We start from the raw sequence: 57671 nt of genomic DNA on the forward strand, positions 1-57671 counted from the left end.
TTGATGAAAAAGCAATGAAATATGCAACAAGTGAATTCTTGAAAATATTAGAACTCGAAAAAGTAATTATTAAAGCACCTTAGTCATAAAATGACTTAGGTGCTTTTATGCATGAGCTTTTGCTCAGGCGAACCTCTATTATTACCTTAGTCATAAAATGACTTAGGTGCTTTTATGCATGAGCTTTTGCTCAGGCGAACCTCTATATTACCTTAGTCATAAAATGACTTAGGTGCTTTTATGCATGAGCTTTTGCTCAGGCGAACCTCTATATTACCTTAGTCATAAAATGACTTTAAAGACTTACTTATTCAGTAAAACTGGATTAGTAAGTCTTATACATTTGCATAGGCAAATGTATACCTTTATATAAAGAAGCACAAGGTCCAAATAGCCGCCTTGTGCTTTTCTATACAAAAAAAGCCTCCCGAAGGAGGCTTTAAAAATTCTATCAAAGATAGAAATCTATATTATTCGTTGATTACTGTAACAACGCCTGATCCAACAGTACGTCCACCTTCACGGATAGAGAAACGAGTACCGTCTTCAATAGCGATTGGAGAAATTAATTCAACGTCCATTTCAACGTTATCACCAGGCATAACCATTTCAGTACCTTCTGGTAAAGTAACAACACCTGTTACGTCAGTAGTACGGAAATAGAATTGTGGGCGGTAGTTAGTGAAGAATGGTGTATGACGACCACCTTCATCTTTTGATAAAACGTAAACGTCCGCTTTAAATTTAGTATGTGGTGTAATAGTACCAGGAGCAGCTAAAACTTGACCACGTTGGATGTCATCACGTGAAACACCACGTAATAATGCACCAATGTTGTCACCAGCTTCAGCGTAGTCTAATAATTTACGGAACATTTCTACACCAGTAACTGTTGTTTTGCTTGACTCTTCTTGCATACCAATGATTTCGATTTCTTCACCGACTTTGATTTGACCACGTTCAACACGGCCTGTAGCAACAGTACCACGACCAGTGATTGAGAATACGTCCTCTACTGGCATCATGAATGGTTTGTCAGAATCACGTTCTGGAGTTGGGATGAAATCATCAACTGCTTGCATTAAGTCTAAGATTTTTTGCTCATAGTCAGCGTCGCCTTCAAGAGCTTTTAATGCTGAACCAGAGATTACAGGTACATCGTCACCTGGGAAGTCATATTCGCTTAATAAGTCACGAACTTCCATTTCTACTAATTCTAATAATTCTTCATCGTCAACCATGTCAACTTTGTTTAAGAATACAACTAATGCTGGAACACCAACGTTACGTGATAAAAGAATGTGCTCACGAGTTTGTGGCATTGGACCATCAGCAGCAGATACTACTAAGATAGCTCCGTCCATTTGTGCAGCACCAGTGATCATGTTTTTAACATAGTCAGCGTGACCTGGGCAGTCAACGTGCGCATAGTGACGTTTTTCAGTAGTGTACTCAATGTGAGAAGTATTAATAGTAATACCACGTTCTTTTTCTTCTGGAGCATTGTCAATCATGTCATATGATTGTGCTACAGAGTCACCATTTTTTGCTAATACAGTTGCGATAGCAGCTGTTAAAGTAGTTTTACCATGGTCAACGTGACCAATAGTACCAATATTGGCATGTTCTTTTGAGCGGTCAAATTTTTCTTTAGCCATTATAAAATCTCTCCTATTCGTTAGAAAATTATTTTTAATTTATCTCTCATGACAGTTTCTCACCATCATGAGAAGATGGATTATAATTTGGAAATAAAGGACCATACAGTACCTTTATAATGCATTTTTCCCAAAAAATCAATTGATAAAACAACAAGCTACATAATTAAGCTTTATGTGTATTGTACAGACAGTTGTCGCACAAAACAAGTTTAATTATTCGGCTTTATTGCCACTGTTTTTCTTAACAATTTCTTCAGAAATTGATTTTGGAACTTCAGCATAGTGATCAAAGTACATTGTATAAGTACCACGACCTTGAGTGTTAGAACGTAATGCAGTTGCATAACCGAACATTTCTGAAAGTGGTACAAAAGCATTTACAACTTGTGCATTACCACGAGGTTCCATACCATCAACACGTCCACGACGAGATGTTACGTCACCCATGATGTCACCCATGTACTCTTCAGGCATTTCAATTGTAACTTTCATCATTGGTTCTAAGATAACTGGATCACATTTTTTAGCAGCTTCTTTAAGCGCTAAAGATGCAGCAATTTTGAAGGCCATTTCAGATGAATCGACATCATGGTATGAACCATCAAATAATTTAGCTTTAACATCAATTAAAGGATAACCAGCTAATACACCGTTTTCCATTGAATCTTTAAGACCAGCTTCAACTGATGGAATGTATTCACGAGGAACTACACCACCAACGATAGCGTTTTCGAATTCGAAACCGCCACCTGTTTCATTAGGTGAGAATTCAATTTTAACGTCACCATATTGACCACGACCACCTGATTGACGAGCGAATTTACCTTGAACTTCAGCTGATGCTTTAAATGTTTCACGATATGAAACCATTGGTGCACCAACGTTACATTCAACGTTAAATTCTTTCTTCATACGGTCTACTAAGATATCTAAGTGAAGTTCACCCATACCACCGATAATAACTTGTCCAGTCTCATCGTCTGTATGTGCATGGAATGTTGGATCTTCTTCTTGTAACTTAACTAAAGCTGTAGTCATTTTGTCTTGGTCTGCTTTAGATTTAGGTTCAACTGATAAGTGAATAACAGGTTCTGGGAAATCCATAGATTCCAAGATGATGTCATTCTTCTCACCACATAAAGTATCACCAGTACCAGTATCTTTAAGACCTACCGCAGCTGCGATATCTCCTGAATATACTGTGTTTAACTCTTGACGAGAGTTAGCGTGCATTTGTAGTAAACGACCTACACGTTCACGTTTGTTCTTCGTAGAGTTTTTAACGTATGAACCTGATGTTAAAGTACCAGAGTAAACACGGAAGAATGTTAATTTACCAACATAAGGGTCAGTCATTACTTTGAACGCTAAAGCAGCGAACTCAGCATTGTCATCAGCTTTTGCGATAACTTCTTCTTCAGGGTTGTCAGCACGGTGACCAACGATTGGTTTTACGTCTAACGGTGATGGTAAGTAATCAATTACTGCGTTAAGCATTAATTGAACACCTTTGTTTTTGAAAGCTGTACCAACAAGAACTGGATAGAATTCAATGTTGTTTGTAGCTTCACGGATAGCATCTTTTAATTCAGAGACAGAAATCTCTTCATCAGCAAGATATTTTTCCATTAATTCATCATTAGTTTCAGCTACTGCTTCAATTAATGTTGAACGAGCTTCTTCAGCTCTTTCTTTATGATCTTCAGGAATTTCGATTTCTTCAATTTCAGTTCCTAAGTCATTGTTGTATTTGAAACATTTCATTTCAACTAAGTCGATGATTGCCTCAAATTCGTCTTCCGCACCAATTGGTAATTGAATTGGTTGTGCGTTTGCTTGTAAACGGTCATGGATAGTGCTTACTGCGTATTCGAAGTTAGCTCCTAATTTGTCCATTTTGTTTACGAAAACAATACGAGGTACGCTGTAAGTTGTTGCCTGGCGCCAAACTGTTTCAGTTTGAGGTTCAACTCCTGATTGAGCGTCTAGTACTGTTACTGCACCATCAAGTACACGTAATGAACGTTCAACTTCTACAGTGAAGTCTACGTGTCCAGGTGTATCGATGATGTTTACACGGTGGTCATCCCACTGTGCTGTTGTTGCGGCAGATGTGATAGTGATACCACGATCTTGCTCCTGTTCCATCCAGTCCATTTGTGAAGCACCTTCGTGTGTTTCACCAATTTTATGGATACGTCCAGTATAGTAAAGAATACGTTCAGTCGTAGTTGTTTTACCAGCATCGATGTGAGCCATGATACCGATATTACGTGTTCTATCTAAACTAAAATCTCTAGCCATGTATTTTTCTCCTTCCAGTATAACTGCGAATAAATACTATAAATATGGCGATGCCCTAAACACGAACCTGTGATAGTAATCTACCAATATGGAACATGTTCAGGGAAACAGCTACTATCCTACCAGCGATAGTGAGCGAATGCTTTGTTAGCTTCAGCCATTTTGTGTGTGTCTTCACGTTTCTTAACTGCGCCACCAGTGTTGTTAGCAGCATCTAAGATTTCGTTAGCTAAACGTTCTTCCATAGTTTTTTCACCACGAAGACGTGAATAGTTAACTAACCAACGAAGACCTAATGTAGTACGACGTTCTGGACGAACTTCTACTGGTACTTGATAGTTAGAGCCACCAACACGGCGAGCTTTAACCTCTAATACTGGCATAATGTTATCGATAGCTTCTTCAAATACTTCAACTGCTTCACGACCACTACGTTCTTTAACTAAGTCGAATGCAGAATAAAGAATTCTTTGTGCTGTTCCACGTTTACCGTCTAACATAATTTTGTTGATCAATTTTGTAACTAATTTAGAGTTGTGAATTGGATCTGGTAATACGTCTCTTTTTGGTACTGATCCTTTACGAGGCATAATATAAATCCTCCCTTCCGATTATAATATAATTCTTTAGTTTATAGCGAAAATTTACGCAATCTTAAACTTATTTTTTAGGTTTTTTAGTTCCGTATAATGAACGTCCTTGTCTACGTCCATCAACACCTGAAGTATCAAGTGCACCACGTACAATATGGTAACGCACACCAGGTAAGTCTTTCACACGTCCACCACGTACAAGTACAACACTGTGTTCTTGTAAGTTATGTCCGATACCAGGAATGTACGCATTGATTTCAATATTGTTAGACAAACGAACACGAGCATATTTACGTAACGCGGAGTTAGGTTTTTTAGGTGTCATTGTTCCTACACGAGTACAAACACCACGTTTTTGTGGAGAATTTAAGTCAGTAAATTTTTTCTTTTTACTGTTAAAGTTTCTATTTAATGCTGGTGAATCAGATTTTTTAGATTTACTTTGTCTAGGTTTACGTACCAATTGGTTAATAGTTGGCATTGAATGTTCCTCCTCTCTTCATTTATAATCCCACACATCCAGGTGGTTCATTTTAAGGGTAAATAAAATTTAGTAAGAATGATTCTTACTAATCTCATTTTAATAATGCAACAATTGTTGCACTAACGTTTATACCTACATATTCTCCTAAAGCCTTTTTGCTTTTGAAAAATGAAACAGGCATGTGTTTGTGATTGATTTGGCTTAACACGCGAGTCATAAGATGAATCTCCACGTCTTCAGCTATAATCAATGATGTAACTTGATCTCTATTCAAAGCTTTGAGCGTTTGTTTAAGACCAATGACATGATGTTGTTTGTTAAAGCGTGCAACTTTTTCATTAGACATCAAAATATCCTCCAAAGTTCTGCTTGCATCAACCTTAATAATAATAACACTTTCAGTACTACTGAGTCAACTTTTATTCGTACTTTTCAATAAAAATTTCAAAAACATCAGAAGTCGGATAGAAACCACAATTTTAAATATGATTTCCTTGTTCCACTCCTTCTATAATCAATAACATTAGAGAGCCCGAGATATCTATTAACATCACGGACTCTCTGTTTATTGAGTAATAAATATTATATTTCAGTAGTTTGAACTTCTTCAATAACTTCAGTATCTGGTGTTGCTTTGTCGTATTCAACGTCTCTATAACGTCTCATACCCGTACCAGCTGGAATCAATTTACCGATAATAACGTTCTCTTTAAGTCCAAGTAAGTTATCACGTTTACCTTTGATTGCTGCATCTGTAAGTACACGAGTTGTTTCTTGGAATGAAGCTGCTGATAAGAAGCTTTCAGTTTCAAGAGAAGCTTTCGTGATACCTAGTAATACTGGTTTAGCTGTTGCAGGACGTTTACGTTCTTTGAACGCTTCACGGTTAGCATCAGTAAAGCTATGAATATCTACTAATGAACCAGGTAATAACTTAGTATCTCCTGCTTCAATGATACGTACTTTACGTAACATTTGTCTTACCATAACTTCAACGTGTTTATCGTCGATTTCAACACCTTGCATACGGTAAACTTTTTGAACTTCTTTTAATAGATAGCTTTCTGTTGCATTTAAACCTGAAACAGATAAATAGTTCTTAGGTTCGATTGAACCTTCAGTAAGTACTTCTCCACGTTCAACACCTTGTCCAACTTCTACTTTCAATCTTGAAGTACCAGAAGCTAGATAAGATTTCGTTTCGTTAGCACCTTTAATTACGATTTCTTGTTGACGATCTTTAGCAAGTTTAATGTCATCAACAACACCTTCGATTTCAGTAATCACAGCTTGACCTTTAGGATTACGCGCTTCGAAGATCTCTTGGATACGAGGAAGACCTTGTGTGATATCGCTACCTGCTACACCACCTGTATGGAATGTACGCATTGTAAGCTGTGTACCTGGTTCACCAATTGATTGGGCAGCAATTGTACCAACTGCTTCACCAACTTCAACTTTTTCACCAGTCGCAAGGTTTTTACCGTAACATTTTTCACATACACCATGACGTGTATTACATGTAAATGCTGAACGGATATACATTTCCTCTATACCTGCATCTGTGATTTTCTTAGCGATGTCTGGTGTAACTAATTGATCTGGGTTAACAATGACCTCATCTGTTTCTGGATGACGGATTGTTTCTTTAGAATAACGACCTTCAATACGTTCGATGAATGGTTCAATCATTTCTGTACCTTCTTTGATATCAGAAACAAGTAAGCCACGGTCAGTACCACAATCTTCTTCACGGACGATAACATCTTGAGCCACGTCAACAAGACGACGCGTAAGGTAACCTGAATCGGCAGTCTTAAGCGCTGTATCGGCAAGACCTTTACGTGCACCGTGAGTAGAGATGAAGTATTCTAATACCGTTAAACCTTCACGGAATGATGAAGTAATTGGTAATTCAATAATCTCACCAGATGGCGCGGCCATAAGTCCACGCATACCAGCCAACTGTGTAAAGTTAGATGCGTTACCACGGGCACCAGAGTCACTCATCATGAAGATTGGGTTCGTTTCTTCAAGTGATCCCATTAGTTCGTTTTGAATTTGATCTTTTGCATCAGTCCAAATTTCAATTACAGCATTGTAACGTTCAAAATCAGTGATTAAACCACGATTGAATTGTTTCGTTACTTTATCAACTAATTTCTCATGTTCATCAAGGATATCTTGTTTATCTGGTAATACCACGATATCAGATACACCAACAGTAATACCTGCTTTAGATGAAAACTTGAATCCTAAGTCTTTCATTCTATCTAACATCATTGACGTATCAGTGATGCTGAAACGGTTAAATACTTCAGCAATAACATTTCCTAAGAAATTCTTATTGAATGGTTTGATTAATTCTTGCTCCTCAAAGTAAGCTTTTAATCCACCTTCACCAATTTCAGTTGGTGCAATGAAGTATCTTTCCGGCGTTTTATTTTCTAAGTTCGTTTGTGTTGGTTCATTAATATATGCAAATGAATCTGGAATGATTTCATTGAATATTACTTTACCAACAGAAGTTAGCAAGATTTTTTTGTTTTGCTCTTCAGTAAACGTTGGATTGTTAAATGATGATGCGTGTACACCAATACGTGTATGCAAGTGAACATAGCCATTTGCATAAGCTTTGAGTACTTCATTTGTATCATTGTAAATCGTACCAGTATTCACGGCATCTTTACGCTCAAGAGTTAGGTAATAGTTACCTAATACCATATCTTGTGATGGCGTAACAACTGGTTTACCATCTTTAGGGTTCAAGATGTTTTGCGCAGCTAACATTAACATACGCGCTTCAGCTTGTGCTTCTTTAGATAATGGTACGTGAACAGCCATTTGGTCACCATCAAAGTCAGCGTTGTAAGCTGTTGTAGCAAGTGGATGTAAACGAATCGCACGACCTTCAACTAATGTAGGTTCGAATGCTTGGATACCCAATCTGTGAAGTGTAGGTGCACGGTTTAAAAGAACTGGATGTTCTTTAATTACGTCTTCTAATACGTCCCATACTTCGTCATCCATACGCTCAATTTTACTTTTCGCATTTTTGATGTTTGTTGCAATTTCACGTTGTACTAATTCTTTCATTATGAATGGTTTGAACAACTCGAGTGCCATTTCTTTAGGCAGACCACATTGATACATCTTCAAGCTTGGTCCAACTGCAATAACTGAACGACCTGAGTAGTCAACACGTTTACCTAATAAGTTTTGACGGAAACGACCTTGTTTACCTTTTAACATATGTGAAAGTGATTTTAATGGGCGGTTACCTGGTCCAGTAACTGGACGGCCACGACGACCATTATCAATAAGTGCATCAACAGCTTCTTGTAACATACGTTTTTCGTTTTGAACGATGATGCCAGGAGCACCTAAGTCTAACAAACGTTTTAAACGGTTATTACGGTTGATAACACGACGATATAAATCATTTAAATCACTTGTTGCGAAACGGCCACCATCTAATTGAACCATTGGTCTGATTTCAGGTGGAATAATAGGAAGTACGTCTAAAATCATCCATGCTGGATTATTACCAGAATGTCTAAATGATTCAACAACTTCTAAACGTTTAATCGCACGTGTAAGTCTTTGACCAGTAGCTGATTCTAACTCATCACGTAAATGTTTAAGTTCAGCATCTAAGTCTATTTCTTCAAGTAATTCTTTAATACCTTCAGCACCCATTTTAGCAGTGAATTTGCCTGGGAATTTATCGTAGTACTCTCTAAATTCTGCTTCAGATAACAATGTCTTTTTCTCTAAACCAGTTGGACCTGGATTTACAACAACGTATGAAGCAAAGTAAATAACTTCTTCTAACGCTCTTGGTGACATGTCTAATAATAGACCCATACGACTTGGAATACCTTTGAAGTACCAAATGTGAGATACAGGTGCAGCTAATTCAATGTGCCCCATTCTTTCACGGCGCACTTTAGATTTAGTTACTTCTACGCCACATCTGTCACAAACCATACCTTTATAACGTACACGTTTGTATTTACCACAACTACATTCCCAGTCTTTTGTAGGTCCAAATATTCTTTCACAGAATAGACCATCTTTTTCTGGTTTTAAAGTACGATAGTTAATTGTTTCTGGCTTTTTAACCTCACCAAAAGACCATGAACGGATTTTTTCGGGTGAAGCAAGTCCTATTTTCATATAATGGAAATTATTTACATCAATCAAGGAGCCTACCTCCTTCAATTTAGATTAGCTGTGCAAATTGATTGATTGCTCTATATCAATAATAGAATAACCAATGTAGAGACTTAGTCCCTTATTGAACTTTATCTCTACAAGGCTTATTCGTTTATAAACTTAAATGCATTTAGTCTGTAACTTCTTTTTGTGATTGCGGTGCATCTTTTTGTTGAAGATCCACTTTACGCTCAACGACATCATCATCTTCATTGTCTTGCATGTCAATTTCATTGTCATGCTCGTCCATGATTTTAACGTCTAGACCTAAACTTTGTAATTCTTTCATCAATACTCGGAATGATTCTGGAACTCCAGGTTTAGTGATGTTTTCACCTTTAACAATAGATTCGTATGTCTTAACACGACCTACTGTATCATCTGATTTGTAAGTTAAAATTTCTTGAAGTGTATATGCAGCACCGTAAGCTTCAAGTGCCCATACTTCCATCTCACCGAAACGTTGTCCACCGAATTGTGCTTTACCACCAAGCGGTTGTTGCGTTACTAATGAGTATGGTCCAGTTGAACGCGCATGTAATTTATCGTCAACCATGTGTGCTAGTTTCAACATGTACATAACGCCGACTGAAATTCTGTTATCGAATGGTTCACCAGTACGTCCATCGTATAATACGGTTTTTCCGTCACGAGCCATACCAGCTTCTTCGATTGTTGACCATACGTCTTCATCACTCGCACCATCAAATACTGGTGATGCAACATGGATACCTAAGTTTTTAGCAGCCATACCTAAGTGTAGCTCTAATACTTGTCCGATATTCATACGTGATGGTACACCTAGAGGGTTCAACATGATATCAATTGGTGTACCGTCTGGTAGATACGGCATGTCTTCTTCAGGAACAAGTTTTGAAATTACACCCTTGTTACCATGACGACCACACATCTTATCTCCTACGTGAATTTTACGTTTTTGAACGATATAAACACGAACTAATTGGTTAACACCTGGAGATAACGTGTCATCTCCTTCTTCACGGTTAAAGACTTTAACATCTAGAACAATACCACCTGCACCATGAGGTACGCGTAATGATGTATCACGGACTTCACGTGCTTTTTCACCAAAGATTGCGTGTAATAAACGTTCTTCGGCAGTTAACTCTGTTACACCTTTAGGCGTTACTTTACCTACTAAGATGTCTCCATCATTAACTTCAGCGCCGACGTATACAATACCACGGTCATCTAAGTTTTTAAGCGCACTATCTGAAACATTTGGAATATCACGTGTGATTTCTTCAGGTCCTAGTTTAGTATCACGTGCTTCTGATTCATACTCTTCAATATGGATAGAAGTATATACGTCATCTTTAACTAGGCGTTCACTCATGATCACGGCATCCTCATAGTTGTAACCGTCCCAAGTCATGAAACCAACAACTACGTTTCTACCTAATGCCATTTCACCAAGTTCCATAGATGGACCGTCAGCTAAAATTTCGCCTCTTGTCACTACGTCACCAGAAGCAACGATAGGTCTTTGGTTATAACATGTACCAGTGTTTGAACGTTTGAACTTAGCTAATGGATAGCGATCTAATTCGCCTTCATATTCTTGACCATCTTCTTCGATAAGTTGACGAACAAGGATTTCATTAGATTCAACGTGCTCAACGCGACCTTTACGTTTTGCAACAATTGCTGCACCAGAGTCACGTGCTGCCACGTGCTCCATACCTGTACCAACAAATGGTGATTCAGGGTTCATCAATGGCACTGCTTGACGTTGCATGTTTGCACCCATCAATGCACGGTTAGAGTCATCGTTTTCTAAGAAAGGAATACATGCTGTCGCAGCAGAAACAACTTGTTTTGGCGAAACATCCATGTAATCCATTTTTTCTTTAGCCATAACTGTGTTATTACCACGGAAACGACAAACAACTTCATCATCTAAGAAACGGCCATTTTCATCTAATTTAGAGTTGGCTTGTGCTACCACATAGCTATCCTCTTCATCAGCTGTTAAGTAATCGATTTGCTCAGTAATGCTGTTTGTTTCAAGGTCTACTTTACGATACGGTGTTTCAATGAAACCAAATTCATTCACACGTGCATAACTAGACAATGAGTTGATAAGTCCAATGTTTGGTCCCTCAGGTGTTTCGATTGGACACATACGACCATAGTGAGAATAGTGAACGTCACGTACTTCCATTTGAGCACGTTCACGTGTTAAACCACCAGGTCCTAGAGCAGATAAACGACGTTTGTGCGTTAACTCTGCTAATGGGTTAGCTTGGTCCATGAATTGTGATAATTGTGAACTACCAAAGAACTCTTTAATAGATGCAATAACAGGACGTATATTGATTAATTGTTGTGGCGTTACAGAATCTGTGTCTTGAATAGACATTCTTTCACGTACCACACGCTCCATTCTTGATAAACCAATACGGAATTGGTTTTGTAACAATTCACCTACTGAACGTAGACGACGGTTACCAAGGTGGTCAATATCATCTGTGAAACCAATACCACTTAATAAGTTAAAGAAGTATGACATTGATGAAATAATGTCTGCTGGAGTAATACATTTCACTTCTGAATCAGGGAATGCATTACCAATCACTGTTGTTGTACGTCCTTCTTCATCATTAGGTACATAAACTTTAATTGATTGAATCTCAACAGGTTCATCAATTACTGTACCTTCTAATTCAAAGACTTCACTGTTAGCGTTTGATTCTAGTACATCCATGATTTCATCTAAATTACGACGATCAAGTACTGTACCTTCTTCAGCTACAATTTCACCTGTTTCTGAATTAACAATTGGTTCTGCTAATTTCTGATTAAACAAGCGATGTTTTAAATGAAGTTTTTTGTTTGCTTTATAACGACCTACACTTGCTAAGTCATAACGTTTCGGATCGAAGAAACGTGAGTATAAAAGACTCTTAGCATTTTCAACTGTAGGTGGTTCGCCAGGGCGTAAACGCTCATAGATTTCTAATAGCGCTTGATCTGTGTTTTCTGTACCATCTTTCTCTAACGTATTACGTAAATACTCATTTTCACCTAAAAGATCAACGATTTCTTGATCAGTAGAAAAACCTAAAGCACGCAATAATACTGTTAATGGTAACTTTCTAGTTCTATCAATACGTACATATACAACATCTTTAGCATCAGTTTCATATTCTAACCATGCACCACGGTTAGGAATAATTGTTGCGTCGAAGTTTGTACGGCCGTTTTTATCTAGTTTTTCATTGAAGTATACGGATGGTGAACGAACTAATTGTGATACTATAACACGTTCAGCACCGTTAATTACGAATGTACCTGTATCTGTCATTAATGGGAAATCACCCATAAACACTTCTTGTTCTTTTACTTCGCCAGTTTCTTTGATAATTAAACGCACTTTAACACGTAGAGGTGCAGAATACGTTGTATCACGGTTTTTTGATTCTTCTAAATCATATTTCGGTTCTCCGAGTCTATAATCTACAAACTCTAAAGATAGATTGCCTGTGAAATCTTCAATCGGTGAAATGTCTCTAAACATTTCTAATAAACCTTCTTCTAAGAACCAATCGTAAGACTTAGTTTGAATCTCAATTAAATTCGGTAATTCTAATACCTCTGAAATCCTCGCATAGTTTCTACGTTTACGATGTCTTCCATATTGGACAAATTGACCTGCCAAACAGATTCACCCCTCAAAAATTGCGTGTTTACTTTTAGTAAATCAACAAATATAATTAGACAAAAAGAAAACGGTAGCATACTTATGACACCATTTTCTATTTCACCTTATATACATTGTTAATTTATACGTAAAAGTACACACTTATTGAACATAATTTTTTACATTCTATTACTATATCAGAATACAGCTAGTTAATCAACCTTTTACACTTCTTAAAATGTAATAGCCTTTGCTTTTTTCTAATACTTCAACGTTATCGAATGTGTCTTGCATTTTTTTCTTTGCAGATGGCATACCTTGCTTTTTTTGAATTACTACAAAAAGTTCACCATCAAGTTTTAATTTAACATAAGCTTCTTCCAAAATGCGATGTACAACTTCTTTCCCCGCTCTAATCGGCGGATTAGTAAGTACAAAGTCATACGTGCCGTCTTCTACTTGTGATAAACCATCACTTTCTTTAACCTCAACATTGTCTATACGGTTTCTTTTTTTATTTTTTTTTGATAAATTTAGCGCGCGTTGATTCACATCAACCATTGTCACTTCGTGGTGTGGGGAAACTTTCGCAATCATTAAACCGATAGGGCCATAGCCACAACCAACATCTATGATATTTTTTGTAGGACCAGGGGGATATGTTTTCAAAAAAGTTTTCACTAGTAAATCAGATCCAAAATCTATTTTCCCTTTTGAAAATACACCAGCATCTGTTACAAGTTCTAAATCATGGTTATCGTAGGAGTACGTAAAAAGCGATTCTTCACTTTCTACTTCAGGATTTTCATCATAATAATGACTCATGACTACACCTCTTTTAATCTAATTCGTCTTAGATTAATAATATACCCAAATATTTTAAATTTCGACTTCAAAGCCTTAATTTAAATATTGAAAATAGGCAATAGATAAAATAAGATAAAACCCCGTTATAGTAATAACGGGGTTTTCATTTCTCAAAGATTTCAGATAGTCTATGATACGCTTAATATTAACGTACCGAAGTAGTTAATGTATTAAGCTACAAGAACTATCTTCCATATATAATTATCAACTGTTATCCAGCAGAAATTATTTTAATTCTACTGTAGCGCCAGCTTCTTCTAATGTTTCTTTAAGTTGTTCAGCTTCTTCTTTAGGTAAAGCTTCTTTAACTACTTTAGGAGCTCCGTCAACTAATTCTTTAGCATCTTTTAATCCTAAGCCAGTAGCTTCTTTAACAGCTTTAACGACTTTGATTTTTGATGATCCAGCTGAAGTTAATTCAACATCGAAATCAGTTTTTTCAGCTTCAGCGTCTCCGCCACCAGCTGCGCCTGCTGCTGCTACTGGAGCTGCTGCAGTTACACCAAATTCTTCTTCAATTGCTTTTACTAAGTCGTTTAATTCTAAAACTGACATTTCTTTAATCGCTTCAATGATTTGTTCTTGATTAGCCATTTTTAATATTCCTCCATTAATTTTAATTAGTTTATGCGCAATTATTCAGCGCTTTCTTCTTTAGATTCTTTCTCTTCTCCAACAGCTTTGACCGCATAAGCGAAGTTGCGTACTGGAGCTTGTAATACTGATAATAGCATAGAAACAAGACCGTCGTGTGATGGTAATGTACCAACAGTGTTAACTTCTTCTGCAGAAATAACGTTGCCTTCCATAACACCTGTTTTAATTTCTAATGCTTGATGTTCTTTTGCAAATCCTGCGATAACTTTTGCTGGAGCAACAACATCTTCTGTTGAAGTAGCAACTGCAGTAGGACCTACTAAGAATTCATCTAAACCGTCGATACCAGCTTTTTCTGCTGCACGGCGAACCATAGTGTTTTTGTAAACTTTGTACTCAACACCAGCTTCACGTAATTGTGAACGTAATTCAGTTACTTCAGCAACGCTTAGACCACGATAGTCAACGATAACTGTAGATACTGAGTTTTTAAGTTGTTCAGCAATAATATCAACTTCTTGTTTTTTTGCATCGATGATAGCAGACATTTAGACACCTCCATAGATTTTAGTTTGGTGCTTTTAATTTTGAAGTAATCATTAACGAACCATATTCGCTTGACATTACTCAATAAAAAAAGCACTTTCTACCCGTGGCAAAAAGTGCTTGAAAGATCTAAATTCTTCACGTTCAAGTCAATTTTAGCCTCGGTAGGATTTAATTTTAAGTTATTAATAACTCCTACTGTCTTAGGTAAAATAATACATTAACCAATATAACTAAATTAATGTACTATGTCAATATTTTTTAAAGGCTGAAAGCATAAACTTTCAGCCTAAATAACTTTTATTTTAATAGATTAAAGTTTGATGCTTGAAGTATCAACTTTAACTCCAGGACCCATTGTTGTAGTTACAGCAATAGATTTGAAGTACGTACCTTTAGCTGAAGCAGGTTTTGCTTTAGTTAATACGTCTTGTAAAGCTCTGAAGTTTTCAACAAGTTTGTCTGTATCAAATGATGTTTTACCAATTGATGCGTGAACAATACCTGATTTCTCAGCACGGTACTCTACTTTACCAGCTTTGATTTCTTCAACTGCTTTTTTAACGTCCATAGTTACTGTTCCAGTTTTAGGGTTTGGCATTAAACCTTTAGGTCCTAATACACGACCAAGTTTACCAACTTCACCCATCATGTCTGGTGTAGCTACTACTACGTCAAAATCAAACCAACCTTGTTGGATTTTTTCTACATATTCGCCTTCGCCAACGAAATCTGCACCTGCTGCTTCTGCTTCAGCTGCTTTTTCTCCTTTAGCGAACACTAATACACGTTGTGATTTACCAGTACCGTTTGGTAGCACTACTGCTCCACGGATTTGTTGGTCATTTTTACGTGTATCAATACCTAAACGGAATGCTACTTCAACTGATGCGTCAAAGTTAGCAATGTTTGTTTCTTTAGCTAGTTCAACAGCTTCTTGTACATCGTAATGTTTTAAGCGATCGATTTTGCTAGCTGCTTCTTGATATCTTTTGCTTTTTTTAGCCATTTCATGTTCCTCCTTTAGTGGTTTTAGCGGAATTTCCTCCCACATTTACTTGCTTTCACAAGTTAAGAGCAGATAACAGAGAGGTATAAATTATGTTTTATCTTAGAATTAAATTCCTTAATAAATGACATTTTCCCTCATATTACGACAATATTGAACGCTGTCATCATGTTTGTCATTTCTGTCATCTGCTTCTATCGTCAATCTATATATTCATTAATGTTTTTATTATTGAACTGTGATTCCCATACTACGAGCAGTACCTTCAATGATACGAACTGCCGCTTCTTCGTCTGAAGCGTTTAAATCTTGCATTTTTTGGTTCGCAATTTCACGTACTTGATCTTTAGTTACTGTAGCAACTTTGTTTTTATTAGGTTCGCCTGAACCTTTTTCAACGCCTGCTGCTTTTTTAAGTAATACTGGAGCCGGTGGTGTTTTTGTAATAAATGTAAATGAACGATCTTCATAAACACTGATTTCTACCGGGATGATTAAACCTGCGTCTTCTTGTGTACGTGCGTTGAATTCCTTACAGAATCCCATAATATTCACACCCGCTTGACCTAATGCTGGACCAACTGGTGGTGCTGGATTTGCTTTCCCTGCAGGAATTTGTAATTTAACTACTTTTTCTACTTTTTTAGCCACGATGTGCACCTCCTTGATATCGTGATGTGGTCACAGGACTGAGTTTTGTCCTCCCACTCTTCTACATTTCGTGACGAAATGAACGCTCTATGAGCGCGACCACAGTATTATAACATTAATTCATTACGTAAAGCAATGGTAAAATGTAAGTTTTTTTATAGAACCCCTTATCATTTTAATGATTAGGGGTTCTTAATGCATGAGCCTCGCTCAGGCGTTCCTCTAATTTTATCATTTTAATGATTAGGGGTTCTTAATGCATGCAAAGTAATACTTCTTGCTTTAGCAAATCTAGCATTACTTATATAAATGCTATAACACATATATACCTTTATAATTTCTCTACTTGATCAAATTCCACTTCTACTGGTGTTTCTCTACCAAACATGTCTACAAGAACAGTGAGTTTGAATTTATCGGTTTCAATTTCTTGAATTTCTCCAACTTGGTTAGCAAACGGACCTGATTTAATTCTCACTTGCTCACCTAATTCAACTTGGACATCAATTGTTTTCTCTTTCATGCCCATTTGTTTAAGAATGAAACGTGCTTCTTCTGGAAGTAATGGATTAGGTTTTGATCCAGCACCAGCTGAACCAACAAATCCTGTTACACCAGGTGTATTTCTTACTATATACCATGATTCATCAGTCATAATTAATTCGACTAACACATAACCAGGGAAAGTTTTTTTACTTAATGTTTTGGCTTTACCATCTTTAACTTGTGTCTCTTCTTCTTCTGGTATAACAACTCTGAATATTTTTTCAGTCATATTCATAGATTCAACACGTTTTTCTAAATTCTTTTTAACTTTATTCTCATAACCAGAATAAGTATGCACAGCATACCAACGCTTAGCGCCAACTTCTTCAGACATGTCGTCACTCCTATCTATTTAATTAATTCTATAATTCTACCAATTCCTAAGTCTAAGGCATAGAAGAACACTAAGAAAAATACTACTGTAGCTACAACAATGACTGTGTATTTAAACAATTCTTCTTTCGTTGGCCAACTTGTCTTTTCCATTTCTGACTTTACGCCTTGGAAGAAATTTTCTTTTTTAGCCATTTATAAGACCTCCGTATATTTCGTTATTCCTTATTTGCTTATTCCATACAACAAATCAAGCAAATACAATACTCTCAACTTAAATGGAAGGGCATATTTACTCAATCGTGAACTTTCATATGTCGTTATATTATTTTGATTCCTTGTGCATTGTATGTGCATTACATCTCGAACAAAACTTTTTCAATTCTAATCTAGATGCAAGATTGCTTTGTTTGGGAACGTTATAATTTCTACTACCACATACTTCGCAAGTTAATGGCACTTTTTTCATTAGACTTCCCCTTACTCATTATAATACCAATCTACTATACATAACATCTAAGTCAATTGTCAATCGTCAATCGCGTACCAATTCACGCCATACAACCCTTTGAATAGCGCTAATTAATAATCATCTAGAAGGTATCTTAATTTTATTTTACAACGATGTATCGCATTGTAAACTACTTTCTTCGGTACATTTAATAATTCTGCAATTTCTTTTGGCTTATAATCTTTCAATAAGTAAATGACAACCACTTGTTCCAACTTAGTTAAGTTTAACACACATCGTTGGATATATTCTCCTACTTCTATAGCTAGGAGATGCTTGTCTATAGGACACTCCATTTTACTATTATTGTAGGACACTATAAACTCGTTAATCAATAATGTTTGCCTTTCATAACCATAGAACTTCTTACGAATATAGTCATTTTTTACATTTTTAATAACACGATTCACATAATGTTCAATTGGTATAGCACTTTTAAAGTCAAAATGTCTAAACGCTTGAAAAAGTTTTATCAGCACCTCTTGGCACAAATCTTCTTGATCATTTGGATGAATAGAAAAATGTTTTAACCTTTTACGTATTAAAGGTATAAGTGCTGTAAATATTTTAGGTAAATCATGCTTTTCAAAAATATTTAGTTCTGCGTTTTTTGAGGCTGTGAATTCATGATTGTTTGGTTCTAACATAGTAGCTTCCTTTCTTCAAAAGTAAAGATAGGATACAGCGACTATGCTCCAAAAATCAAGTGGACAATAATTTTATTGATGATTGTCTCCACGTCTAAGTTTTTCAAATTCTTCTAAAATCTCATTTGAAAGTTCTATCCTAGTTCGTGGTTTTTGTTCATTAAAGCCATCTAATTTTTTAGATACAGACACTTCATTTTCTCTTAAGTCTCTCCACATCTCTCTTGAAGACACACGATATGCTCCAGCGCCAAATATCGCATGTTGCTCACTCATATCACTCGTAACAACTGTAATGTGTCTAGTATGTTTGTCATACAAATCATACACATAGCGTTCAATATAGCTATCTGCCGTTTCTTTTTCTTTTGTGAATATCGTTTTAACGCCGTGATACATATATTCAGAATGGGCACCCGATTGCTCATAAGCATCAAAAACACAGACGACTTCATCTGCAATCACTGCGTTATAGTTTGCTATCGCTATAAGTAATTGTTCACGTGCCTCCTCAAGATTATCTTGCGCAATGCGGCTCAATTCCTGAGAATAACCAATCATATTATATCCATCAATGATTAAGTACCTATCCTTCATACCTTATCTCCAATGTTGTTACGTTTACGAAATACCTCGTACATCATTAAACTTGCCGCTACTGAGGCATTTAAGCTATTTACATGTCCAACCATCGGAATGTTAATGTAAAAATCACATTTATCTTTAACTAAACGACTCATACCTTGGCCTTCACTACCAATAACGATTGCTAACGGCATTGCTACATCCATTTCTCTATAGTCTGTAGAATTATCCGCTTCTGTACCTACGACCCAATAGCCATTGTCTTTTAATGTTTCAATTGTATTAGCTAAATTTGTCACTCGCATAACTGGTATATGCTGAATGGCACCAGTAGATGCTTTAGCGACAGTTTGCGTTAACGCTACTGAACGTCTCTTAGGTATGATGACACCATCAACACCTGATGCATCTGCCGTTCTCAAGATAGAACCTAAATTATGTGGGTCCTCTAAACCGTCTAATATTAATACCGTAGATAGCTTATCTTGAGTTTTTTGCTTTTCTAAAAACGCATCAAAATCTGCATATTCATATGGTGCGATATAAGCCGCTATCCCTTGGTGAGGAGAATCAGATAATCCATCTATTTTCGATTTCGGTACTGATTGAACTATGATTTTTCTACTATTTGCTTTTTTTAAAATTTCATTGATTTGGCCTTTTTTGATAGTATCTTGAATTAAAATTTTATTAATTGTATGGCCTGAAACGATTGCTTCTTTTACAGCATGTCGCCCAACGATTACGATCTCTTCCATATTATCACTACCTTTCGTTTACATTTTGTACGACTCTTTCCAATAAAGCCGTCAAACGCTCTTGTTCTTTTTCTAAATATAAATAGCCAATGACTGCTTCTAAGCCCGAACTTTTTCTATATGTTTGTATATCTGTATTTTTAGCTTTGGTATAACTTTTAGCGTTTCTGCCTCGACGAACAATATCTAATTCATCTTCAGTAAACCAATTATTTTCCATTAAAAATTCAAGCGTTTGAGCCTGACTTTTAGCAGAGACATAACGTTTTGCTTCTTGATGCAATCGATTAGGTTTTGCTTTTAATTTTAGTACGATATATTCCCTTACGTGTTGATCTAAAACTGCATCACCCATGTAGGCAAGTGTTAGTGGATTTAATAGTTTATTATCAATATTAGCCACGTTTAAATCTCACACCCTGAGCCGTGTCTTCTAGTATAATGTTTTGTGCTTTTAATTGATCTCGAATTTCATCAGCACGTGCAAAGTCTTTTTCTTTACGAGCATTGTTTCGTTCTTCAATTAAAGCTTCAACTTGCTCATCTAACAATTCGTCACTTGCCTTATCTTTTAGTGGAATGCCAAGCACGTCGCTAAATATTTGGTACACTTCTTTAAAATGCGCTAAGACTTTTATCGAAGTAGTGTTTTCTAACACATATTTGTTAGCTAATTTCGCTAAATCATACCATGCTGTAATCGCATTTGCAGTATTAAAGTCATCGTTCATCACAGTTTCAAATTGCTTTAAAATATTGTCAATTTCAGTAATGTAAGCAGATTGATCTTCCACATCTGTTGCAATTGCTTCACGTTCTTCAATAGCTTGATAACTATTACGCACACGTTCCAAGCCACTTTTCGCAGCTTCTACAAGTTCCATATTATAATTAATAGGACTTCTATAATGCACACTAATCATGAAAAAGCGTAGAACGTCTGGGTCAATTTGTTTAATAATGTCATGCACTAATACAAAATTACCTAACGACTTACTCATCTTTTCATTATCTATATTAATGAATCCGTTATGCATCCAATAATTAGCGAAAGGTGCATGGTTATGTGCTTCTGACTGCGCAATTTCATTTTCGTGGTGAGGGAATTGTAAATCCGTTCCGCCTGCGTGGATATCAATTGTCGCACCTAGTTCATGATATGCCATAACTGAACATTCGATGTGCCAGCCTGGTCTACCTTCTCCAAACGGGCTGTCCCAGCTGATTTCACCTGGTTTAGCCTTTTTCCATAATGTGAAATCTAACGCATCTTCTTTCTGTTCACCTTGTTCAATACGTGCACCCACTTTTAGGTCATTAAGTGACTGATGACTTAATTTGCCGTAATCTTCAAATTTCCGCGTTCTAAAGTAAACATCGCCAGCGCTTTCATATGCATTGCCTTCATCTACAAGTTCTTTTATAAACTTGATTATTTCGTCCATGTGATTCATTACACGTGGATTTGATGTCGCTTTTTTTACATTTAAAGCACCTACATCTTCATAAAACGCTTTGATGTAACGATCCGCGATCGTTTCAACTGATTCATCTAGCTCCTTAGAACGCTTGATTAACTTGTCATCCACATCAGTGAAGTTAGATACATAAATGACTTCATAGCCTTGATATTCAAAATATCTTCTTACTACGTCATAGTTTATTGCTGGTCTTGCATTACCAATATGGATGTAATTATACACTGTCGGTCCACAAACATACATTTTCACTTTACCTGGTTCAATAGGCTCGAACGTCTCTTTTTGACGTGTTAATGTATTATATAATGTAATCATCTTGAATCTCTCCATTTCTTGTTTTCTCAAGTTGTTTTTCTAATTCTTTTAATTGCTCGTAAATTGGGTCCGGTAAATTACGGTGGTCAAACGTTTTCCCGATACGTCTGCCATCTTGTTTCACGATATGTCCTGGTATACCTACTACAGTTGAATAACTTGGCACTGAATTTAATACTACTGAATTAGCCCCAATATTCACGTTAGCATTAATTGTTATATTACCAAGCACTTTTGCGCCTGCAGCAATTAATACATTATCACCGATATCTGGGTGGCGTTTCCCTTTCTCTTTACCAGTTCCACCTAAAGTAACTCCTTGATAAATCGTTACATTATCACCAATACGACATGTCTCTCCAATGACTACACCCATACCGTGATCAATAAACAAACGTCTACCGATTTGGGCACCTGGATGTATCTCAATACCTGTAAAAAAACGTGTAACTTGAGAAATAAGCCTAGCCAAAACATACTTTTTCTTTTTATACAGTTCATGTGCAATCAAATGGCTCCAAACCGCATGTACACCTGCATAAGATGTAATAACTTCTAACGTAGTACGCGCAGCTGGGTCTTGTTCAAACACCATATTCACATCATCTTTAATTCTTCTTAAAAATTTAAACAAGGTTGCTACCTCCTTATAAAAAAAGCACCCCTAACTAAAATTGTTAGAGGCGCTTTTGCTTTAGCACGGTTCCACTCTTATTTTAAACACAGCCACTTGTTTAAATGCATTCGCAATGATCCAAACTAAAACGACTTTTGTTTACTCTTTAAAGTTTATTTAATTCATTTGCACAAAGGTGCATTCCGTAATTTCAGTGATGTGCTTGCAGCTACCGCACACTCTCTATACACTTCCATCACATACTAATCCTTTGCCATTTTCAATGTTAATCATAGGTTGTTTGATGTAATTTTTCAAGTATTATCAATTTAACACAATCTTTACATGCTACAACTTTACTTTAAACATATTTTTTTAAACGAGATAATACTTTTTCTCTACCTAAAACTTCAATTGTATTTGGTAGTTCAGGTCCGTGCATTTGGCCAGTTACAGCTACACGGATAGGCATGAATAATTGTTTACCTTTAATACCTGTCTCTTTTTGAACTTCTTTGATCGTTTTTTTAATTTCTACCGCTTCAAATGGCTCAAGTACTTCTAATTTACCGTATAAATGATTCATAAGTTCAGGTACTTGTTCACCATTTATCACCTCTTGCTCGTCATCACCTAAAATTTGTTCATCGCGGAAGAATAACTCAGATAAAGGTACGATTTCTCCAGCATAACTCATTTCTTTTTGGTAAAGTGCTACAAGTTTACGTCCCCAATCTAAATCTTCTTCAGTTGGATTTTCAGGAATCAACTCTGCTTTAATTAGATGTGGCAATGCTAATTCAAATACCGTTTCACTATCTTTTTGTTTCATATATTGGTTATTAACCCAAGCTAGTTTTTGTTTATCGAAAAATGCTGGTGACTTAGATAAACGTTTTTCATCAAAAATCTTAATAAATTCTTCTGGAGAATAAATTTCATCTTCACCTTCTGGTGACCAACCTAACAATGTAATAAAGTTAAATAGCGCTTCTGGTAAATAACCTAAATCACGGTATTGTTCGATGAATTGTAAGATTTGTCCATCACGTTTACTTAATTTTTTACGTTCTTCATTGACTATAAGCGACATATGGGCAAATCTAGGCGCTTCCCAACCAAATGTTTCAAAAATCATTAACTGCTTTGGTGTATTAGAAATATGGTCGTCTCCACGAATCACGTCAGAAATTTCCATATAATGATCGTCTATTGCTACGGCAAAGTTATAAGTAGGTACGCCGTCTTTCTTAACGATGACCCAGTCACCCATATTATTTGAATCAAACGAAATTTCACCTTTTACCATGTCATTAAATGAGAATGTCGTATCTTTTGGTACACGGAAACGTATAGATGGTTGACGACCTTCAGCTTCGAACTGTTGACGTTCTTCTTCTGTTAAGTGTGCATGTTTACCACCGTAACGAGGCATTTCACCGCGTGCAATTTGTTGTTCACGCTCTTCTTCTAATTCGTCTTCAGTCATATAACATTTATAAGCTTTATCTTCATCTAATAATTGCTTAATTAATGGGTTATAAATTTCTGCGCGTTCTGACTGGCGATAAGGTCCATAACCTTTATCTTTATCTACAGATTCATCCCATTCTATGCCTAACCATTTTAAATTATCAAATTGTGATGATTCTCCATCAACTAAGTTACGTTTACTATCCGTATCTTCAATACGAATTACAAAATCTCCATCATAATGTTTAGCAAATAAATAGTTAAATAATGCAGTTCTTGCATTACCGATATGCAAATAGCCTGTTGGACTCGGTGCATATCTCACTCTTACACGATCACTCATTATGTTCACTCCCGTTTTAAATGTTTGTTTTTATTGGTTAAGTTAATATTCAAGTTACACAAATTCACACAGTAAATAGGCTGAACGTACGTTAACTCACCTATGTGTAGTTCACTAAGAAAATAACGCTCAACTATTAATAAGTTTATGATTATCGCTTATTAAGCATACCATAGCTTATAATTTTTTAAAGTATCCTAATCTAAAAAGCACTTTGCATAATTTTATACAACTGAATAAACAATCCACTTTTATAGAAATATAATTTCGCTATCTATTGTAGCACTTTAGCTAGTAATATGATATCACTGTGCTTAAATTATCTTATAGTTCTGCTTAATTTTTCAAGCAGTTAAAAACAAAGGCTTCATGTAAAACTGTAACTGTGGGCGCTACAATTCCAAATGAAACCTTTACTTACAAATTAATTTATTTTTTTTGCAAAAATTATTCGACCTGAAGAAGTTTGTAACAAACTAATTACTTCTAAATCGATATGTTCACCTATATGTTTTTTAGCGTTATCTACAACGACCATAGTACCGTCATCTAAATAACCTACTGCTTGACCAGATTCTTTCCCCATTTTAGTAAGCAATAGTTTAAAGCGATCACCTTGGTGCACTGAAGGTTTGATTGCTTCAGATAAATCATTAACGTTTAACGCTTGAATACCTTGAACATGACATACTTTATTGAGATTAAAATCCGTTGTTATAATATGTGCTCTATAATGTTGCGCCAATTTAATTAACATCGCATCGATATCACTATGAGACTTAGTTGGGTGTATAATTCTCGTTGGATGATTGGTATCATATAATTCATTTAATATATCTAAACCTCTTTGGCCTTTTTCACGTTTAACACTATCGTTCGCATCTGCAACGACTTGAAGTTCATTAATAACCCCTTGAGGAATTAATATTTCTCCGTCAATAAAGCCACACTCGATAATATCTAATATACGCCCGTCGATAATGGCACTTGTATCAATAATTTTAGGTACCGCATTACGTGCATTAATAGACATTGAACGCGCCATATTTTCTGGTAAAAATAGCAACATTTCATCACGCTTTCGCAAACCAAACTGAAAGCCGAAATAACCTAAAATAATCGTAACTATAATTGGCACAAAATGATTAATGACATTATTGCCGATAATTTGAAAAATAAAAGATATCATAACAGAAATTAATAAACCTATCATTAGTCCAATTGTAGCAAATAATATTTCTACTGCACTTTGACGCATAATTGTTTGTTCTAATTCTTTTAAAGCATATGTTGCTTTTTTAATAAACCAACCAAAGATTAAAAAGAATATAATAATCCCTAGCAGCCCATTGAAATAAGTATTTGTTAATAGGGGTAAATGGTTTAGACCAGCGTCATTGACTATCTCTGGTAATAGATACACACCTATACTTGCACCCAAGATAATATAGCACAAGATAACAATGAGTCTTATAATATTCACAGGCTAACTCACCTTCCTTTAGAAAGTCATTCAGGCTAAACAAAATATATACTTAACCTAAATAGCTTTGTGTTTTTAAATTATTGTTTTGTTAGTGCATATTTTAATGCTTCATGGACATTCTTAACACCAATGACCTTGATATCATTTGGAAATTGCCATCCACCAATATTTGATTCTGGAATAATTACACGCTTAAATCCTAATTTTTCCGCTTCTTGTACACGTTGCTCTATGCGAGAAACTCGTCTAACTTCCCCTGTGAGCCCTACTTCTCCAATAAAGCAGTCTAAACCATCAACTGTTAAATCTTTAAAACTTGATGCAGTTGCAACAACAATACCTAAATCTACAGCTGGTTCTGTTAAACGTACACCCCCTGCCACTTTAATATAAGCGTCCTGTTGTTGTAGTAAATAATTCTCTTTCTTTTCTAACACTGCCATGAGCAAACTCAATCTATTATGATCGATCCCTGTCGCCATACGTCTTGGATTATTAAATGTAGTTGGAGTCACTAACGCTTGTACTTCTATAAGTAACGGTCTCGTACCTTCCATTGTAGAGACAATAGTTGAACCAGGTACATTAGTCGAACGTTCTTCAAGGAACATTTCCGACGGGTTCTTAACTCCTTTTAATCCAGTTTGCTGCATCTCAAAGATACCCATCTCATTTGTAGAGCCAAAACGGTTTTTAACTGCTCTTAAAATGCGATACGCGTGATGCTCGTCGCCTTCGAAGTAAAGGACTGTATCTACCATATGTTCAAGTAAACGCGGACCAGCTATTTGACCTTCTTTCGTAACATGCCCCACTATAAATGTAGCTATATTCAATTGTTTCGCTATATTCATTAAACTTTGCGTACTTTCTCTAACTTGCGACACAGAACCTGGAGCCGAACTAATTTCTGGATGGAAAATAGTTTGGATTGAGTCTACTACAAGTAGATCTGGTTTGAGTTGCTTAACTGTTTCATGTATAACTTCTAAATCTGTTTCAGCAAACACATTTAATTGACTTGAATCCTCATCTAATCTTTCTGCTCTTAATTTGGTTTGATTTAACGATTCCTCACCTGTAATATACAAAACATTTTTAGATTGTGATAATGCTGCACAAATTTGTAAAAGTAATGTTGATTTACCAATACCCGGATCACCGCCTATTAATACGAGCGAACCATTTACTATACCGCCACCGAGTACTCTATTAAACTCTTCAGAGTTTGTTTTTACTCGTGGCGTCGTTTCATGTTTAATGTCATTTAATTTTTGCACTTTAGAAATATTGTCTCGACTGCGCACACCATGTTTTGGACTCGCGGCCTTTTGTTCGACTATTTCTTCCATTTGATTCCAACCACCACAGTTTGGGCATTTCCCCATCCACTTTGGAGACTGGTAACCACAAGCCATACATTCAAAAATCACTTTCTTTTTAGCCAAAACTGCACCTCCATCTTTCATTGAACAAATCTATTTTAAACCTCTGTCTGTTTAAAAACAAATTTTATTCATAATCAAACAATTCAATCGAAAAATATTCGTATATAGTTATTTAAAATTCTTAATAACTTAAGGATTCTAATCTTTAGCAAAAAGCTATTTTTATAAAATACCATGCTCGTGTATAGAGTATCACTGATATTATATTTTGACTTTTTAAATATTACTCATTTTTCAAGGTGAATACTACTCTATTGTTTATACAATATAAAAACAAAGCAGCACTCCCCAAATATGCATCCACATATTTGAGCAGTACTGCTTTAATTTATACTTAACTTCTAAGATTCAGTTGATTCTTTATCTTTAGTTGTATCTTTTCTTTCTTGAATATCATACTTGAATTCTTTGCCATCATGGTTAATTATTACTTCTTTACCTTCAACTTGATTGCCTTCTAAAATTAATTCACTTAAGTTATCTTCAACTGTTTTTTGAATTGCACGAATTAATGGTCTAGCACCATATTCAGGATCATAACCCTCTTCAGCAATTTTTTCTTTAGCAGCTTCTGTAACTGTAATGTTAATATCTTGTTCAGAAAGGCGTTCTGTTAGTTTATCAACCATCATTGTCACAATTTCTTTCAATTCTTCTTTAGAAAGTTTGTGGAAGACGATGATATCATCAACACGGTTTAAGAATTCTGGACGGAATGCGTTTTTCAATTCTTTCATCATTGTCTTACGGATTGTTTCATAATCTTGTCCTTCAGATGCACCTCCAAAACCAGCGAAACGTTGGTCTTGTAATTCTTGTGCACCTACGTTAGATGTCATAATAATAACTGTATTACGGAAGTCTACACGACGACCTTTTGTATCTGTTAAGTGACCGTCATCTAATACTTGTAACAGAATATTAAACACATCAGGGTGCGCTTTTTCAATTTCATCAAATAAAATCACTGAGTAAGGTTTACGTCTTACTTTTTCAGTTAATTGACCGCCATCGTCATGACCTACATAGCCTGGAGGGGCACCAACTAAACGACTGACAGCATGTTTTTCCATAAACTCACTCATATCAACACGAATCATTGCGTCATCTTCACCGAACATAGACTCAGCTAATGCACGAGCTAACTCAGTTTTACCTACACCCGTAGGCCCTAAGAAGATAAAGCTACCGATAGGACGTTTAGGATCTTTCAATCCAGCTCTAGCACGTCTAACTGCTTTACTAATAGATGTAACGGCATCTTTTTGACCGATTACTCTATTATGAAGTGTATCTTCTAAGTTAAGCAGACGGTCTGATTCAGTTTCATTAATTTTAGTTAAAGGAATTCCTGTCCAACCAGCGATGACCTCACCAATATCTTCTTCTGATAGAGATGTGTTATCACCGTTTTGAGAATTTTTCCAGTTGTTATTTGCTTCTTCATATTGTTTTTCTAATTTTGTTTGCTTATCACGCAAGTTGGCTGCATTTTCAAATTCTTGAGCATGGACAGCTGCATCTTTTTCGTTTTTAACTTGTTCTATCTGTTGTTCAATTTCTTTCAAGTCTGGTGGTGTTGTATGACTCTTAAGTCTTACTTTAGAACTTGCTTCATCAATTAAGTCTATCGCTTTATCTGGTAAGAAACGATCTGAAATATAACGGTGACTTAATTTAGCTGCTGATTCTAAAGCTTGATCTGAGATGTTAATACGGTGATGCGCTTCATAACGATCACGCAATCCTTTTAAGATTTCAATTGTATCTTCAACAGTTGGCTCACCAACTTGAACAGGTTGGAAACGACGTTCAAGCGCTGCATCTTTTTCAATATTTTTACGGTATTCATCTAAAGTAGTTGCACCGATACATTGTAATTCACCGCGAGCTAATGCTGGTTTAAGAATATTAGATGCATCAATAGCACCTTCTGCACCACCTGCACCTACTAGTGTGTGTAATTCGTCGATAAATAACACTACATTTCCAGCTTGATGAATTTCTTCCATTACTTTTTTCAAGCGTTCTTCAAACTCACCACGATATTTTGTTCCAGCAACAACTGTCCCCATATCTAATGACATTACACGTTTACCTTTAAGTGTTTCAGGTACTTCGTTATTAACAATTGCTTGTGCTAAGCCTTCAGCAATAGCAGTTTTACCAACACCTGGTTCACCAATTAATACAGGGTTGTTCTTAGTACGACGACTTAAGACTTCAATGACTCTTGTAATTTCTTTTTCTCTACCAATGACAGGATCTAAAGTACCGTCTTTTGCGATAACTGTTAAGTCACGAGCTAGACTGTCTAACGTTGGTGTATTATTAGATTTATTAGCTTGCGCGTTTTTATTACTTGTTTCAGGGCTACCTAAAGCTTTAACGACTTGTGCACGTGCTTTTGTGATGTTTAAATCTAAGTTTGCAAACACACGAGCTGCGACACCTTCATTTTCTCTGATTAACCCAAGTAAGATATGCTCTGTTCCTACGAAATTATGATGTAATTTTCTAGCTTCATCCATTGATAATTCAATTACTTTTTTCGCACGAGGTGTATAGTGTAATGCACCCATTTGTTCTTGACCATGGCCGATTAATTTTTCTACTTCTTCAACTACTTTTTCTTCAGTAATATCAAACGTTTCTAAAACTTTAGCTGCAATGCCTTCAGGCTCTTTCATTAAACCTAAAAGTAAATGTTCGGTTCCAATATTCGAATGATTTAAGCGTATTGCTTCTTCCTGAGCATGTGCTAGTACGCGTTGAGCACGTTCTGTTAGTCTACCAAATAGCATATAGTATGACCTCCTAATTTATATGTTCTCTTAATATATCTGCTCTTTTTTCATTAACTGTTCTATCATCTTCTTCGTCTAACAAGAAAGGTGATTGTATTGCAACCATTAACTCGTTAAACTTGAAGTCTTCTAATTCAATATAGCCTAAATCTAAACCAAGTTTCACTTCACTTAATCTTAGTGAAGCTTCCTCCATAGATATCAGTCTACTATATTTTAATATTCCTAACGAACGATATACTCGGTCTAATGTTTCTATATGGTTATGTCGGTTTAATCGTTCGCGGATTTGCATTTCTTCATTAATAATTTGCTGCACTACCTCTGATAAGCTTTCAATGATTTCTTCCTCTGTTTTGCCTAAAGTAAGTTGGTTTGAAATTTGGTATATATGGCCATAAACTTGAGATCCTTCTCCATAAATACCTCTAATTGTAAAACCAAAACGATTAATTGTTTGAGCAATGCGATTCATACGTTTCATTATTGTCAATCCAGGCAAATGCAACATGACACTGGCACGCATGCCTGTCCCAATATTAGTAGGACATGTTGTCAAATAACCTAAAGTTTCGTCAAAACTTACATCTAATTCACTATCAAGTTGATCATCAATTTCTGAAGCTTTTTCGTATAGTGTTGATAGTGATAAATCGTTACCCATGGCCTGAATACGTATATGGTCTTCTTCATTAACCATAATACTTAAAGATTCATCTTCATTGAGTAATACGGCAGAAGCAGGTTGTCTTATCAATTCAGGACTTATAAGATGTTTCGCGACAAGCTTGTATTTACTTTGTTGATCCATTGAATCCAAACGTTGTACAGACAAGTCAGGAAGCGCATCTTGTACGTCGTTAATTATTCGAAAACCATCTTGTTCTGACAAAAACATTAATGGGTGTACATGATTTTCTAAATTTCTTGCTAATCGTATTCTCGAAGACATCACAATTGGACTTTCTTCTCTATCACGCATCCATTCACTCATGTATGCACTAATATCATTTTTACTCATCATGTTTCACCTCGCCATCTTCTTTCAATGCTTTAATTTCGTCACGAACAACGGCGGCTTCTTCAAAGTTTTGTTCTTCTATCAGTTGTTTTAAATATGAACTTTTTTCTTCTAATTGTTTTTTTAATGCTAATTTTCTGTGTGAAGAATGTGGTGTTTTTCCTACATGTTCGATTTGACCACCTTGCACACGTCGTACAATATCGACAATGTCATCTTTGAATGTAGCATAGCAATCTGAACAACCAAATTTACCAACATGTGCGATATCTTTTAATGTCATATGACAAGTTGGACATCGTTTTTCTTCTTTAAAAGCAATTTCATCAAAATCGATACCATGTTTAGCAGCTAAGTGTTGTAAGATTTGCTTCACTACAAATGCGCCTTCAATGTCATCTTGCGATTGAATTTGCTGATTTTGAGTCCATGGGTTACCGCCTTGTGCGCATGTGGCACAAACCCATTTTTCATTTATACCATCTTGACCTTTCACTGCCAATTTCACTTCTGCTTCATTCAAATGACAATTCTCGCATAGCACGACGAAACACCTCACTTTAATAATAATTTATAACATGCAATAACCGTTTTATAATATTTGCTCGAATAATATCTCTCGATAATACATCCATTTTTAATGTCTCTCTGTCTATAACGGCGTGTATCATTTTTGCTTCACGTTCATTAATGTAATTTTTATCTAATAAGCCATCTACAATGTAATAAGCTTGCTGTTGTGAAATAGATGGACCAACTAATTGAAGTAAATGATTAATATAACCTGTCTCATCTCTATTTTCAATTTTGGTGATTCGAATATATCCGCCACCACCTCTTTTACTTTCAATCTCATAGCCGTGCTCATTTGTAAAACGTGTTTTGATTACATAATTAAGCTGGGAAGGCACACAGTCAAAGCGCTGCGCAATATTGGCACGTTGAATTTCTACAACGTCTTCATTGGTGTCTTCAAATAACTTTTTAATGTATTGTTCTATGATGTCAGACATGTTGTGCATGATTATCACCTCTTTTGACCTTCTTTGACTATATTATATGACCAACTTTGACCTTTTTCAACCAATATGTTTTAAAAATTTTTAATTAAAGATGTAAGTGCTATCTAATTTATTGTATTATAGGAGTTAAGAAAAATTAAAAGGGATGAATGACTTATGCATATTATTATTGGTTTAATTGGGATAGCAGTGTTTCTTGCATTGGCGTTTCTATTTAGCTCAGATAGAAAAAATATTCGTTGGCAATATGTCGGTTTACTACTTGTAATACAACTAGTATTCGCATTTATTTTACTCAAAACTAAATTTGGTATTACGGTTATCGGTGGCATATCAGACGGTTTTAATTATTTACTAGCAAAAGCAGCAGAAGGTGTGAACTTTGTATTTGGTGGATTTGAATTTGTAGATCCTAAGAACCCACCCTTCTTCTTTAATGTATTATTACCAATCGTATTCATTTCAGCTTTAATTGGTATTTTACAATATACAAGAATCTTACCTTGGATTATTAACGTTTTAGGTTTAGCCATTTCAAAAATTAATGGTATGGGTCGCTTAGAATCATATAATGCTGTTGCCGCTGCAATTTTAGGGCAATCAGAAGTATTTATTTCATTGAAAAAGGAATTAGCACATATTCCTAAACAACGTCTATATACATTAACAGCTTCTGCAATGTCTACAGTATCAGCTTCAATTATCGGTGCTTATTTCACATTAATTGAACCACGTTTTGTAGTTACAGCAGTTGTATTAAATCTCTTTGGTGGTTTCATCATTGCTTCTATCATCAATCCTTATAAAATTGATGCAAAAGAAGATAAACTTATCGTTGATGAGAGTGAATCAGGTAAACAATCATTTTTCGAAATGTTAGGTGAATATATCTTAGATGGTTTTAAAGTTGCAGTCATTGTAGGTGCAATGTTAATAGGTTATATCGCTATTATTGCTCTACTTAATGGTGTCGTTAGTGCAATCTTTACCGGTTTATCTGGCGGCAGTATCACTTGGGACTTCCAAACACTTATCGGATTTGTCTTTGCACCATTTGCATTTTTAGTTGGTGTACCTTGGGATGATGCAGTACAAGCCGGATCCATCATGGCTACTAAATTACTGTCAAATGAATTTGTTGCAATGCAAAGTTTAAGTGAGATTAAAGATATGAGCACTCATGCTAAAGGTGTTATTTCTGTATTCGTAGTATCATTTGCAAACTTTAGCTCTATCGGTATTATTTCTGGAGCAATTAAATCACTTAACAATGAAAAAGGTGATATTGTAGCTCGTTTTGGACTAAAATTATTATTCGGTGCTACACTTGTTTCATTTATTTCAGCAGCTATTGCCGGATTCTTTATTTAAAAATGTAACTTGGACATAGATATCTGCAAACATAAAAAGCTTATTCGTTCGATTTAAGTACATTTTATATAATACCAACTATTTACATTACAAAATTAAAATATTGCTACATACCACAAAGCAAACTAAAAAACACATTTCCTATCTCATGGAAGTGTGTTTTTTAATACTTGCTAAATTGTTATATCTATATTTACAAATAGTAGACATCAACCTACATATCTTCTCTTCTTCTCTAAACTATACGATTTCCTTAGATATCACTAGCTAATATCTAAAGTAAGGTTTATATAAGCTAAAATAAGACACTTCGCCTTATAAAATAACTACTCATTATTTTTAACGAAGCGCCTTATTAAAAAATTCCTTACGCGACATATATTTTATTGAAGTTCTATCTATTACACTTTTTCTGTCATCAATGTAGGTTTTACGATTTCTTCTATAAAATACTGTGTCACTCTATAATCATCAGTTAATTCTGGATGGAAAGATACACCTAAGTAACGTCCTTCTTGAACTGCTACAATTTTTTCGCCAACTGTACTTAACTCTGATACTTCACCATGTGTCGCTTCAATATGTGGAGCTCTAATAAAAACACCTTCAATATCTTCTGCGATACCTTGTACATTTAATTCACTTTCAAAACTATCCACTTGTCTGCCAAATGAATTTCTTTGAACAGTGATGTCTAACTTATCCAAATAACCTTCTTCACCAACAATATGCTTAGCCATCACTATTAATCCAGCACACGTTCCAAACATAGGTAATGTAGATTGTTGTAGTGCTTCTTTGAAGCCATATAAATTCATTAATCGGCGTAATGTAGTAGATTCACCACCAGGTAAAATGAGACCATCAATGTTATCTAATTGTTCTGTACGCTTAATTGCAATGCCTTCATGACCGCTAAGTTCAATATGACGTATATGTTCCCTTACTGCGCCTTGCAGTGCTAACACACCAATTTTCATATTACCATCCACGCTCTTGCATACGTTCTTCTAAAGTCAATTCATTGATGTCCAAACCTTTCATAGCTGTGCCTAAATCTTTTGCTAAACGTCCAATTAACTCATAGTCTTGGTAGTGAGTTGTAGCTTGTACAATAGCTTTAGCAAATTTTTCAGGGTCTTCTGATTTGAAAATACCAGAACCAACGAAGACACCATCAGCGCCTAATTCCATCATTAATGCTGCATCTTGAGGTGTAGCTACACCACCAGCCGCAAAGTTAACAACAGGAAGTTTACCATTTTCTTTAATACTTTTTAATACTTCAAATGGTGCTCCAATATTTTTAGCTTCAGTCATGATTTCGTCATCATTCATCACTGTTAATCTTTTTACTTCTGCATTAACTTGGCGCATGTGTCTAACAGCTTCTACAATGTTTCCTGTACCCGGCTCACCTTTTGTACGTAACATTGCTGCACCTTCACCAATACGTCTGGCAGCTTCTCCTAAGTTACGGCAACCACATACAAATGGTACTGTAAACGTATCTTTTAATAGATGATACTCTTCATCTGCAGGTGTTAATACTTCTGATTCATCAATGTAGTCTACACCCATTGATTCAAGTACGCGCGCTTCAGTAATGTGACCAATACGTCCTTTTGCCATTACCGGAATCGAAACAGCATTCATAACTTCTTCCACAATTTTAGGATTAGCCATACGTGCAACGCCGCCAGCTGCTCTAATGTCAGATGGTACACGTTCTAACGCCATTACCGCCACTGCTCCAGCTTCCTCGGCTATTTTAGCTTGTTCAGCATTGACAACGTCCATAATCACGCCGCCCTTTTGCATTTCTGCCATTCCTCTTTTAACTCTCTCTGATCCAGTTACTTTAGACATTTGTTTTTCCCCTTTACTTATTTGATTAAATTCATTTTAAGAGATAAACTGGTATTTAAAAAGGTTCAATTTCAATTTAATTTTGGAGGTCAGTTTTATGTCGAAATCACATCTTTATATCGATTTATATGAAAATTTAAAAAAGCAAATCATTGAAGGTCAATATAAATCAGGAGATAAATTCCCTTCTAAACGTGCATTAGGGCAACATCTCTCTGTTAGTAATACAACGATTGAACATGCATATCAGTTTCTACTCGATGAAGGTTATATATATTCAAAACCACGTTCAGGTTATTTCGTTTCAGATATTGAAACGTTACCTATAATTAATAGGAAAACACAATTCAATGCAGATGAATATTTGTCACCCCAAAATAAACACCCTGATGCTTATTACAAATATGCATTCAATTTATCAGAAATTGATACTGATTATTTTCCAATTCAACAGTTTAGAAAATATGCGCGAGATGCTTTTGAAATAAATCAATTACAACTACTCCAACACGCAAACCCTAAAGGTGAATGGTCATTAAGACAAGAAATTGCTCACTATTTATTCAACAGTCGTGGTGTATCATGTCATCCTGAACAAATTGTTATTGGATCATCAACTGAACAATTAATTAACTTACTAACGGATATCTTAAATAAAGCACAATTCCTTATTGAAAATCCGAGCTATCCACCTATTAAGCAAGTATTAGAAAAAAGACAAATTCCATATTTGCAAGTTCCAGTAAATCAAACTGGCCTTGAACTAGACTATTTAAAGACAGCAATTCATAACATCGCATATGTAACACCTTCACATCAATTTCCTACTGGCTATGTAATGAATTTAAAAAAGCGTACCCAGCTTATAACATGGGCACACGAACGTGATGATAGATATATTATTGAAGATGATTATGATTCAGAATTTCGCTATTTTGGCAAACCAATTCCGGCATTACAAAGTTTAGACACGAAAGATAAAGTAATTTATATTAGTACCTTCTCTAAATCACTCTTCCCTAGTTGCAGAATTGCCTACCTTGTTTTACCTAAAAAGTTACTTAATCGGTATGAGCATTTAGAACATAAAGAAGGTAATACAGTACCTGCGCACTTACAAAAAATTGTAGCAAGTTTTATGGAATCAGGAAGTTTTGAAAGACATTTAAACAAAATGAGAAAATTATATAGTCGTAAATTAAAATTTATTATTGAAGCACTCAAACCTTATGAAGATCAATTAGAAATAGAAGGAGCCTTAGCAGGAATGCATTTTAATTTAACAGTTAAAAATGGTCTTTCTATAAAAGACTGTCTAAAAAATGCAGAAAAGAATAAATTAAAAATAACACCATTTAATCAATATGATACTACACAAAAATCCGCAAAATTCATATTAGGATTTGGTGGCATTCCTTTTTCAGAACTTGAAGAACATACAAATGCACTAATTAATAGTTTATGCATTTAAAGTAGCTTTTAAGTCCCATAATTCAATAAATTGAGTTATGGAATTTTATATATGAGCTGTTGCTCATGTACTCCGTCAAAAATCGGCAATTACTCTCAGTTGAAGTTAACCTCTTTGCCCATAAAAAAAAGACCCTATTGGGTCTTTAATTGCCTGGCAACGTCCTACTCTTGCGGAACGTAAGTCTGCTACCTTCGGCGCTAAAGAGCTTTCTTGCCGTGAGACAAGCGCTCGTATCTTTCCTCACTTGCACGCTCTTCTTACTCACTTACCACTCGTAAACTCGTTTCGTCGCTCATTTAGTTCGTCAGCTTCAAACGCTTTCTCTCGGCAATTACTCTCAGTTGAAGTTAACCTCTTTGCGCATAAAAAAAAGACCCTATTGGGTCTTTAATTGCCTGGCAACGTCCTACTCTTGCGGAACGTAAGTCCGACTACCATCGGCGCTAAAGAGCTTAACTTCTGTGTTCGGCATGGGAACAGGTGTGACCTCTTTGCCATTGTCACCAGACAATGAAATGTATGAAATTATACATTCAAAACTAGATAGTAAGTAAAATATGATTTAACCAAAACAAAACAATTTAAAATTTGATTAAGTCTTCGATCGATTAGTATTCGTCAGCTCCACATATCGCTATGCTTCCACCTCGAACCTATTAACCTCATCATCTTTGAGGGATCTTATAACCGAAGTTGGGAAATCTCATCTTGAGGGGGGCTTCATGCTTAGATGCTTTCAGCACTTATCCCGTCCATACATAGCTACCCAGCGATGCCGTTGGCACGACAACTGGTACACCAGAGGTATGTCCATCCCGGTCCTCTCGTACTAAGGACAGCTCCTCTCAAATTTCCTACGCCCACGACGGATAGGGACCGAACTGTCTCACGACGTTCTGAACCCAGCTCGCGTACCGCTTTAATGGGCGAACAGCCCAACCCTTGGGACCGACTACAGCCCCAGGATGCGATGAGCCGACATCGAGGTGCCAAACCTCCCCGTCGATGTGAACTCTTGGGGGAGATAAGCCTGTTATCCCCGGGGTAGCTTTTATCCGTTGAGCGATGGCCCTTCCATGCGGAACCACCGGATCACTAAGTCCGTCTTTCGACCCTGCTCGACTTGTAAGTCTCGCAGTCAAGCTTCCTTATGCCTTTACACTCTATGAATGATTTCCAACCATTCTGAGGAAACCTTTGAGCGCCTCCGTTACTCTTTAGGAGGCGACCGCCCCAGTCAAACTGCCCATCTGACACTGTCTCCCACCATGATAAATGGTGCGGGTTAGAAATCCAACACAGCGAGGGTAGTATCCCACCAACGCCTCCACGTAAGCTAGCGCTCACGTATCTCAGGCTCCTACCTATCCTGTACAAGCTGTGCCGAATTTCAATATCAGACTACAGTAAAGCTCCACGGGGTCTTTCCGTCCTGTCGCGGGTAACCTGCATCTTCACAGGTACTATGATTTCACCGAGTCTCTCGTTGAGACAGTGCCCAAATCGTTACGCCTTTCGTGCGGGTCGGAACTTACCCGACAAGGAATTTCGCTACCTTAGGACCGTTATAGTTACGGCCGCCGTTTACTGGGGCTTCGATTCGTAGCTTCGCAGAAGCTAACCACTCCTCTTAACCTTCCAGCACCGGGCAGGCGTCAGCCCCTATACATCACCTTACGGTTTAGCAGAGACCTGTGTTTTTGATAAACAGTCGCTTGGGCCTATTCACTGCGGCTCTCCTGGGCGTTAACCCTAAAGAGCACCCCTTCTCCCGAAGTTACGGGGTCATTTTGCCGAGTTCCTTAACGAGAGTTCGCTCGCTCACCTTAGAATTCTCATCTTGACTACCTGTGTCGGTTTGCGGTACGGGCACCACAATTCTAGCTAGAGGCTTTTCTCGGCAGTGTGAAATCAACGACTCGAGGAAACAATTTCCTCTCCCCATCACAGCTTGACCTTAAGAGTGCCGGATTTGCCTAACACTCAGTCTTACTGCTTGGACGTACAATCCAATAGTACGCTTCGCCTATCCTACTGCGTCCCCCCATCGCTTAAAACGAATTATGGTGGTACAGGAATATCAACCTGTTATCCATCGCCTACGCCTATCGGCCTCAGCTTAGGACCCGACTAACCCAGAGCGGACGAGCCTTCCTCTGGAAACCTTAGTCAATCGGTGGACGGGATTCTCACCCGTCTTTCGCTACTCACACCGGCATTCTCACTTCTAAGCGCTCCACATGTCCTTGCGATCATGCTTCAACGCCCTTAGAACGCTCTCCTACCATTGTCCTTACGGACAATCCACAGCTTCGGTAATATGTTTAGCCCCGGTACATTTTCGGCGCAGTGTCACTCGACTAGTGAGCTATTACGCACTCTTTAAATGATGGCTGCTTCTAAGCCAACATCCTAGTTGTCTGGGCAACGCCACATCCTTTTCCACTTAACATATATTTTGGGACCTTAGCTGGTGGTCTGGGCTGTTTCCCTTTCGAACACGGACCTTATCACCCGCGTTCTAACTCCCAAGTTAAATTGATTGGCATTCGGAGTTTGTCTGAATTCGGTAACCCGATAAGGGCCCCTCGTCCAAACAGTGCTCTACCTCCAATAATCATCACTTGAGGCTAGCCCTAAAGCTATTTCGGAGAGAACCAGCTATCTCCAGGTTCGATTGGAATTTCTCCGCTACCCACAACTCATCCGCTCACTTTTCAACGTAAGTCGGTTCGGTCCTCCATTCAGTGTTACCTGAACTTCAACCTGGTCATGGGTAGATCACCTGGTTTCGGGTCTACGACCAAATACTCAACGCCCTATTCAGACTCGCTTTCGCTACGGCTCCACATTCACTGCTTAACCTTGCATCAAATCGTAACTCGCCGGTTCATTCTACAAAAGGCACGCCATCACCCATTAACGGGCTCTGACTACTTGTAAGCACACGGTTTCAAGTTCTATTTCACTCCCCTTCCGGGGTACTTTTCACCTTTCCCTCACGGTACTGGTTCACTATCGGTCACTAGAGAGTATTTAGCCTTGGGAGATGGTCCTCCCGGATTCCGACGGAATTTCTCGTGTTCCGTCGTACTCAGGATCCACTCAAGAGTGAATAAACTTTCGACTACAGGATTATTACCTTCTTTGATTCATCTTTCCAGATGATTCGTCTAGTTTATTCTTTTGTAACTCCGTATAGAGTGTCCTACAACCCCAACAAGCAAGCTCATTGGTTTGGGCTCTTCCCGTTTCGCTCGCCGCTACTCAGGGAATCGATTTTTCTTTCTCTTCCTGCGGGTACTAAGATGTTTCAGTTCTCCGCGTCTACCTTCAGATATGCTATGTATTCACATATCGATAACATGACATAACTCATGCTGGGTTTCCCCATTCGGAAATCTCTGGATCAAAGCTTACTTACAGCTCCCCAAAGCATATCGTCGTTAGTAACGTCCTTCATCGGCTTCTAGTGCCAAGGCATCCACCGTGCGCCCTTAATAACTTAATCTTTTTTGACTTTCAACACGAACAAGTCGGTTGAAAACCCAAAATGTTATTAATCTGTGAGTGTTCTTTCGAACACTAGCGATTATTTCTTTTTGAATTCAAAGCTTGTTAAAAAACTCTAATTCACTCGGTTTTGCTTGGTAAAATCATAAATTTTACTTACTTATCTAGTTTTCAATGTACAAAAAAATGGTGGGCCTAAGTGGACTCGAACCACCGACCTCACGCTTATCAGGCGTGCGCTCTAACCAGCTGAGCTATAGGCCCATTCCAATATGAATACTCTAATGAGCATTCAAAACTGAATACAATATGTCAATGTTATTCCTATTTCATCTTCGTAAGAAGATGTTTCCGAATATATCCTTAGAAAGGAGGTGATCCAGCCGCACCTTCCGATACGGCTACCTTGTTACGACTTCACCCCAATCATTTGTCCCACCTTCGACGGCTAGCTCCATAAATGGTTACTCCACCGGCTTCGGGTGTTACAAACTCTCGTGGTGTGACGGGCGGTGTGTACAAGACCCGGGAACGTATTCACCGTAGCATGCTGATCTACGATTACTAGCGATTCCAGCTTCATGTAGTCGAGTTGCAGACTACAATCCGAACTGAGAACAACTTTATGGGATTTGCATGACCTCGCGGTTTAGCTGCCCTTTGTATTGTCCATTGTAGCACGTGTGTAGCCCAAATCATAAGGGGCATGATGATTTGACGTCATCCCCACCTTCCTCCGGTTTGTCACCGGCAGTCAACCTAGAGTGCCCAACTTAATGATGGCAACTAAGCTTAAGGGTTGCGCTCGTTGCGGGACTTAACCCAACATCTCACGACACGAGCTGACGACAACCATGCACCACCTGTCACTTTGTCCCCCGGAGGGGAAGGCTCTATCTCTAGAGTTTTCAAAGGATGTCAAGATTTGGTAAGGTTCTTCGCGTTGCTTCGAATTAAACCACATGCTCCACCGCTTGTGCGGGTCCCCGTCAATTCCTTTGAGTTTCAACCTTGCGGTCGTACTCCCCAGGCGGAGTGCTTAATGCGTTAGCTGCAGCACTAAGGGGCGGAAACCCCCTAACACTTAGCACTCATCGTTTACGGCGTGGACTACCAGGGTATCTAATCCTGTTTGATCCCCACGCTTTCGCACATCAGCGTCAGTTACAGACCAGAAAGTCGCCTTCGCCACTGGTGTTCCTCCATATCTCTGCGCATTTCACCGCTACACATGGAATTCCACTTTCCTCTTCTGCACTCAAGTTTCCCAGTTTCCAATGACCCTCCACGGTTGAGCCGTGGGCTTTCACATCAGACTTAAGAAACCGCCTACGCGCGCTTTACGCCCAATAATTCCGGATAACGCTTGCCACCTACGTATTACCGCGGCTGCTGGCACGTAGTTAGCCGTGGCTTTCTGATTAGGTACCGTCAAGATGTGCACAGTTACTTACACATTTGTTCTTCCCTAATAACAGAGTTTTACGAGCCGAAACCCTTCATCACTCACGCGGCGTTGCTCCGTCAGGCTTTCGCCCATTGCGGAAGATTCCCTACTGCTGCCTCCCGTAGGAGTCTGGACCGTGTCTCAGTTCCAGTGTGGCCGATCACCCTCTCAGGTCGGCTACGTATCGTCGCCTTGGTAAGCCGTTACCTTACCAACTAGCTAATACGGCGCGGGTCCATCTATAAGTGATAGCAAAACCATCTTTCACTTTAGAACCATGCGGTTCCAAATGTTATCCGGTATTAGCTCCGGTTTCCCGAAGTTATCCCAGTCTTATAGGTAGGTTACCCACGTGTTACTCACCCGTCCGCCGCTAACGTCAAAGGAGCAAGCTCCTTATCTGTTCGCTCGACTTGCATGTATTAGGCACGCCGCCAGCGTTCATCCTGAGCCAGGATCAAACTCTCCATAAATGAATTATGATGTTTGATTAGCTCATAAAATACTAATTTGTGTTATCTTTAACACTTGTTTTGAACCAACAATTTAATGTTGTGTTCGGAATTAACGTTGACATATTGCAATTCAGTTTTCAATGTTCATTTCTTCAATCACAAGAAACAATTTTACTCTCTTCAACTCAGAAAGTCAAGAAGTTTTTAAAATTATTTTTTATTTTTTTGGTAAAACTTCCATAAAAAAACGACCCAAGGGTCAATATGGAATTGCCTGGCAACGTCCTACTCTTGCGGAACGTAAGTCCGACTACCATCGGCGCTAAAGAGCTTAACTTCTGTGTTCGGCATGGGAACAGGTGTGACCTCTTTGCCATTGTCACCAGACAATGAAATGTATGAAATTATACATTCAAAACTAGATAGTAAGTAAAATATGATTTAACCAAAACAAAACAATTTAAAATTTGATTAAGTCTTCGATCGATTAGTATTCGTCAGCTCCACATATCGCTATGCTTCCACCTCGAACCTATTAACCTCATCATCTTTGAGGGATCTTATAACCGAAGTTGGGAAATCTCATCTTGAGGGGGGCTTCATGCTTAGATGCTTTCAGCACTTATCCCGTCCATACATAGCTACCCAGCGATGCCGTTGGCACGACAACTGGTACACCAGAGGTATGTCCATCCCGGTCCTCTCGTACTAAGGACAGCTCCTCTCAAATTTCCTACGCCCACGACGGATAGGGACCGAACTGTCTCACGACGTTCTGAACCCAGCTCGCGTACCGCTTTAATGGGCGAACAGCCCAACCCTTGGGACCGACTACAGCCCCAGGATGCGATGAGCCGACATCGAGGTGCCAAACCTCCCCGTCGATGTGAACTCTTGGGGGAGATAAGCCTGTTATCCCCGGGGTAGCTTTTATCCGTTGAGCGATGGCCCTTCCATGCGGAACCACCGGATCACTAAGTCCGTCTTTCGACCCTGCTCGACTTGTAAGTCTCGCAGTCAAGCTTCCTTATGCCTTTACACTCTATGAATGATTTCCAACCATTCTGAGGAAACCTTTGAGCGCCTCCGTTACTCTTTAGGAGGCGACCGCCCCAGTCAAACTGCCCATCTGACACTGTCTCCCACCATGATAAATGGTGCGGGTTAGAAATCCAACACAGCGAGGGTAGTATCCCACCAACGCCTCCACGTAAGCTAGCGCTCACGTATCTCAGGCTCCTACCTATCCTGTACAAGCTGTGCCGAATTTCAATATCAGACTACAGTAAAGCTCCACGGGGTCTTTCCGTCCTGTCGCGGGTAACCTGCATCTTCACAGGTACTATGATTTCACCGAGTCTCTCGTTGAGACAGTGCCCAAATCGTTACGCCTTTCGTGCGGGTCGGAACTTACCCGACAAGGAATTTCGCTACCTTAGGACCGTTATAGTTACGGCCGCCGTTTACTGGGGCTTCGATTCGTAGCTTCGCAGAAGCTAACCACTCCTCTTAACCTTCCAGCACCGGGCAGGCGTCAGCCCCTATACATCACCTTACGGTTTAGCAGAGACCTGTGTTTTTGATAAACAGTCGCTTGGGCCTATTCACTGCGGCTCTCCTGGGCGTTAACCCTAAAGAGCACCCCTTCTCCCGAAGTTACGGGGTCATTTTGCCGAGTTCCTTAACGAGAGTTCGCTCGCTCACCTTAGAATTCTCATCTTGACTACCTGTGTCGGTTTGCGGTACGGGCACCACAATTCTAGCTAGAGGCTTTTCTCGGCAGTGTGAAATCAACGACTCGAGGAAACAATTTCCTCTCCCCATCACAGCTTGACCTTAAGAGTGCCGGATTTGCCTAACACTCAGTCTTACTGCTTGGACGTACAATCCAATAGTACGCTTCGCCTATCCTACTGCGTCCCCCCATCGCTTAAAACGAATTATGGTGGTACAGGAATATCAACCTGTTATCCATCGCCTACGCCTATCGGCCTCAGCTTAGGACCCGACTAACCCAGAGCGGACGAGCCTTCCTCTGGAAACCTTAGTCAATCGGTGGACGGGATTCTCACCCGTCTTTCGCTACTCACACCGGCATTCTCACTTCTAAGCGCTCCACATGTCCTTGCGATCATGCTTCAACGCCCTTAGAACGCTCTCCTACCATTGTCCTTACGGACAATCCACAGCTTCGGTAATATGTTTAGCCCCGGTACATTTTCGGCGCAGTGTCACTCGACTAGTGAGCTATTACGCACTCTTTAAATGATGGCTGCTTCTAAGCCAACATCCTAGTTGTCTGGGCAACGCCACATCCTTTTCCACTTAACATATATTTTGGGACCTTAGCTGGTGGTCTGGGCTGTTTCCCTTTCGAACACGGACCTTATCACCCGCGTTCTAACTCCCAAGTTAAATTGATTGGCATTCGGAGTTTGTCTGAATTCGGTAACCCGATAAGGGCCCCTCGTCCAAACAGTGCTCTACCTCCAATAATCATCACTTGAGGCTAGCCCTAAAGCTATTTCGGAGAGAACCAGCTATCTCCAGGTTCGATTGGAATTTCTCCGCTACCCACAACTCATCCGCTCACTTTTCAACGTAAGTCGGTTCGGTCCTCCATTCAGTGTTACCTGAACTTCAACCTGGTCATGGGTAGATCACCTGGTTTCGGGTCTACGACCAAATACTCAACGCCCTATTCAGACTCGCTTTCGCTACGGCTCCACATTCACTGCTTAACCTTGCATCAAATCGTAACTCGCCGGTTCATTCTACAAAAGGCACGCCATCACCCATTAACGGGCTCTGACTACTTGTAAGCACACGGTTTCAAGTTCTATTTCACTCCCCTTCCGGGGTACTTTTCACCTTTCCCTCACGGTACTGGTTCACTATCGGTCACTAGAGAGTATTTAGCCTTGGGAGATGGTCCTCCCGGATTCCGACGGAATTTCTCGTGTTCCGTCGTACTCAGGATCCACTCAAGAGTGAATAAACTTTCGACTACAGGATTATTACCTTCTTTGATTCATCTTTCCAGATGATTCGTCTAGTTTATTCTTTTGTAACTCCGTATAGAGTGTCCTACAACCCCAACAAGCAAGCTCGTTGGTTTGGGCTCTTCCCGTTTCGCTCGCCGCTACTCAGGGAATCGATTTTTCTTTCTCTTCCTGCGGGTACTAAGATGTTTCAGTTCTCCGCGTCTACCTTCAGATATGCTATGTATTCACATATCGATAACATGACATAACTCATGCTGGGTTTCCCCATTCGGAAATCTCTGGATCAAAGCTTACTTACAGCTCCCCAAAGCATATCGTCGTTAGTAACGTCCTTCATCGGCTTCTAGTGCCAAGGCATCCACCGTGCGCCCTTAATAACTTAATCTTTTTTGACTTTCAACACGAACAAGTCGGTTGAAAACCCAAAATGTTATTAATCTGTGAGTGTTCTTTCGAACACTAGCGATTATTTCTTTTTGAATTCAAAGCTTGTTAAAAAACTCTAATTCACTCGGTTTTGCTTGGTAAAATCATAAATTTTACTTACTTATCTAGTTTTCAATGTACAAAATAATGCAATGAATACTCCAATGAGCACTCAAAACTGAATACAATATGTCAATGTTATTCCTATTTCATCTTCGTAAGAAGATGTTTCCGAATATATCCTTAGAAAGGAGGTGATCCAGCCGCACCTTCCGATACGGCTACCTTGTTACGACTTCACCCCAATCATTTGTCCCACCTTCGACGGCTAGCTCCATAAATGGTTACTCCACCGGCTTCGGGTGTTACAAACTCTCGTGGTGTGACGGGCGGTGTGTACAAGACCCGGGAACGTATTCACCGTAGCATGCTGATCTACGATTACTAGCGATTCCAGCTTCATGTAGTCGAGTTGCAGACTACAATCCGAACTGAGAACAACTTTATGGGATTTGCATGACCTCGCGGTTTAGCTGCCCTTTGTATTGTCCATTGTAGCACGTGTGTAGCCCAAATCATAAGGGGCATGATGATTTGACGTCATCCCCACCTTCCTCCGGTTTGTCACCGGCAGTCAACCTAGAGTGCCCAACTTAATGATGGCAACTAAGCTTAAGGGTTGCGCTCGTTGCGGGACTTAACCCAACATCTCACGACACGAGCTGACGACAACCATGCACCACCTGTCACTTTGTCCCCCGAAGGGGAAGGCTCTATCTCTAGAGTTTTCAAAGGATGTCAAGATTTGGTAAGGTTCTTCGCGTTGCTTCGAATTAAACCACATGCTCCACCGCTTGTGCGGGTCCCCGTCAATTCCTTTGAGTTTCAACCTTGCGGTCGTACTCCCCAGGCGGAGTGCTTAATGCGTTAGCTGCAGCACTAAGGGGCGGAAACCCCCTAACACTTAGCACTCATCGTTTACGGCGTGGACTACCAGGGTATCTAATCCTGTTTGATCCCCACGCTTTCGCACATCAGCGTCAGTTACAGACCAGAAAGTCGCCTTCGCCACTGGTGTTCCTCCATATCTCTGCGCATTTCACCGCTACACATGGAATTCCACTTTCCTCTTCTGCACTCAAGTTTCCCAGTTTCCAATGACCCTCCACGGTTGAGCCGTGGGCTTTCACATCAGACTTAAGAAACCGCCTACGCGCGCTTTACGCCCAATAATTCCGGATAACGCTTGCCACCTACGTATTACCGCGGCTGCTGGCACGTAGTTAGCCGTGGCTTTCTGATTAGGTACCGTCAAGACGTGCACAGTTACTTACACATTTGTTCTTCCCTAATAACAGAGTTTTACGAGCCGAAACCCTTCATCACTCACGCGGCGTTGCTCCGTCAGGCTTTCGCCCATTGCGGAAGATTCCCTACTGCTGCCTCCCGTAGGAGTCTGGACCGTGTCTCAGTTCCAGTGTGGCCGATCACCCTCTCAGGTCGGCTACGTATCGTTGCCTTGGTAAGCCGTTACCTTACCAACTAGCTAATACGGCGCGGGTCCATCTATAAGTGATAGCAAAACCATCTTTCACTTTAGAACCATGCGGTTCCAAATGTTATCCGGTATTAGCTCCGGTTTCCCGAAGTTATCCCAGTCTTATAGGTAGGTTACCCACGTGTTACTCACCCGTCCGCCGCTAACGTCAAAGGAGCAAGCTCCTTATCTGTTCGCTCGACTTGCATGTATTAGGCACGCCGCCAGCGTTCATCCTGAGCCAGGATCAAACTCTCCATAAATGAATTATGATGTTTGATTAGCTCATAAAATACTAATTTGTGTTATCTCTAACACTTGTTTTGAACCAACAATTTAATGTTGCGTTCGGAATTAACGTTGACATATTGCAATTCAGTTTTCAATGTTCATTTCTTCAATCAATAATAAATATGGTGGAGACTAGCGGGATCGAACCGCTGACCTCCTGCGTGCAAAGCAGGCGCTCTCCCATCTGAGCTAAGCCCCCATATATAATTTTAAAAGAGTCGGGAAGACAGGATTCGAACCTGCGACCCCTTGGTCCCAAACCAAGTGCTCTACCAAGCTGAGCTACTTCCCGTATTAATTTAAACATTTTAAAAATGGTGCGCCCGACAGGGGTCGAACCTGTAACCTCTTGATTCGTAGTCAAGTACTCTATCCAGTTGAGCTACGGGCGCATTATTAAAATGATGGTGCCGAGGACCGGAATCGAACCGGTACGGTGATCTCTCACCGCAGGATTTTAAGTCCTGTGCGTCTGCCAGTTCCGCCACCCCGGCAAAAATAATGGAGCAGAAGACGGGATTCGAACCCGCGACCCCGACCTTGGCAAGGTCGTATTCTACCGCTGAACTACTTCTGCAAAATGAAACTGTATGAGCCATAGTGGGCTCGAACCACTGACCCTCTGATTAAAAGTCAGATGCTCTACCAACTGAGCTAATGGCTCATGAAATGGTGCCGGCCAGAGGACTTGAACCCCCAACCTACTGATTACAAGTCAGTTGCTCTACCAGTTGAGCTAGGCCGGCTATTCATTTAAAATGGTGGAGGATGACGGGTTCGAACCGCCGACCCTCTGCTTGTAAGGCAGATGCTCTCCCAGCTGAGCTAATCCTCCACATGGAATCTATTTATAAAGCCTGGCAACGTCCTACTCTTGCGGAACGTAAGTCCGACTACCATCGGCGCTAAAGAGCTTAACTTCTGTGTTCGGCATGGGAACAGGTGTGACCTCTTTGCCATTGTCACCAGACAAAATAACTTACTCCATTAATGATACATTGTTTATCAATCAATTGCAATAGTCAATTTTACACTATCTTCAAAAAATCTTTAAACAACATTTACTTAAGTTATTCGCTTATGTAATCATCGTTTTTGACGACTTTTATATAATACTACGTTTTCTCATTTGAGTCAATAGCTTTTCAATTTTTTCTTAAAATATTTATTCTAGTATTTTCGCATGTCCTGTTTTGCTCACTTGCTTAACTCGACTTGAATAATCTTACCACATGAAAACAGCATTTACCATACCTTTTATAGTATATTTTTATATCTTTATAGCATAATTATGCGTAATCGTTTCTTATTACTTAATTTATTTATTAAAATTGTACTTGAAATGGACTTTTATTCATCCCCTCCTATATTAACCGCTTCTTTCAACAATAAAAAAACGACTATCATGTCTTGTCATTATGACGAAACATGATAGTCGTTTTATTTTAAGCTAGAATATTCAAATACATAATTAGTTATATTACTTCTGTCTCATATACGGGAATAATAATACGTCACGGATTGATGCTGAATCAGTAAGTAACATCACTAGTCTATCAATACCTATACCTAAACCACCTGTTGGAGGCATACCGTATTCTAGTGCTTCAATAAAGTCTTCATCCATTTCGTGAGCTTCATCGTTCCCTTGTTCTTTTTCTACTAATTGAGCTTCAAATCTTGCTCTTTGATCAATAGGGTCGTTTAATTCTGTAAATGCATTACCATGTTCTCTACCTACAATGAATAATTCAAAGCGGTCTGTAAACCTAGGGTCCTCTGGATTTTTCTTAGCTAAAGGAGAAATCTCTATTGGGTGCCCATAAACAAATGTAGGTTGAATTAATGTTTCTTCAACTTTTTGTTCAAAGAATTCATTTAAGATATGACCGTACTTCATATTATTTGTGATTTCTACACCATGTTCTTTAGCGGCTGTTTTAGCTTCATCATCACTTTGGATGTTAAAGAAATCTACACCTGTCGCTTCTTTAACAGCGTCAGCCATATGGATTCGTTTCCAATTAGACTCTAAATCAATTGTTTCTTCACCATATGTTACTTTAGCAGTACCTAATACTTTTTCTGAAATATGTCTAATCATATTTTCAGTAAGATCCATAATGTCGTGATAGTCAGCATAAGCTTCATATAATTCAATCATTGTAAATTCTGGGTTATGTCTTGTAGACACACCTTCATTTCTAAACACACGACCAATTTCATATACTTTTTCTAAGCCACCGACGATAAGACGTTTCAAATGTAATTCAATTGCAATTCTCATATACAATGTAGCATCTAATGCATTATGATGTGTAACAAATGGACGAGCTGCAGCACCACCAGCTATTTGATGCATCATTGGTGTTTCCACCTCTAAGAATCCTTGAGAATTTAAATAGTTACGCATCTCTTGTAATATTTTACTACGGTTGATAAATGTCTTAGTACTATCTTGGTTTGTAATTAAGTCAAGGTAACGTTGACGATAACGTTGTTCGATATCTTGTAAACCATGGAATTTATCTGGTAACGGACGTAATGCTTTTGTTAAAAGCGTGAACGATTTTGCTTTAACTGATAGTTCACCTGTATTCGTTTTAAACATAACACCTTCAACGCCAACGATGTCACCTAAATCTGAAGAATTCCAAATCTCAAATTGTTCATCGCCTACTTGGTCTTTTCTTACATAAATTTGTATTTGGCCACTTAAATCTTGAACATGAGCAAATCCTGCTTTACCTTTACCACGTTTGGTCATTAAACGCCCTGCTATACTTACATGGCTTTCTTCTTCTTTTTCTTGTAATTCTTCTTTAGAAAATTGATCCCAATCTTCGTGTAATGGGCTAGCCATTGAACTACGGTCGAATTTTTGCCCAAATGGATCAATTCCTAAATCGTATAATTCTTGTAATTTTTGACGGCGAACCTGCATTTGGTCGTTCATTTCTTCTGACATAACTTTCTCTCCTTTATGCTTTTCAATCTTTATACTTTTTCACTGAATCGTCTGTCATCACAATATCACCAATTTTTTGATTAGAATGCGGTTCAATAAAATCAGATGCTATATCATTTAATGGAATCAGAACAAATGAACGTTCTAACATTCTTGGATGCGGAACAATCAAATCTTCTTTTTCAATAATTTTATCTCCAAACAATAAAATATCTACATCTAAAGTTCTTGGGCCCCAGCGTACATCTCTCACACGATGCAATTGTTGTTCTGTTTCCATACATACCTTTAACAAATGTTTTGGCTTCAATAATGTTTGAATTTCAATACATTGATTTAAAAATTGTGGCTGATCAACATAACCTACCGGCTCTGTTTCATATATTGGCGAAACTTTCGTGACTTCAATACCATTTTTGTTATTTAAAATGCGTATTGCTTCATCAAGTTGCGTTTCTCTTTCTCCAACATTACTACCTAATCCTAAATACGCATATGTCATTAGTGATTCTCCCTCACTATTTCAACACCTACTCCATTATAATGTCCAGGTATAGGTGGATTTTCTTTAGTGATTCTAACTTTCGTTTCCACTACACGATTATAGTGTGAATTTATACGTTTTGCAATACGTTCAGCCAGATGCTCTAATAAATTTACTGGTTCATCTTCCATAATCGCTTTCACTTCTTCAAAAACTTCTCCATAATGCACAGTGTCTGTAACTTTGTCAGTTTCACCCGCTATGCTAAGATCAACTTTCATAGTGACATCAACAATAAATATTTGTCCAATCTCATTTTCGGCTGGTAACGCGCCATGATAACTATAAAATCTCATACCATTAAGAAATATTGTGTCGCGCATTATCATTCTCCTTTAAGTAATCCATACTTTGTGCTATCCGAGCGTTTAATGCAACGTTATGCACTCTTACGCCTTTAATACCTTTAGTAATACCATATGCTGTTGTACCAGCAGTTGCTTCATCTCGTTCAGTTGGAGTTGTGTCTACACCAATCATTTCCTTAATAAACCTTTTTCTGCTTGTCGCTAACAGCACTGGGTACCCAGTTGCTACAAGTTCATCTAATCGAGACATAACTTCCTTTTCCTCGTCTCTTGTTTTGGCAAAACCAATACCTGGATCAATCCACACCTTATGTTGTGGTATCCCCGCCATTTCAGCTTTGTTTGCTTGTTTTAAAAGATACAACAACATCTCATCGACGACTGATTCTTCTCTATGTCCATCTCCGTTGTGCATTAACACAATTTCACCTTCATATTTCGCAACAATTTCAAATATACGCGGATCATGGTGGCCAGCCCATTGGTCATTAATCATCGTAACACCTAATTTCATAGCCGCTTCTGCTACTTCACTTCTATATGTATCAACTGATAATTGAATACCTAAACGAGTCAAAGCTTCTACCACAGGTACGACACGATCAAGTTCTTCTTCAACGCTCACTTCTTCATAACCCGGTCTCGTAGATACGCCACCAATATCTATGATATCAACGCCCTCTTCTATCATTTTCTCTGCGTGTTCAACAGCCTTTTCAACTGAATTATATTTCCCACCATCAGAAAATGAGTCCGGTGTAACATTTAATATTCCCATAATTTTTGTATGCGTCATAATCATTTTGCTTCCTTTCACATCTAAAATGATTTTCCTATCAAATTATTATCATATTTCTATAATAACGTTATTTTTTATTTTTTTCAGTAACAAGTACTTGAATGACCTGCAAATTTTAATAAATCAAAATAAACTTATATCTAAAGTGAAGTGTTTAATTCAATCACCACATTAAAAAACCGGCACACATAATTATGTGACCGGTTATCAATATAGTTCAATGATTAATCGTCAAATGCGAATAATGGTGTTGATAAGTAACGTTCACCATTACTTGGTAATACAGTAACAACTGTTTTACCTGCACCTAGGTTTTTAGCCTTTTCAATGGCTGCATGAATCGCTGCACCTGAAGAAATACCACATAAGATACCTTCTTCTTTAGCAACTTTACGTGCCATTTCCATAGCTGTTTCGTTACCTACTTGAATAATTTCATCGTAGATATTTTCATCTAAAGTATCTGGAATAAATCCTGCACCTAAACCTTGTAGTTTATGAGGACCAGGTTCTCCACCACTTAATACCGGAGAGTCTTCTGGTTCAATTGCTACAAGATTAATATTTGGGTACTGCTCTTTTAACACTTTGCCTGCGCCACTTAATGTTCCACCAGTGCCGACACCAGCTAAGAATGAATCAATTGTTTTACCTTCAAATTGTTCAACTAATTCTGGTCCAGTTGTTAATTCGTGTACACGAGGGTTAGCTGGATTTTCGAATTGTTGTGGTTCAAAGTAACCAAACTCTTCTTTCAATTCTTTAGCTTTCTTGATTGCACCTTTCATAGCTTCTGAACCAGGTGTTAATACTAACTCTGCGCCGTATGCTTTTAATAAGTTACGACGTTCTTGGCTCATCGTTTCAGGCATTGTAAATACAGCTTTATAGCCTTTAGCTGCACAAACAAATGCTAAACCGATACCAGTATTTCCACTTGTTGGTTCAACGATTGTATCGCCAGGCTTAATTTTGCCTTCTTTTTCAGCTTCTTCAATCATAGCTAACGCGATACGGTCTTTTACAGAACCGCCTGGATTTTGATATTCAAGTTTTACATAAACGTCTGCAGCACCTTCCTCTACAACGTTGTTTAATTTAACTACAGGTGTGTTTCCAATCACTTGTACGATATTGTCTACTGGTTTATTTGACATAAGTATTGCTCCTTTTCGTTAAAAAGTTTCCAAACCCTACTTTTTCTCTCGGATATACTTTTATTTTATCAGATTTTTCTGTAAATACAACAATAAAACATTATTTATTTAAATTCCAAGACATTACAATATCAATATTACCCTTTTTACTTAATATTTTCTAATAATTCCTGTAATTCTTCTTCTGAATACGTGTATTTACTTCTACAAAAATGACATTCTGCTTCTGCACCATGATCTACATCGATCATATTTTGAATTTCTGCCTCTCCTAAACCTTTAATCGCATTTAAGAATTTATCGTGCCCACAATTACATTCAAATTGTGCCGGAAGATTTTCTAGTATTTGTACGTTGTCTTCGCCAAGAATTTCAAATAAAAGTTCTTCTGGTGATAAACCTTGATCAATTAATTTAGATACCGGAGTCATATTATTAATGGCTTTTTCTAATTGATTAATCGTTTCATCTTCTGCTCCTGGCATTACTTGGATTAAAAATCCACCTGATGCTTTAATTGAATTATCAGGATTAACGAGTACACCAAGACCTACCGATGAAGGAACTTGTTCACTTTTAGCAAAATAGTATGTGAAATCGTCACCTAACTCACCTGAAACTATCGGACTTGAACCCGAGAAATAATCTTTTAGTCCTACGTCTTTAACTACAGTTAATGACCCATTTGTTCCAACTGCTCTACTAACATCTAATTTGCCACTTTCGTTTAATGGGAAATGTGTTTGAGGGTTAGTGACATAACCTCTTACATTTCCTTTCGCATCAGCATCAGCAATAATTTTACCTATTGGCCCTTGACCATCTACTGTTACTGTTAATTTTTGTTCACCTTTCAACATAGCACCCATCATTAATGTTGCTGTCATTGTACGACCAAGCGCAGCTGATGCAGTTGGCCAAGTATAATGTCTTGTCTGTGCTTCCTGAACGCTTTCAGTTGTCAAAGCACTGTACGCACGGATCTGCCCTCCAAACGCTAAAGCTTTAACTATATAATCATTAGTCATTTTTAAGATTGCTCCTTTACTTTTAATTAATTTTTGTCATATCTCAGCTTATTTTGTCAATTTCTCTTCTATTAACGCAACTTATTTTAATATTTCTTGGTGAAAATTACTAACTATTTGTTTGACTACATACTTGTCATTAAATAACGATTGCTTAGATGGATATTTAAACTATAAACAAAAGACTTCTTTCTACTATTCATATTGATAGCAGAAAGAAGTCTTGGTTTTATTTCTTAGTTTCGATTGCTTGGGTCATTAGGATCACTTGGATTGCTTGGTTTATCAATATTTGGTGATTGTTCATGACCTGTCTCTTCTGTGTCTTTATCTTCTTGCTCTTGTTCATCATCGTTATCTTTTTCTGATTGCTCTTTACGAACTTCATCATATGATTTTCCGTATTTACCTTTTTCAAAATCTTTATCTTCGTTTTCGACAACTTTTGCACCATCGTAATCGACTTCAGGCAATACACCGTCATAGAATAATGAACGTATCTGTTCAGCAACTAACGTCTCTTCTGTTAATAATGATTCAGCGATTAAATTCAACTGAGTTTTGTGCTCTAACAAGATATCTTTACAACGCTCATATTGTTCTTTAATAATACGTTGTACTTCTTTATCAATTTCGTAAGCAATTTGTCCTGAATATTCTGGATCACCTTGCATGTCTTTACCTAAGAACACTTGTCCATTACTACTACTTGAGAATTGAACCGTACCAAGTTTTTTACTCATACCATACTCAGTAACCATTTGACGTGCAATTTGCGTTGCACGTTCAAAGTCATTAGATGCACCAGTAGATACTTCATTAAAGTTAATATCTTCTGAAACACGTCCACCGAGTAAGCCACAAATTTTATCTAGTAATTCAGGTTCCGTCATTAAGAAACGATCTTGTTTTGGTAACATCATTGCGTAACCACCGGCTTGTCCACGAGGGACAATAGTAACTTTGTGAACTACTTCAGCTTCATCAAGTACCATACCTATAATCGTATGACCCGCTTCGTGATGTGCTACAATGTTACGTTCTTTATCAGAAATAACACGAGATTTCTTAGCAGGGCCTGCAATAACGCGGTCAGTTGCTTCTTCTATATCACGCATATCGATTTTCTTCTTACCTTCACGAACTGCTACTAATGATGCTTCGTTAAGAAGATTTTCTAAATCGGCACCAGAGAAACCAGGTGTTCTTTGAGAAACAGCTTTTAAGTCAACTGTTTCATCAAGTGGTTTGTTCTTAGCATGAACATGTAGTATCGCTTCACGTCCCTTAACATCTGGACGACCTACTTGAATTTGTCTATCAAAACGACCCGGACGTAATAATGCTGGATCTAAAATGTCAGGACGGTTAGTAGCAGCTATCATAATGATGCCTTCGTTTTCACCAAATCCATCCATTTCAACTAATAATTGATTCAATGTTTGTTCACGTTCATCGTGGCCACCGCCGACACCAGCACCACGTTGACGTCCAACTGCATCAATTTCGTCAATGAAAATGATACAAGGCGCATTTTTCTTAGCATTTTCAAATAAATCACGTACACGGCTTGCACCGACACCAACAAACATCTCAACAAAGTCAGAACCACTGATTGAGAAGAATGGTGTACCAGCTTCACCAGCAACCGCACGTGCAAGTAATGTTTTACCTGTACCAGGAGGACCTACTAATAGAACACCTTTAGGTATTCTTGAGCCCATTTGTTTAAATTGTTTATTGTCTTTTAAGAAATCGACAATTTCAATTAATTCTTGTTTTTCCTCATCTGCACCAGCTACATCTGAGAAGCGTACACGTTTTTTCTGACTGTCGTACATTTTAGCTTTAGATTTACCAAAGTTCATCATACGACCGCCTCCGCCGCCGCCACCTTGCGCTTGGCTTAGGAAGAAAATAAATAATAACGCAATAATTAATACAGGAATTAATGTTGTTAATATGCTTACAAATACACTTTGTTTTTCTTCTTCTTTAACTGTAAATTTTAATCCATCTTGTTTTTGTGCTGCATTTGTTATTTTTTCAAGCTCTTTATCGTTGTTATATAAAATTGTTGAAGAATAGTCTTCATCATTTTTTGTTTTACCACTTACCATATATACATTTTGTTCAGGCTGTATTTCAAGTGATTTCAAATCACCCTTTTCTAGCTGTTTCACAAATTGGTTATATGTAAGTTGTTTTGGCATATTCCCATTTCCATTTAAAAATGAAAACAGACCAAAAATAATAACGCCAATGATTGCGATAACTAGCACGTTACGAAAGGCTTTCTGCATGCGTCGTTTCCTCCTACTTCAATAATAAAACTAACAAAAATTGTAACATAATGCATAAGTTCAAGGCTAGTATTTCAACTTTTGTACTACGTTTACAATTTCAGACGCTTTATTTTAATTTTTATTTCTTTACTTTTAATTATATTTAAAATGTATTACATGTTAACAAGCCACCATAAATTTATGTATACAATACTTACAAGAGTTTATCTAATTAAGGTCTACTGTATTTACTTACATAAAACGACTTAGACTCATATTATATAATAATTTTCTATTTGGATAAATTGTATTGCTTATTTCGAATAAATTTCTGGTTTAAGCGTACCGATATAAGGTAGATTTCTATAGTTTTCAGCGTAGTCCAAACCATAGCCAACCACAAATTCATCAGGAATTTTCTTACCAACATATTTAGCTTCGATATTTGCTTTACGACGGTTAGGTTTATCAAGCAATGTTACGATTTCAAGCGAATTCACACGTCGAGATTCTAGTAATTCAGTAATCGATTTTAAAGTTGTTCCAGTTTCTAAGATATCTTCTATAATCAAGATGTCTTTATTTTCAATTGAAGAACTTAAATCTTTTAAAATTTGAACCTCTCCTGTAGATTCTGTCCCTCCGTGGTAACTTGAAACATCCATAAAATCTATCGCTAAATGTGTATCAATATATTTAATTAAGTCAGCCATAAACATTACTGACCCTTTTAGTATGCCGATACAAACAAGCGGTTTCCCTTTGTATGCTGCTGTAATTTGTTCACCTAAATCTTTACATATTTGATGAATATCTTCCTCTGATAACAATACTTCCTTTAAATCATCTCTCATTTTTTCATTCCTCTCCCATATTTCGTATACAAATTAAGTCTTTGTATTTACTTTTTAAAAATAATGTTCCAACAGCAATAATTTCATTATCAGCATTAACTATGATTGGCATTTGGTCACGTTCTTGTTGCTCAATTTTATTATCAATCAGCAATCTGCTAACCTTTTTATGCCCTTTCATTCCATTTAATTCAAATTTATCACCATCGTTTCTTGTACGAACTACTAGTGGAAATTCAAATGCAGGAAGATCGTTATTAATGTCAATACTATAGTGACTATAGTTGTAAGTCCCTGATTGATTCATCTTAGCCGGAGAAAGTTTCACGTCATCATTTGCCATTATTATAAATT

Annotated in this window: 42 protein-coding genes, 9 tRNA genes, 7 rRNA genes and 1 other annotated feature (2 of these 59 running past the window's edge); of the genes, 3 read left to right on the forward strand and 55 right to left on the reverse strand. The window is 37.8% G+C overall.

Translation table 11 applies throughout. From position 1 onward, the window contains the following. A protein-coding gene (locus ACW5YJ_RS13850; protein WP_135092299.1) for a M20 family metallopeptidase crosses the window boundary here: on the forward strand, positions 1-83 show its 3' end. The gene continues 1096 nt to the left of window position 1, outside the view; only the last 83 of its 1179 coding nucleotides appear in the window; the start codon falls outside the window, past its left edge; it ends in the stop codon at positions 81-83. A 387-nt stretch (positions 84-470) separates the two neighbouring features. Here ACW5YJ_RS13850 and tuf read toward each other — a convergent pair whose 3' ends face one another. The 28 genes from tuf to ACW5YJ_RS13990 form a co-directional block, all read right to left on the reverse strand. Continuing rightward, positions 471-1658, reverse strand: coding sequence for an elongation factor Tu (gene tuf / locus ACW5YJ_RS13855; RefSeq protein ID WP_017723031.1), 1188 nt, complete (start codon positions 1656-1658; stop codon positions 471-473). A gap of 216 nt (positions 1659-1874) precedes the next feature. Beyond that, positions 1875-3965, reverse strand: coding sequence for an elongation factor G (gene fusA / locus ACW5YJ_RS13860; RefSeq protein WP_107551125.1), 2091 nt, complete (start codon positions 3963-3965; stop codon positions 1875-1877). A gap of 119 nt (positions 3966-4084) precedes the next feature. Next, positions 4085-4555 (reverse strand): 30S ribosomal protein S7, encoded by a 471-nt coding sequence (rpsG, locus tag ACW5YJ_RS13865; RefSeq protein WP_002484155.1) that lies wholly within the window; start codon positions 4553-4555, stop codon positions 4085-4087. A 70-nt stretch (positions 4556-4625) separates the two neighbouring features. After that, positions 4626-5039 carry a 30S ribosomal protein S12 gene (gene rpsL / locus ACW5YJ_RS13870; protein ID WP_002484156.1) on the reverse strand — a complete coding sequence of 138 codons (414 nt, stop codon included), beginning with the start codon at positions 5037-5039 and terminating at the stop codon, positions 4626-4628. 94 nt (positions 5040-5133) lie between these two features. Beyond that, complete coding sequence (locus ACW5YJ_RS13875) at positions 5134-5388, reverse strand: ribosomal L7Ae/L30e/S12e/Gadd45 family protein (protein ID WP_017723033.1); 255 nt, start codon at positions 5386-5388, stop codon at positions 5134-5136. A 236-nt stretch (positions 5389-5624) separates the two neighbouring features. Then, positions 5625-9221 carry a DNA-directed RNA polymerase subunit beta' gene (gene rpoC, locus ACW5YJ_RS13880; protein ID WP_196218780.1) on the reverse strand — a complete coding sequence of 1199 codons (3597 nt, stop codon included), beginning with the start codon at positions 9219-9221 and terminating at the stop codon, positions 5625-5627. A 169-nt stretch (positions 9222-9390) separates the two neighbouring features. Further along, positions 9391-12942 (reverse strand): DNA-directed RNA polymerase subunit beta, encoded by a 3552-nt coding sequence (gene rpoB, locus ACW5YJ_RS13885; protein ID WP_017723035.1) that lies wholly within the window; start codon positions 12940-12942, stop codon positions 9391-9393. Positions 12943-13140: 198 nt separating this feature from the next. After that, positions 13141-13749 carry a class I SAM-dependent methyltransferase gene (locus ACW5YJ_RS13890; RefSeq protein ID WP_457338295.1) on the reverse strand — a complete coding sequence of 203 codons (609 nt, stop codon included), beginning with the start codon at positions 13747-13749 and terminating at the stop codon, positions 13141-13143. Between the two features lie 267 nt (positions 13750-14016). Next, positions 14017-14385, reverse strand: coding sequence for a 50S ribosomal protein L7/L12 (gene rplL, locus ACW5YJ_RS13895; RefSeq protein ID WP_017723037.1), 369 nt, complete (start codon positions 14383-14385; stop codon positions 14017-14019). A 41-nt stretch (positions 14386-14426) separates the two neighbouring features. Continuing rightward, positions 14427-14936, reverse strand: coding sequence for a 50S ribosomal protein L10 (gene rplJ / locus ACW5YJ_RS13900; protein WP_017723038.1), 510 nt, complete (start codon positions 14934-14936; stop codon positions 14427-14429). A gap of 76 nt (positions 14937-15012) precedes the next feature. After that, positions 15013-15160 (reverse strand) — a sequence feature (ribosomal protein L10 leader region). Positions 15161-15247: 87 nt separating this feature from the next. Continuing rightward, positions 15248-15943 carry a 50S ribosomal protein L1 gene (rplA, locus tag ACW5YJ_RS13905; protein WP_017723039.1) on the reverse strand — a complete coding sequence of 232 codons (696 nt, stop codon included), beginning with the start codon at positions 15941-15943 and terminating at the stop codon, positions 15248-15250. 228 nt (positions 15944-16171) lie between these two features. Next, positions 16172-16594: a 50S ribosomal protein L11 gene (rplK, locus tag ACW5YJ_RS13910; RefSeq protein WP_017723040.1), complete on the reverse strand. Its 423-nt coding sequence runs from the start codon at positions 16592-16594 to the stop codon at positions 16172-16174. Positions 16595-16925: 331 nt separating this feature from the next. Next, the gene (gene nusG / locus ACW5YJ_RS13915) at positions 16926-17474 is read right to left on the reverse strand and encodes a transcription termination/antitermination protein NusG (protein WP_017723041.1); all 549 of its coding nucleotides are present in this window, start codon (positions 17472-17474) and stop codon (positions 16926-16928) included. Between the two features lie 14 nt (positions 17475-17488). After that, positions 17489-17668: a preprotein translocase subunit SecE gene (secE, locus tag ACW5YJ_RS13920; RefSeq protein ID WP_002484168.1), complete on the reverse strand. Its 180-nt coding sequence runs from the start codon at positions 17666-17668 to the stop codon at positions 17489-17491. Positions 17669-17798: 130 nt separating this feature from the next. Continuing rightward, complete coding sequence (gene rpmG / locus ACW5YJ_RS13925) at positions 17799-17942, reverse strand: 50S ribosomal protein L33 (protein WP_080619644.1); 144 nt, start codon at positions 17940-17942, stop codon at positions 17799-17801. 113 nt (positions 17943-18055) lie between these two features. Then, the gene (locus ACW5YJ_RS13930) at positions 18056-18631 is read right to left on the reverse strand and encodes a sigma-70 family RNA polymerase sigma factor (protein WP_171916762.1); all 576 of its coding nucleotides are present in this window, start codon (positions 18629-18631) and stop codon (positions 18056-18058) included. 72 nt (positions 18632-18703) lie between these two features. After that, positions 18704-19228, reverse strand: coding sequence for an NYN domain-containing protein (locus tag ACW5YJ_RS13935; RefSeq protein WP_017723043.1), 525 nt, complete (start codon positions 19226-19228; stop codon positions 18704-18706). Beyond that, positions 19225-19974, reverse strand: a complete 750-nt coding sequence (gene rlmB, locus ACW5YJ_RS13940; RefSeq protein ID WP_017723044.1) for a 23S rRNA (guanosine(2251)-2'-O)-methyltransferase RlmB — start codon at positions 19972-19974, stop codon at positions 19225-19227. Before rlmB ends, ACW5YJ_RS13935 begins: the two co-directional genes overlap by 4 nt. Before the next feature lie 7 nt (positions 19975-19981). Beyond that, positions 19982-20329, reverse strand: coding sequence for a Mini-ribonuclease 3 (locus ACW5YJ_RS13945; protein WP_153672470.1), 348 nt, complete (start codon positions 20327-20329; stop codon positions 19982-19984). 40 nt (positions 20330-20369) lie between these two features. Next, on the reverse strand, positions 20370-21770 hold the full coding sequence (gene cysS, locus ACW5YJ_RS13950; protein ID WP_107551129.1) for a cysteine--tRNA ligase: 1401 nt from the start codon (positions 21768-21770) through the stop codon (positions 20370-20372). Beyond that, positions 21754-22404 (reverse strand): serine O-acetyltransferase, encoded by a 651-nt coding sequence (cysE, locus tag ACW5YJ_RS13955; protein ID WP_017723047.1) that lies wholly within the window; start codon positions 22402-22404, stop codon positions 21754-21756. The genes cysS and cysE overlap by 17 nt, the downstream gene beginning before the upstream one ends. A 343-nt stretch (positions 22405-22747) precedes the next feature. Beyond that, positions 22748-24202, reverse strand: coding sequence for a glutamate--tRNA ligase (gene gltX, locus ACW5YJ_RS13960; RefSeq protein ID WP_017723048.1), 1455 nt, complete (start codon positions 24200-24202; stop codon positions 22748-22750). Between the two features lie 424 nt (positions 24203-24626). Then, positions 24627-25685, reverse strand: a complete 1059-nt coding sequence (locus ACW5YJ_RS13965; RefSeq protein ID WP_017723049.1) for a PIN/TRAM domain-containing protein — start codon at positions 25683-25685, stop codon at positions 24627-24629. A gap of 80 nt (positions 25686-25765) precedes the next feature. Continuing rightward, positions 25766-27136: a DNA repair protein RadA gene (radA, locus tag ACW5YJ_RS13970; protein ID WP_017723050.1), complete on the reverse strand. Its 1371-nt coding sequence runs from the start codon at positions 27134-27136 to the stop codon at positions 25766-25768. A gap of 341 nt (positions 27137-27477) precedes the next feature. Then, the gene (locus ACW5YJ_RS13975) at positions 27478-29940 is read right to left on the reverse strand and encodes an ATP-dependent Clp protease ATP-binding subunit (RefSeq protein ID WP_017723051.1); all 2463 of its coding nucleotides are present in this window, start codon (positions 29938-29940) and stop codon (positions 27478-27480) included. Positions 29941-29953: 13 nt separating this feature from the next. Further along, positions 29954-30964, reverse strand: a complete 1011-nt coding sequence (locus tag ACW5YJ_RS13980; RefSeq protein WP_017723052.1) for a protein arginine kinase — start codon at positions 30962-30964, stop codon at positions 29954-29956. Then, on the reverse strand, positions 30957-31508 hold the full coding sequence (locus ACW5YJ_RS13985; RefSeq protein WP_017723053.1) for a UvrB/UvrC motif-containing protein: 552 nt from the start codon (positions 31506-31508) through the stop codon (positions 30957-30959). Before ACW5YJ_RS13985 ends, ACW5YJ_RS13980 begins: the two co-directional genes overlap by 8 nt. A 16-nt stretch (positions 31509-31524) precedes the next feature. Next, positions 31525-31986, reverse strand: a complete 462-nt coding sequence (locus tag ACW5YJ_RS13990) for a CtsR family transcriptional regulator (RefSeq protein ID WP_017723054.1) — start codon at positions 31984-31986, stop codon at positions 31525-31527. A gap of 156 nt (positions 31987-32142) precedes the next feature. Here ACW5YJ_RS13990 and ACW5YJ_RS13995 point away from each other — a divergent pair, with 156 nt between their 5' ends. Further along, positions 32143-33357 (forward strand): NupC/NupG family nucleoside CNT transporter, encoded by a 1215-nt coding sequence (locus ACW5YJ_RS13995; RefSeq protein ID WP_017723055.1) that lies wholly within the window; start codon positions 32143-32145, stop codon positions 33355-33357. A gap of 401 nt (positions 33358-33758) precedes the next feature. Here ACW5YJ_RS13995 and pdxT read toward each other — a convergent pair whose 3' ends face one another. After that, positions 33759-34337: a pyridoxal 5'-phosphate synthase glutaminase subunit PdxT gene (gene pdxT, locus ACW5YJ_RS14000; protein ID WP_017723056.1), complete on the reverse strand. Its 579-nt coding sequence runs from the start codon at positions 34335-34337 to the stop codon at positions 33759-33761. 1 nt (position 34338) lies between these two features. Then, positions 34339-35226, reverse strand: a complete 888-nt coding sequence (gene pdxS / locus ACW5YJ_RS14005; protein ID WP_017723057.1) for a pyridoxal 5'-phosphate synthase lyase subunit PdxS — start codon at positions 35224-35226, stop codon at positions 34339-34341. A gap of 97 nt (positions 35227-35323) precedes the next feature. Here pdxS and pdxR point away from each other — a divergent pair, with 97 nt between their 5' ends. Continuing rightward, positions 35324-36697, forward strand: a complete 1374-nt coding sequence (gene pdxR / locus ACW5YJ_RS14010) for a MocR-like pyridoxine biosynthesis transcription factor PdxR (protein WP_107551132.1) — start codon at positions 35324-35326, stop codon at positions 36695-36697. A 396-nt stretch (positions 36698-37093) separates the two neighbouring features. On the opposite strand, the gene rrf (ACW5YJ_RS14015) is transcribed toward pdxR, so the two are convergent. From rrf (ACW5YJ_RS14015) to tilS, 25 genes are all read right to left on the reverse strand, one after another. After that, positions 37094-37208 (reverse strand): 5S ribosomal RNA (rrf, locus tag ACW5YJ_RS14015). Positions 37209-37288: 80 nt separating this feature from the next. Continuing rightward, a 23S ribosomal RNA gene (locus tag ACW5YJ_RS14020) occupies positions 37289-40211 on the reverse strand. A 189-nt stretch (positions 40212-40400) separates the two neighbouring features. Continuing rightward, a tRNA-Ile gene (locus ACW5YJ_RS14025) sits at positions 40401-40477 on the reverse strand. Positions 40478-40580: 103 nt separating this feature from the next. Further along, positions 40581-42133 (reverse strand): 16S ribosomal RNA (locus tag ACW5YJ_RS14030). Between the two features lie 254 nt (positions 42134-42387). Then, positions 42388-42502, reverse strand: a 5S ribosomal RNA gene (rrf, locus tag ACW5YJ_RS14035). A gap of 80 nt (positions 42503-42582) precedes the next feature. Next, positions 42583-45505 (reverse strand): 23S ribosomal RNA (locus tag ACW5YJ_RS14040). Positions 45506-45793: 288 nt separating this feature from the next. Continuing rightward, positions 45794-47346, reverse strand: a 16S ribosomal RNA gene (locus tag ACW5YJ_RS14045). A gap of 151 nt (positions 47347-47497) precedes the next feature. Then, a tRNA-Ala gene (locus tag ACW5YJ_RS14050) sits at positions 47498-47573 on the reverse strand. Between the two features lie 19 nt (positions 47574-47592). Then, positions 47593-47666 (reverse strand) — tRNA-Pro (locus tag ACW5YJ_RS14055). A gap of 23 nt (positions 47667-47689) precedes the next feature. Then, positions 47690-47766 (reverse strand) — tRNA-Arg (locus tag ACW5YJ_RS14060). A 13-nt stretch (positions 47767-47779) separates the two neighbouring features. After that, positions 47780-47868 (reverse strand) — tRNA-Leu (locus ACW5YJ_RS14065). A gap of 8 nt (positions 47869-47876) precedes the next feature. After that, a tRNA-Gly gene (locus ACW5YJ_RS14070) sits at positions 47877-47951 on the reverse strand. A gap of 14 nt (positions 47952-47965) precedes the next feature. Next, positions 47966-48038: transfer RNA gene (locus ACW5YJ_RS14075), tRNA-Lys, on the reverse strand. Between the two features lie 6 nt (positions 48039-48044). Beyond that, a tRNA-Thr gene (locus ACW5YJ_RS14080) sits at positions 48045-48120 on the reverse strand. Between the two features lie 13 nt (positions 48121-48133). After that, positions 48134-48209 (reverse strand) — tRNA-Val (locus ACW5YJ_RS14085). Between the two features lie 20 nt (positions 48210-48229). Continuing rightward, positions 48230-48344: ribosomal RNA gene (rrf, locus tag ACW5YJ_RS14090) — 5S ribosomal RNA — on the reverse strand. The 16S, 23S and 5S rRNA genes sit together here with 9 tRNA genes alongside, the layout of an rRNA operon. 510 nt (positions 48345-48854) lie before the next feature. Further along, entirely contained in the window at positions 48855-50342 is a 1488-nt protein-coding gene (lysS, locus tag ACW5YJ_RS14095; RefSeq protein ID WP_135092891.1) for a lysine--tRNA ligase, read from the reverse strand. 22 nt (positions 50343-50364) lie between these two features. Next, positions 50365-50844: a 2-amino-4-hydroxy-6-hydroxymethyldihydropteridine diphosphokinase gene (folK, locus tag ACW5YJ_RS14100; protein WP_457338296.1), complete on the reverse strand. Its 480-nt coding sequence runs from the start codon at positions 50842-50844 to the stop codon at positions 50365-50367. Continuing rightward, positions 50844-51209: a dihydroneopterin aldolase gene (gene folB / locus ACW5YJ_RS14105; protein WP_017722027.1), complete on the reverse strand. Its 366-nt coding sequence runs from the start codon at positions 51207-51209 to the stop codon at positions 50844-50846. Before folB ends, folK begins: the two co-directional genes overlap by 1 nt. Next, on the reverse strand, positions 51187-51990 hold the full coding sequence (folP, locus tag ACW5YJ_RS14110) for a dihydropteroate synthase (protein WP_107551691.1): 804 nt from the start codon (positions 51988-51990) through the stop codon (positions 51187-51189). Before folP ends, folB begins: the two co-directional genes overlap by 23 nt. Before the next feature lie 227 nt (positions 51991-52217). Next, positions 52218-53150 carry a cysteine synthase A gene (gene cysK / locus ACW5YJ_RS14115; protein WP_017722025.1) on the reverse strand — a complete coding sequence of 311 codons (933 nt, stop codon included), beginning with the start codon at positions 53148-53150 and terminating at the stop codon, positions 52218-52220. Between the two features lie 146 nt (positions 53151-53296). Beyond that, positions 53297-54178 (reverse strand): Hsp33 family molecular chaperone HslO, encoded by an 882-nt coding sequence (hslO, locus tag ACW5YJ_RS14120; protein WP_135092892.1) that lies wholly within the window; start codon positions 54176-54178, stop codon positions 53297-53299. 236 nt (positions 54179-54414) lie between these two features. Then, the gene (gene ftsH, locus ACW5YJ_RS14125; protein ID WP_017722023.1) at positions 54415-56481 is read right to left on the reverse strand and encodes an ATP-dependent zinc metalloprotease FtsH; all 2067 of its coding nucleotides are present in this window, start codon (positions 56479-56481) and stop codon (positions 54415-54417) included. 296 nt (positions 56482-56777) lie between these two features. Next, positions 56778-57317, reverse strand: a complete 540-nt coding sequence (gene hpt / locus ACW5YJ_RS14130; RefSeq protein WP_017722022.1) for a hypoxanthine phosphoribosyltransferase — start codon at positions 57315-57317, stop codon at positions 56778-56780. Positions 57318-57321: 4 nt separating this feature from the next. Then, a protein-coding gene (gene tilS, locus ACW5YJ_RS14135; RefSeq protein WP_017722021.1) for a tRNA lysidine(34) synthetase TilS crosses the window boundary here: on the reverse strand, positions 57322-57671 show its 3' portion. It continues 934 nt past the right edge of the window; 350 of the gene's 1284 nt are visible here — the last part of the coding sequence; its start codon lies beyond the right edge, outside the window — the gene reads right to left on this strand; its stop codon occupies positions 57322-57324.

The organism is Staphylococcus sp. mip270_02 (genome assembly GCF_054031535.1).

What these genes read in the sequence shown, in the direction of transcription:
- tuf (WP_017723031.1), bottom strand. Translation starts at nt 1,658, where the DNA reads ATGGCTAAAGAAAAATTTGACCGCTCAAAAGAACATGCCAATATTGGT.
- fusA (WP_107551125.1), bottom strand. Translation starts at nt 3,965, where the DNA reads ATGGCTAGAGATTTTAGTTTAGATAGAACACGTAATATCGGTATCATG.
- rpsG (WP_002484155.1), bottom strand. Translation starts at nt 4,555, where the DNA reads ATGCCTCGTAAAGGATCAGTACCAAAAAGAGACGTATTACCAGATCCA.
- rpsL (WP_002484156.1), bottom strand. Translation starts at nt 5,039, where the DNA reads ATGCCAACTATTAACCAATTGGTACGTAAACCTAGACAAAGTAAATCT.
- ACW5YJ_RS13875 (WP_017723033.1), bottom strand. Translation starts at nt 5,388, where the DNA reads ATGTCTAATGAAAAAGTTGCACGCTTTAACAAACAACATCATGTCATT.
- rpoC (WP_196218780.1), bottom strand. Translation starts at nt 9,221, where the DNA reads ATGAAAATAGGACTTGCTTCACCCGAAAAAATCCGTTCATGGTCTTTT.
- ACW5YJ_RS13890 (WP_457338295.1), bottom strand. Translation starts at nt 13,749, where the DNA reads ATGAGTCATTATTATGATGAAAATCCTGAAGTAGAAAGTGAAGAATCG.
- rplL (WP_017723037.1), bottom strand. Translation starts at nt 14,385, where the DNA reads ATGGCTAATCAAGAACAAATCATTGAAGCGATTAAAGAAATGTCAGTT.
- rplJ (WP_017723038.1), bottom strand. Translation starts at nt 14,936, where the DNA reads ATGTCTGCTATCATCGATGCAAAAAAACAAGAAGTTGATATTATTGCT.
- rplA (WP_017723039.1), bottom strand. Translation starts at nt 15,943, where the DNA reads ATGGCTAAAAAAAGCAAAAGATATCAAGAAGCAGCTAGCAAAATCGAT.
- nusG (WP_017723041.1), bottom strand. Translation starts at nt 17,474, where the DNA reads ATGTCTGAAGAAGTTGGCGCTAAGCGTTGGTATGCTGTGCATACTTAT.
- secE (WP_002484168.1), bottom strand. Translation starts at nt 17,668, where the DNA reads ATGGCTAAAAAAGAAAATTTCTTCCAAGGCGTAAAGTCAGAAATGGAA.
- rpmG (WP_080619644.1), bottom strand. Translation starts at nt 17,942, where the DNA reads ATGAAAAAAGTGCCATTAACTTGCGAAGTATGTGGTAGTAGAAATTAT.
- ACW5YJ_RS13930 (WP_171916762.1), bottom strand. Translation starts at nt 18,631, where the DNA reads ATGTTAGAACCAAACAATCATGAATTCACAGCCTCAAAAAACGCAGAA.
- ACW5YJ_RS13935 (WP_017723043.1), bottom strand. Translation starts at nt 19,228, where the DNA reads ATGAAGGATAGGTACTTAATCATTGATGGATATAATATGATTGGTTAT.
- rlmB (WP_017723044.1), bottom strand. Translation starts at nt 19,974, where the DNA reads ATGGAAGAGATCGTAATCGTTGGGCGACATGCTGTAAAAGAAGCAATC.
- ACW5YJ_RS13945 (WP_153672470.1), bottom strand. Translation starts at nt 20,329, where the DNA reads ATGGGTGATGCAGTTTTAGATCAACACGTAAGGGAATATATCGTACTA.
- cysS (WP_107551129.1), bottom strand. Translation starts at nt 21,770, where the DNA reads ATGATTACATTATATAATACATTAACACGTCAAAAAGAGACGTTCGAG.
- gltX (WP_017723048.1), bottom strand. Translation starts at nt 24,202, where the DNA reads ATGAGTGATCGTGTAAGAGTGAGATATGCACCGAGTCCAACAGGCTAT.
- ACW5YJ_RS13975 (WP_017723051.1), bottom strand. Translation starts at nt 29,940, where the DNA reads ATGCTATTTGGTAGACTAACAGAACGTGCTCAACGCGTACTAGCACAT.
- ACW5YJ_RS13980 (WP_017723052.1), bottom strand. Translation starts at nt 30,964, where the DNA reads ATGAGTAAAAATGATATTAGTGCATACATGAGTGAATGGATGCGTGAT.
- ACW5YJ_RS13990 (WP_017723054.1), bottom strand. Translation starts at nt 31,986, where the DNA reads ATGCACAACATGTCTGACATCATAGAACAATACATTAAAAAGTTATTT.
- ACW5YJ_RS13995 (WP_017723055.1), top strand. Translation starts at nt 32,143, where the DNA reads ATGCATATTATTATTGGTTTAATTGGGATAGCAGTGTTTCTTGCATTG.
- pdxT (WP_017723056.1), bottom strand. Translation starts at nt 34,337, where the DNA reads ATGAAAATTGGTGTGTTAGCACTGCAAGGCGCAGTAAGGGAACATATA.
- pdxS (WP_017723057.1), bottom strand. Translation starts at nt 35,226, where the DNA reads ATGTCTAAAGTAACTGGATCAGAGAGAGTTAAAAGAGGAATGGCAGAA.
- pdxR (WP_107551132.1), top strand. Translation starts at nt 35,324, where the DNA reads ATGTCGAAATCACATCTTTATATCGATTTATATGAAAATTTAAAAAAG.
- lysS (WP_135092891.1), bottom strand. Translation starts at nt 50,342, where the DNA reads ATGTCAGAAGAAATGAACGACCAAATGCAGGTTCGCCGTCAAAAATTA.
- folK (WP_457338296.1), bottom strand. Translation starts at nt 50,844, where the DNA reads ATGACATATGCGTATTTAGGATTAGGTAGTAATGTTGGAGAAAGAGAA.
- folB (WP_017722027.1), bottom strand. Translation starts at nt 51,209, where the DNA reads ATGCGCGACACAATATTTCTTAATGGTATGAGATTTTATAGTTATCAT.
- folP (WP_107551691.1), bottom strand. Translation starts at nt 51,990, where the DNA reads ATGACGCATACAAAAATTATGGGAATATTAAATGTTACACCGGACTCA.
- cysK (WP_017722025.1), bottom strand. Translation starts at nt 53,150, where the DNA reads ATGTCAAATAAACCAGTAGACAATATCGTACAAGTGATTGGAAACACA.
- hslO (WP_135092892.1), bottom strand. Translation starts at nt 54,178, where the DNA reads ATGACTAATGATTATATAGTTAAAGCTTTAGCGTTTGGAGGGCAGATC.
- ftsH (WP_017722023.1), bottom strand. Translation starts at nt 56,481, where the DNA reads ATGCAGAAAGCCTTTCGTAACGTGCTAGTTATCGCAATCATTGGCGTT.
- hpt (WP_017722022.1), bottom strand. Translation starts at nt 57,317, where the DNA reads ATGAGAGATGATTTAAAGGAAGTATTGTTATCAGAGGAAGATATTCAT.